Genomic DNA, 49,987 nt, shown 5'->3' with positions numbered 1-49,987 from the left:
CGGCGCGCGCGCCGGGCGGCGACGCGCCGCGCCTCGCCATGGCTCCGGTGACGGTGCGCGGCGCGCGGCTGGTGCTGGCGCGGGACGGGGCCGCGCGGGATCTCGCGCGCGCCACGCCCTCACCGCTGCCGCCCTTCCAGGCCGCGTTCCAGGCCATGCTGGCCGGCGGCGACGGCGAGGCCGTGCGGCGCGCCGTCGACGGCGCGGGCCCGGAGCGGCTCTCCGTCGTCTACGACGTGGCGCTGGCCACCGAGACGCGCGCCGCCGCGCGCCTGTCCGGCGACCCCGGCAAGCTGCTGACCGGACTCGGCGAGGACGACGACTTCAAGAGCTTGCTGCGCCGCGCCGTCGGGGATGGGCGGCTGACGCTCGCGGTCGAGGCCGACCCGGGCGCTCCGGCAGAGCTGACGGCGCGGGTGCGCGAAGAGGCGATCGACCGCGCGGCGGAGACGCTGGCGCGCCTGCACGCCGTCGGCGGCTCCGACGCCGCTCAGGGCGAGCTCCTGGCCGAGACGGCCCGCACCATGCCCGGCCGCGTCGAGACCTCGCTGTCGGCCGACCTCGCCGCCTGGCTGCGCCAGCGACCGCCATAGGCCGCGCTCCCCGCGCCCGCCCTTACCCAACTCGCGTCCACGGAGACCGGCAATGCTGCAACTGATGAACGACCAACAACTGATCGACGACGTGGTGGTGTTCGTCGACGACATCGACCCCGAGCAGTACTACGTGTTCCCGCAGACGCCGCGCTATCTGATGCGGCGCGACAACGGCCTGCCCAACTTCGCCTACGTGAAGTACCGCCTTCCGATCGACCGCGAGGACGGCAAGCGCGGCGGCGGCCTCGTCTATTTCGGCGTCGAGCTGAACATGCTGCCGGCCACCGAGGCGAAGGTCCGCGCCTGGTGCGAGCAGCGCAGCCGCGCCAGGCGCGGCATGGGCGCCGGCGGCCAGGTGCAGGTGAAGCTGGGGCGGCCCACCTTCACGCGCGGAACGGTGCGCATCGACATCCTCGATTCCGGCGGCGTGCTGGTGCAGCGCGTCAACTCGGCCGGCGTGCCCTCGCTGTTCGGCAACAACGCGGTCGCCGTGTCGGCGGAGTTCTCGCCCGAAGGCGCGGCCGTGTTCGAGCAGGTCATGCAGCGCCAGGGCAACGGCATGATCAACGTGTTCTACACGCTGTCCTATTACGGCCGCATGCCGGATTCCGAACTGGTCGGCCACTGGGACGCCTCGGCCTTCATGAGCTTCTCGCAGACCGTCGACGTCGAGGACAATTTCTGGAGCGAGGACGACTATACCGAGAACATCAGCGAGTACATTTCCAAGTCGGAATCCCGCAAGCTCGAATGGACGCGGCCGCTGATCCCGCCGGCGGGCATGGACCCCGCGCAGGCCGAAAAGATCAAGGCCACGATCGAGGACTCGGTCCGCCAGCAGCTCGACGACGGCATCAAGCGCAACCTGCTGGAGGCCATTCCGCCCGAGAACCGCGACGTCTCCAAGATCCGCGACCAGGGCTACGAGAACATCAAGCGCACGGTGAACACGTCGCGCTTCGCGGCGGTGAATGTCGTCTACAAGGGCGCATCGGCCGTTGAGGCGGTGAACAACCCGCAGGCCCCGCTCGACAGCATCGGCGGGCTGCAGGTCAACGGCAAGACGGTGAAGTGGGAGCAGGTGGCGACCGTCGTCGACGCCGACGATCCGTTCTTCAAGAAGTTCACCGTCCGCGTGCAGGTCAACGCCGACTTCGTGAAGCTGCCGATCTTCAGCGTCGACGTGACGTGGAGCTACCAGCCGCCCGGCAAGCCGGCGGCCGGCGAGACCTACTCGTTCCGCAAGCCGGAGGACATCGAGAAGTTCGACGTCTACTACGACGGCGGCGACGGCGCCTACAGCTATTCCTACGTGGTCAACTACAAGGGCGAGGACCGCGTGTTCAAGTCGCCCGAGCAGAAGACCACCTCCAAGGTGCTGACGATCAACGTCGCCGACCTCGGCATCTGGGTGGTCGACGTCACCGTCGGTGACATCAATTTCGACCAGGTTGAGCGCGTGCAGGTGATGCTGTCCTACGAGGACGGCGCGCAGGTGCCGCGCATCGAGCGCGTCTTCACGCTCGACAAGCAGCAGACCACGTTCGGCGTGCGCGAGCTGATCTTCGTGCCGCGCGACAAGCCCTACAAGTACAAGTTCAAGTACTTCATGAAGGGCGGCCGCGAGATCGAGGGGCCGGAGCGCGAGGGGCGCAGCGAGCAGCTCTACGTCAACGACCCGTTCAGCGCGACGCGCTCCGTCTCGGTGCGCTCGAAGGGCGACTTCGACACCCGCATCGACACGCTGTTCCTCGACTTCCTCTACGAGGACCCCGACCACGCCTACCGGCAGGAGCGCTCCTTCGCGCTGTCGAAGGCGGGCAAGCGCTTCGACGACTGGTCGTTCCCGGTGATCGACGAGAAGGCCGGCACGCTGACCTATACCGGCCAGATCCTCTACAAGAACGGCACCTCCTCCCCGATCCCGAAGAAGACCGTGGTCGGCAATACGGTGCTCGAAGGCGAGGACGTGGCGGAGCTGCGCGTCGAGATCGTCCCCGACCTGATCGACTGGGGCAAGACGAAGCTCGTCATCGTGCAGCTCGAATACGCCGACGCCGACAACAACATCCAGCTCAAGCAGAGCTACACGCTGCGCGGCGCCAACGACAAGCCCGGCCCCTGGCTCGCGCCGATCAAGAACGCCGCCAAGACGGACTACGACCTCTCGGCGACCTTCTTCATGCAGGACGGCACGCGCAAGGCGCTCGGGCCGACCCGCTCGCACGACGCCACGCTCGTGCTCGAACTGCCGAACTGACATCCCCCGGGGAGGCGCGCCCCTCGGGCGGCGTCTCCCTCCGGACCTGCCCGGAGGCCTCCATGATCTACCTCGAGCCGCCGTTCTACTTCATCAACGGGGTGATGGTTTACCGGGACCATTTGGACCCGCTCTATTGCTACTACCTGCCCGTCTCCCCGCGCCTGAGGCGCGTGCGCGACGAGGCGACCGGGCGCGACGTGCCGCAGGTCCAGCTCATCAAGTACAAGTCGGAGGTCGCCGGCAACGGCGGGTTCTTCAACTTCGACGTCCATATCGGCCTCACCCAGGCCGAGCGCGACGACATCGCGGCGGAGGTGAAGCGGCTCGGCCGCCTGCCCGCCACGCCCTCGCTCGTGCCGGTGCCCGTGCTCGACGGCACGGTGAGGCTCATGGTGTTCGGCCAGGAAACCCCTGCGCCGACACCGCCGCGGCCCGGCGCGCCCGCGCCCGCGCCGGCCGCGGCGGACAAGCCCCGCTTCGTGCTGAAGATCCAGCAGGCGGCCAAGCCCTCGCTGTTCGGCGACAACGCGGCCGCGTTCTCGGTGCAACTCGACCAGTACGGCGCGGCCGTGATGGAGCAGGCGCTGAAGACCGAGATGGCCCCGGTGCTGGTGGTGTACTCGCTGGACTACGCCATCCTGCGGCCGGCCTTCTCGGTGCGCCTGCACATCGACTGGGACCGGGTGCAGGACCGGCTCGACGAGCAGTTCGGCCACGAGGGCCTGTTCGACAGCGTGCAGATCGGCGAGGCCGTCGACAAGCTGGTCGAGAACCAGGCGATCGTGCTCGAGATGGACAATTTCGTGCCCGAGGCGGGCGACGAGGGCCAGTCCAACGCGGCGAAGTTCGAAGCCGCCAAGGCGCGCGTGCAGGAGATGATCACCAGCGCCTTCTTCCAGCCCAGCCTGCAGCCGGACAGGCCGCGGCCGGACGGCTGGGACAAGGCGACCGAGCTGATCGGCGACCTCAACCGCATGGGCCAGCAGGCGGCGATGGGCGGCGGCATCGGCGCGATCATCGGCACCTTCTCCTACAGCCATCAGCATTACTCGCGCATGGACAAAAGGCGTCTCGACGTCACCATCTCGGAGCGCACGGCGACGATCCGCACCATCTACCCGCAGGGCCACCTCGCCGGGCTGTTCAAGGAGTTGCGCGCCGGCGACGACCCGTCGCGCTACATCCTGGAGGTCGACGCCGACGACCCGTGGTTCGAGCGCCGTCGCGTGCGCGTGCGCAACCTCGGCGACATGGCGGACCTCGCCTCCGTGCAGGTGATGCTCAACTATGGCGGCGACCGCCACGACGTGTCGCTGACCAAGCAGAACGAGGAAGCCACGGTCAGCTGGGCGTCGGTGCTGGCCAACGGCCACGTCAAGCCGGAGGTCGACGCGCGGTTCACCGTCAACCTGAAGCCGGACGGGACGGGCGAAGTGCCGACCTCGCTCACCTCGCCGCCCCGCACCATCACCACCGAGGTGCTGGAAGTGCAGCCGGCCGAGCTGTTCGGCCGCCCCAGGGTGGCGATCGTCTCGGCCGACAAGTACCCGTGGGACCGCTTCCCGCGCGTGCAGGTCGACCTGCGCTACCGCGACGAGGCCAATGCGGTGCGCATCGAGGACTCCATCCTGCTCTCCAAGGACAAGAAGGAGGCGGCCTGGAGCTACCTCGTCGTCGACAAGGGCAAGCGCGCCTACCAGTACCGGCTGACCCACCGCGCCGCCAGCAACGCCGATGTCGAGGGGACGTGGATCGACGCGGAGGGCGAGCTGATCGACGTGCGCGACCCGTTCGCGGCGACGCGGCTGCGCATCGACGTCGTGCCCGCCGTGCCGCGCTGGGAGGACGTCGAGCAGATCTTCGTCGACCTGTCCTACGAGGACGCGGCCAACGCGTTCAGCCAGAACGAGAGCTTCGTCTTCACGCCCACCGACAAGGGGACGCGGAGCTTCGTGGTCGACCTGCGCGACCCCGCCAACAAGACGGTGACGTTCTCCGTCACCACCATCATGAAGGGCGGCACGGTGCTGGAGGTGCCGCCGAGCCAGGTGCGCCGCTCGCCGCTGATCGTGCGCCCCGACATGCGCGGCCAGCGCATCGTCAAGGTGCGCGGGCCGGCGGACTTCGTCGCGGCGCGGCTCGACAGCATCGTCGTCGACCTGCGCTACCTCGACCCCTCCGCCGGCATCGACGTCGAGGACACGGTGACGCTGGACGACCCCGCCGACGTGGGGACGTTCGAGTTCGCCTATGTCGACGCCGCGCGCGGCGGCTACGAGTGGCGCGCGCTCTACCGGCACGCCAACGGCATGACCACCCAGACCGACTGGCAGGCGGGCGAGGACGCGGTCCTCTCCGTCAAGGCGCCCTGACGGCGCCGCCCCCCTCCTCGCATTCGGGAGTTCGACCATGCTGCAATTCGGCTCCGACACGCTCACCGTCGACGGCGTCACGGTGTTTCGCGACCACGCCAATCCCCGGCAGTTCTGGTACCTGCCCGCCCCGGTCGACATCGCGCGCCGGCAGCCGGACAACCGCGCCGCCTTCACGCTGATCTCGTGGAAGCCGGCCGACGCCGCCGGCGGCACGAAGGGCGGCGGGTTCCTGACGCTGGAATCGACGCTGCGCCTGCCGCGCGCCACGGAGCAGAAGATCCTCGCCGCCGTGCGCGCCCTCGTACCCTCGGGCGAGCCGATCCTCACCGCGACGCCGTTCGATTCCGGCACGGTGCGCTGCGTCGCGCTCGACCTGGAAGGCGGCGGCGGCACGCGCGCGCAGGACCCGCCGGGGACGTTCCGCGCGGTCGAGGCGATCAGCGGCGCGACGACGCCCTCGATGGCCGGCGACAACACCGCCGCGTTCTCCCTGACCCTGACCCAGGAAGGCGCGACCATCCTCAAGCAGGCGTTCGAGCAGGGCACGACGCCGGTCGGCGTCATCTACGACCTGAAATACACCGGGCTGCGCCCGTCCCTGCAGATCAAGATCACCGCCGACTACGAGAAGATCTTCCAGCATTTCAGCGCCGGGCTGGAGGCGCAGGTCTACTGGTTCCGGGCCGGCATCGACGCCGGATTCGAGTCGCTGGTCGCCAACGGCGCGATCACCATCGAGGTCATCAATTTCAGCAACGCCGCCGACCGCGAGACCAAGGAGAAGTGGGCGCTCGACTTCTTCAAGCAGGACCTCCTCGCCAAATGGTTCGAGCCGACGCTGACCCCGGCCGACATCGAGAGCCGGATGGCCAAGCCGGAAGCGCTCGACGCCGTGATGACGCGGCTGAAATCCATGCAGCCGGACGCCAAGGCGGTCGAGAAGCCGGACGACAAGAAGACCCCGGAGGACAAGAAGCCCACCGAGGACAAGACGGGCAAGCCGGCCGAGGACAAGAAGCCCGAGGCCGCCGTCACGCCCGCCGCGCAGCCCGCGCCGCAGCGGCAGAAGGCCGCGCTGAAGATCGTCTCTCGCACGCCCGACGGCGCTCCCGCCGAGCGCACGGCGACGTTGACGCCCTCCGAGAGCGGCAACGAGGAACTGGTCGCGCTGGGCGACGCCGCCAACGCCAAGGCCAAGGTCGACGGACAGGACGTCGCGCTGCGCGACGGCAAGGTCGTGCTCGACGTGCCCGCCGGCCAGACGCGCAAGATCGAGATACGCTGGCCGGGCAAGGCCGCCACCACCAAGACCGAGACGTTCCGGCTGTTCTTCACCTATCCGCGGCCGCTCGACCCGGCGCTGGCCGGGCGCGGCACGTGGAACCGCCAGCATCCCGACTGCAAGGCCTACGCCGCCGGCACGATGACGCCGCGCGACGACCGCCTGATGGACGCCAGCGGGGTGCAGGGGCAGGCCCCGACCGGCAACGGGCCGCAGGCCCTGCGCGACTGGCTGAAGCGCCTCGCCTCGCCGGCCATCGTCAAGGTCGAAGGCCACGCCAGCTACGAGGGCCACCCCGAGAAGGCCAAGGACAACCAGGCCCTCTCGTCGCGGCGGGTCGACGTGGCGCTTGAGATCATCGGCTCCGCCGCCACCGTTCCCCCCAGCGACCTGAAGGCGCTCGGCCAGACCCGCGCGCAGAACGCCACGCCGCCGCGCGTCAGCCACCCCGACGGGACCGGCCCCGACTTCCCCGACGACAGGGTCGTCGAGATCACCGGCACGGTGCGCGGCGAGGACGGCGTCGACGAGACCGTGCTGGTCGCCGAGGTCTCCCGCCCGGCCGACGTGCAGCCGCCCAAGAAGGACGAACCTAAGAAGGACGAGCCGAAAAAGGACGAGCCCAAGAAGGAGGACCCGCCGAAGAACGACACGCCGCCGAAGAAGGAGGACCCCAAGCCAGCCTCCACCCCCGCCGCGTCGCCCTCCGGCACGCCGGCGCTGGTGTCGCTGCGGCTGAAATACATTCGGCAGGAGGAGCGCAAGAAGATGACGCTCTCCTACAACCGCACGGAAGCGGTGCAGGCGTCCTACGCGCCGCAGGGCTTCCTGGGCCTGCTGCTCAGGGACCTCGCCGACCCCTCCAAGCACTTCGTCGAGGTCGATCTCGACGACCCGTTCTTCCGCCGCTTCGAGGTGGTGGTCGACGCGCCCATCGACTACGCGCGCATCGGGCTCCTCTCGGCGCAGGTGTCGATCGACTACGGCGACCCGGACGACCCGGCGAGCCTGAAGCACAAGGACTTCGTGTTCGACCGCGCCAGCCCGACGCGAAACGCCTTCACCACCTTCATGAGCCCGGACCTCGCCTCCGGCTACCGCTACTCGGTGCAGTACCAGTTCGATCCGAACGCCGGCTGGGACGGCGAGAAGCTGAGCTACGAGATCCCGCCCGTCGACACCACGGACCGGACGCAGACCGTGCTGCCGCAGAACATGCTCGGCTTCCTCGAAATCTCGGTGCTGCCCAACCGGATGGACGCCGCCATGGTCGACTTCACCGAGGTGATGCTCGCCTATGACGACCCGAGCGGCTGGAAGGCGCGCCGGACCGTCATCGTCCGCCCCGGCGGCGAGGCGCAGACATGGCGGCTGCGGTCGTCGGACCGCCACGCCTCGGAATACAGCTACACGATGCGCCACCACCTCAAGAACGGGCGCGTGGTGGAGAGCCCGGCGGTGACGACGACCGCCTCGGCGGTGTCGGTCGACGATCCCTTCGAGGACGCGCTGGACATCCAGCTCGTGCCGCTGTGGCGCGCCGACGCGATGCGCAACGTCTTCGTCGACGTCAGCTACGCCGACCCGGCCAACGCCTATCGCCGCAACGAGCGCATCGTCTTCGAGGGCGCGGACACCGCCCCGCGCGGCGTGCGCATCGCGCTGCTCGACCCGGCGCGCCGCAGCTTCGACGTGCAGATCGCCATGGTGGGTGCGGACAACGCGCTCACCCGGCGCACCCTGACGACCACCGACACCATTGTCGGCGTCGGGCCGTGAACGCGCCGGCGCGGCCGTGCTGGCACGCGTCCGTGCTGCGGCGGCTGCGCGAGGCCGCCGGCGAGCCGGCGGACCGCGCCGCCTGCCGGCTCGGCGCGCTGGCGGCCGCGTTCGGCGCGGAGGGAGCGCCGCCGGGCGACGCCATCTGGCGCTGGAGCCGCCTCGCGCCGGGCGGCTCGCCGGTCGAGATCGTCTGGCGGCCGGGGCGCGCCGGCATCGGCTGGACGAGCGAGGTCGCGCCGCCGGCCACGCCCGAGGTGCGGCGGCTGGATCGCGCGCTCGCGCTGGCCGCGCGGTTCGGCTTCGCTGGCTTCGACGCCGAGGCGCTCGCCGGGATCGCACGGGCGCAGGCGGAAGGCGGGCTCGCCTGGGGCGCGTGGCTGGGCGGCCGGCACGCGCCGGAAGGCGACGCGCTGAAGCTCTACGCCGAGATCCCGCAGCGCGCGGGGGAGCTGGCCGGCGCGGGCGTGCGCGCCGACTGGCCGGAAACGGGCGAACTTCGCATGGTCGGCGTCTCGGCGGCCGGCGTCGAATATTACTGGCGGGTCGAGCGATGCGCTCCCCACGTCGTCTATCGCGCGGCGGAAGCGGTCGGCGCGACGCGCCTGCTGCCCGAAGCCGCCGCTCTGCTCGGCGAGCTCCGCGACGCGCCGCCCGCCGAAGCACTGGCGGGTCCGCGCCTCGGGCTCAGCCTCGCCTTCGATGCGGACGGCAAGCCTTTAGCGCTCTCCCTGTTCCTGGGCGCGTCGCGCGCCGGCCTGCGCGCGCCGGACGACCTGCGCCGGCTCGGACGCCGCGCCGGCGATCCGCTCGGTGGCGCGTTCGAGAGGCTGTGGCGCGACGGGATGGTGCGGCCCTCGGTGCTCGGCCTCGCCCTGACCGCGCAGGGGATCGGGCTGCAGGTTGGCTGGGCCCCCTGCCCCGCGTGACCGTGCTCAGGGCGCGCTCGCCTCGAAAATCTCCTGGCCCATCAGCACGCAGTCCGGGCCCAGCACGTGGTAGATCAGCCGCATGCGGTAGCGCGCCTTGTAGACCGATCCCCACAGCTCCAGCACGGCGAAGCGGTGCGAACCGGCCAATGCGCGCACCGGCGGCAAGACCCGCACGTCGGGCGCGACGTCGACGGGAGAGCCGATGTCCGGGCCGACATGGAAGGCGAGCAGCGCGCGGGCCTGCTCGCGCGCCTGGGAGGCGCATTGCGGATCGGCGGCGCGGGCCGCGGCGGGCCAGGCCAGAACGGCCAGCACCACGAGCGCGGCGGCGTTACGGAATTGTGTCAGGGTGCGGTCCTCCGGCTTGCATCGCGCGATTAACGCACGAAACCCGCCTCCGGCCCATTCCCGTCCGGCGCGCGCGCTGACTCAGCGCTGCAGCACGTAGGTTCCCGGCGCGTCGTCCATGCGCCGGCGCGCGCCGGCCCCGCCGAAGCCGGGCGGCTTGACGCGCGTCTCGCTGGAATGGCGCGTCAGCCAGCGTTCCCACGCCGTCCACCAGGAGCCGGCGGTCGGCTCCAGCGCCGCCGCCCATTCCTCCGGGCTCACGCACATCTCGTTCGCGTGCTTGGTGGCCAGCCGATAGTGCCGGTTGCGATGTCCCGGCTCGCTCACGATGCCGGCATTGTGCCCGCCGCTGGCGAGCGCGAAGGTGACGTCGGTGTCGGCGAGATAGTGGATCTTGAACACCGACCGCCACGGCGCGACGTGATCGGCCTCCGTGCCGACGACGAACATCGGCGCGCGGATGTTCTGGATGACCGCCGGCCGTCCCTCCACCATGAAGCGGCCGGAGGCGAGCTCGTTGTCGATGTAGAGGCGGCGCAGATATTCGGAGTGCATCTTGTAGGGCATGCGCGTCGCGTCGGCGTTCCACGCCATCAGGTCCGTCATCGCCGCGCGCTCCCCCATCAGGTACTCGCGCACGAGGCGCGACCAGACGAGGTCGTTGCTGCGCAGGAGCTGGAACGCGCCGGCCATCTGGTCGGTCGAGAGATAGCCCCGGTTCCACATCATGCTGTCGAGGAAGTGCAGCTCGCTGTGGTCGATGAACAGCGCCAGCTCGCCCGGCTCGGTGAAGTCGGTCTGCGCGGCGAGCAGCGTCAGCGAGGCCAGGCGGTCGTCGCCGCGCGTCGCCATCGCCGCCGCGGTGGCGGCGAGCAGCGTGCCGCCCAGGCAGTAGCCCGCGGCATGGACCTTGCGGTCCGGCACGATCGCGTCGATCGCGTCCAGCGCCGCCATGACGCCCAGCCGGCGGTAATCGTCGAGCGTCAGGTCGCGGTCCTCGGCTCCCGGGTTGCGCCACGACACGCAGAACACCGTGTGCCCGTGCTCGACGAGGTAGCGGATCAGCGAGTTATGGGGCGACAGGTCCAGGATGTAGTACTTCATGATCCAGGCCGGCACGATCAGCACCGGTTCGGCGCGCACCGTCTCCGTCGTCGGCGCGTATTGAAGCAGTTCGATCAGGTGGTTGCGGAAGACCACCTTGCCCGGCGTCACCGCCACCTCGCGGCCGGGAACGAACGCGTCCGAGCCGACCGGCGGTCGGCCCGTGGCGAGGCGCGAGGCGTCCTCCAGCCAGTTCGAGAAGCCGGTCAGGAAGTTGGCTCCGCCGCTGTCGCGCGTCCGCTCCAGCACCTCGGGGTTGAGCGCCGGGTTGTTTGACGGCGACACGATGTCGAGGAGCTGGCGCGCCACGAAGGAGACCACCTCCTCGTGATGCGGCGACACGCCCGGCACCTCGCGCGTCACGTTGTGCCACCATTGCTGCGTCAGCAGGAAGCCCTGGCTCCACAGGCTCCAGGGCGGGCTTCCCCACGCCTGCGCGCGGAAGCGATGGTCGCCCGGCAGCGGCTCGATGCAGGGCGGCGCGTCCTGCCCCAGCGCCGTCGCGGCGACGTGCGACAGGAAGCGGGCGTTCTTGCGCGCCGCCTTGTCGACAAGCTCCATGCGCTTGCCGGGGGCGACGGCCAGATGCAGCAGCCAGTCGAACGAGGCGAGCATGAGGGCGGCCGGCGACACGCCGCGCGTGAACGGCGCCAGCGTCGCCTCGGACATGCGGTCGAGCGCGCGAAACGCCTCGCGGCCCAGCGGCTCCTCCGGCGCGAGCGACGGCGAGGGCGTCGCCGCCGGCTCGGCGTAGGGAAAGCGGATCACGGTTCCGCGGCGTTCGGAGGCCTTGCGCATGAGGTCGCATCCCGGTGGTAAACGCCTGATCATGCACGCCATGCGTGCGTCCGTCGTTGATGCCGATCAGACCGCGTGCTGTCGCGCAACAAAAACGCGGCGGCCCCCGGGGAGGCCGCCGCGCGGGAAACTCGTCGTTTCGGACGGGATTACTGCGGAATCGGGGCGTACTTGCCGTCGTGCCACAGATTGATGTCGTAGCGCGGGTCCTTGATGTCGCCCTTGGCGTCGAACTGGATGGCGCCCAGCACGGTCTCGACCGGCTTGCCGTCCTTCAGAGCCTTGGCGACCTTCGCCGGATCGTCGGAGCCCGCCCGCTTCACGCCCTCGGCGATCGCCTGCACGACCGCGTAGCTGAACAGGGTAAAGCCTTCCGGCTCGTAGTTCTGCGACTTGAACAAAGCGAGCGCCGGGGCCGCCGTCGGGGAGCGGCGCGGATCGGTCGGGAAGGTGAACAGCGTGCCCTCGCCCGCCGGGCCGGACACGGCCCAGAACTCGGACGTGGCGATGCTGTCGCCCATGATCAGCGTGGGCTTGTAGCCCTGGTCCGCCGCCTGGCGCAGGATCAGACCGGCCTCGGTGTGGTAGCCGCCGAAATAGACCACCTCCGCGCCGACCGACTTCAGCTTGGTGACCACCGCGCCGTAGTCCTTCTCGCCGGCGTTGATGCCCTCGAACAGCACCTCGGTCTGGCCGGCCTGGTTCATCTTCTCCTTCACGACGGTCGCCAGGCCCTTGCCGTAGGCGGACTTGTCGTGCAGCACGGCGATCTTCTTGCCCTTGTACTTGGCGGCGATCCACGGGCCGATGAACGCGCCCTGCGCGTCGTCGCGGCCGTAGAGGCGCATGATCGTCGGGTTGCCCTTGTCGGTGAGAACGGGGTTCGACGAGGCCGGGCTCATCATCAGCGTGTTATTCTCGGCGTAGACGTCCGCGGCCGGGATCGACGCGCCGGAGCAGGCATGGCCGGCGACGAACTTGACGCGGTTGCCGACGAGGCGGTTGGCCACGGCCACCGCCTGCTTCGGATCGCACATGTCGTCCTCGACGACGATCTTGATCTTGCGCCCGTTGACCCCGCCCGCCTCGTTGATGAGGGCGGCGGCGTTCTCGGCGCCGCGCTTCTGCTGCTCGCCGATGGTGGCGATCGCGCCCGTCATCGGGCCGACCACCGCGATGGTGAGGTCCTGCGCGCCGGCCGGCGCGCCCGCCAGCAACAGCGCCAGCCCCGCCAGGGACGGCACGAACGAATTGCGCATGACAAACACTCCTTCTCTCAACGACCGTCCGTACACACCTGCACGGTCCGGGCTTCAATTCAACCGCCGCGACGATCCTCCTCGACCGAAGCCTTGGGTCCGCAGTCGGCGTCCGGCGGGATTGGGAAACCCGCGAGCACCCGGAAATAATGGGGCAGAAGCTCGCGGCGCAAGGCGGCCGGCTCGACGATGTGCAGGGCGTAATGGCCGACCTGATGGTAATAGAGAATACGCGCCCGCGCCTCTGCCTCGCGCGCCTCGTAGCCGAGCCTCGCGAACAGGCCCCGCAGCATGTCGAGGCGCTCGTCGTCGGCGGCACGCACCAGACGGTCGACCTCCGGCGCGGAGCGCGCCCAGTCGCGCAGGGCGGCGTCGAAGCGCGGATCGTAGCGTTTTTCGTCGAGCCACACCCGGCAGAAGCGCAGGAGCTGGACCGCCGGGCGGTCCCGGTCGCTCTCCAGCGCCTCCGCGAACGGCGCGACGGTGCTGCGCCGCCACTCCTCGCGCAGCGCCGACAACAGCGCGTCGCGCGACTTGAAGTGCCAGTAGAAGCTGCCGCGCGTGACGCCGAGACGGCGCGCCAGCGCGTCCACCTTCACCGCCGCCACGCCCTGCTCGATCAGCGTCGCGCGCGCCGCCGCGATCCAGTCCGCACGCCCCAAACGTTCGGACGGGTCGCCGTCGCGCCGCTCCTCCGCCCCGTCCTCGCGCGCCATGGCCACGCCCCTTGCTGCCCCGGAGACCATACAATACTGTACGGAAGCTGAGCAACACGTACCACGGAGAGAGCGGCGGCATGACTGGTTACGGGGCGGCCCGACTCCTGCGCGAGGGCCTGCGCGGCCACCGGGGCTGGACCCCGGCCTGGCGCAGCCCGGAGCCGAAGCCCGACTACGACGTCGTCATCGTCGGCGGCGGCGGCCACGGGCTCGCGACGGCGTACTACCTCGCCCGGGTCCACGGCGTCCGGCGCGTCGCGGTGGTCGAGAAGGGCTGGATTGGCGGCGGCAACACCGGCCGCAACACCACCGTGGTGCGCTCCAGCTATTTCTACCCCGAGAGCGTGGCGCTCTACGACCTCGCCCTGCGGCTCTACGAGGGGCTGAGCCGGGAGCTCGACTTCAACATCATGCTCTCGCAGCGCGGCATCCTCACCGTCGCGCACACCGAGATGGAGATGGACGTCTGCGCCCGCATCGTCAACGCGATGCAGATCAACGGCACCGACGCCGAGCTCTTCGACGCCGAGCGCGTCCGCCGCGTCGCGCCGCTGCTGGCGACCTCGCCCGGCTCGCGCTATCCGGTGCTCGGCGGGTTCTGGCAGGGCCGCGCCGGGGTGGCGCGCCACGACGCCGTGGCCTGGGGCTACGCCCGCGCCGCCGACCGGCTGGGCGTCGACATCATCCAGAACTGCGAGGTGCTGGACTTCATCGTCGAGAACGGCGCGTGCGCCGGCGTCGTCACCGCGCGCGGACCGATCCGCGCCGGCCGAGTCGGGCTGGCGGCGGCGTCCCACAGCGCGGTGCTGGCGGCCAAGGCGGGGTTCGAGCTGCCGCTGCACGTCTACACGCTGCAGGCCATGGTGAGCGAGCCGATCAAGCCCGCGCTCGACACCGTGGTGCTGTCGCTCGGCACGGGCGTCTATGTCAGCCAGTCGGACAAAGGCGAGCTGGTGTTCGGCGGCGGCATCGACCGCGTCACCTCCTTCGCGCAGCGCGGCAACCCGCCGGTGCAGGAAGCCGTCATCTCCGGCCTCCTCGAGATGTTCCCGGCCTTCGGGCAGCTCAAGCTGATGCGGCAATGGGCCGGCATCGTCGACGTCGCGCCCGACAGCTCGCCGATCATCGGCCCCTCGCCGCTGCCGGGCCTTTTCCTGAATTGCGGCTGGGGCACCGGCGGCTTCAAGGCCATTCCGGCCGGAGGCTTCCTGATGGCCCACCTGCTCGCGCGCGGCGAGCACCACGAGATCAGCCGGCCCTTCGACCTCGATCGCTTCGCGCGCGGCGCGCTGATCGACGAGGCGGCGGGCTCCGGCATCGCGCATTGAGGCGACCATGCAGATCTTCACCTGCCCGTTTTGCGGCGCGCGCGACGAAACCGAGTTCCGCTTCATGGGCGAGGCGGGCAAGCAGCGCCCGGAGGGCGGCCGCGCGGTCGGCGAGGCCGAATGGGCCGCCTACCTCTATCTCCAGCGCAACGAGAAGGGGCCGGTGCGCGAGATCTGGATGCACCAGCCCTGCGGCGAACTGTTCCTGCTGGCGCGCGACAACGTGACCCACGCCGCAGAGCCCGGCGTCGGGCTGCGGCCGGAGGGCGCGTGATGGCCCGCCGCCTCCCGCAAGGCGGGCGCATCGACCGCGCGCGCCCGATCCCGTTCAGCTTCGACGGCAAGGCCCTGAGCGGCTTCGCCGGCGACACGCTGGCCTCCGCCCTGCTCGCCAACGGCGTCTCGACGGTCGGCCGAAGCTTCAAGTATCACCGCCCGCGCGGCGTGTTCGGGCACTGGACCGAGGAGCCCAACGCCATCCTCGACGTGACGCGCGACGGACGGCGCGAGCCCGACGCCCGCGCCACCACCGTGTATCTGGAGGAAGGCCGGACCCTCGCGGCGGCCTCTGTCAACGCCGCTCCGGACGCGGAGCGGGACCGCCTCGCCGTCATCGACGCCTTCGCGCGCTTCCTGCCCGCCGGCTTCTACTACAAGACCTTCCTGTGGCCGCGCTGGGGACTGTTCGAGCCCGCAATCCGCGCCATGGCCGGGCTCGGGCGGCTCGATCCCGGCTGGCTCCCCGCCGCGCCCGCCGCTCCATGCAATCGCGCCTGCGACGTGCTGGTGGTCGGGGCCGGTCCGGCGGGGCTGGCGGCGGCCAGGAGCGCCGCCGAGGGTGGCCGCTCGGTGCTGCTCGTCGACGACCGGCGCGAGCCGGGCGGCGTGCTGCTGTGGCGCGGCGGCGAGGTGGAGGGACAGGCGGCGGAGGCGTGGATCGCCGATACGCTCGCCGCCATCGCCCGCGCCGGCGGGACGGTGATGTCCGACACCACGGCCTACGGCGTCTACGACCACGGGCTCGTGTGCGCGCTCCAGCGCGGGGCGGAAGGCGCGCCGGACCGGCTGTGGCGCATCCGGGCGGGACACATCGTGGTCGCCGCCGGCGCCATCGAACGCCCTCTCGTCTTCGCCGACAACGACCTCCCAGGCGTGCTCTCAGCCGAGGCGGGCCTCGCCTATCTGCGGCAATACGGCGTGCTCGTCGGCGAGCGCGTCGTCGTCGCCGCCAACAACGACGCGGCCTATCCGGTGGCGCTCGCCCTGCGCGAGGCCGGCGCGCACGTCTCGCTCGTCGACAACCGGCCCGCGCCGCGCCTGCGCCGCCTCGCCGAGGACGGCGGCGTCGCCGTGCTCGCGGGCGAGCGCGTGGTCCGCGCCGAGGGCCGCCGAGCGGTCCGGGCGGCGACGCTGGCGAGCGGCGCGCGGATCGAGGCCGACGCGCTGCTCGTCTCCGGCGGCTTCACGCCCACCGCCCACCTCTACTGCCAGGCGAAGGGCAAGCTCGCCTGGGACGACGCGCTGCTCGCCTTCGTCCCCGGCGCGCCGGTCGAAGGCGTCAGCGTCGTCGGCGCGGCGAACGGCGTATTCGGACTCGCCGCCGCCGTGGCGGAGGCACGCGCCGCGGTCGCCGTTCCGAAATCCGGCGGCGCGCCCGCCGCCCGCGATCCGGCGGCGCTCGACGCCGCTCCCGCCTGGCCCAATGGCGACGCCGGGGGACGCGCCTGGATCGACCTGCAGAGCGACGTGACTGTGAAGGACGTCGGCATCGCCGCGCGCGAGAACTACGCCTCGGTCGAGCACTTGAAGCGCTACACCACGCTCGGCATGGCGACCGACCAGGGCAAGACGTCGAACGTCAACGGCATCGCCGCGCTCGCCGCCGCCACCGGTCGCGCCCCGGGCGAGGTGGGCACGACGACCTACCGTCCGCCCTACGTCCCGGTGCCGTTTTCGGCGATCGCTGGCTTGCGCGGCGGCGAGCGGATGAATCCCGTGCGCCGCCTGCCTCTGGAGGCGCGCCACCGCGCCCTCGGCGCGACGCTGGGCGAATATGGCGGCTGGCTGCGGCCCGCCTATTACGGGCCCGGCGACATGACGGAGGCGGTGGCGCGGGAGATCAGGGCGGCGCGCGAGGCGGTCGCGGTGTTCGACGCCTCGCCGCTCGGCAAGATCGAGGTCATCGGGCCGGACGCTGCCCGCTTCATGGACTTCCAGTCCTACATGACCCTCTCGACGTTGGCGCCCGGGCGCATGCGCTACGGCTTCATGCTGGAGGAGACGGGCATCGTCTTCGACGACGGCGTGGTGTCGAGGCTCGACGAAAACCGCTTCCGCGTGTCGTGCTCGACCTCGCACGTCGCCGCCATGCACGCGCGGTTCGAGACGTGGCGCCAGGACCAGTTCGACCCTGCCCGGCTGTTCATCCACAACGCCACCACCCACTGGGCGACGCTCGCCGTCAGCGGCCCCCTGTCCCGCCTCCTGATGGAGCGGCTTTCCATCGTCGCCGACCTGTCGGATGCCGCGCTGCCCCACATGGCGTTCGTCGAGGGCCGCTTCGCCGGCGGCCCGGCCACGGTGGCGCGCGTCAGCTTCACGGGCGAGCGGGGATACGAGGTGTCGGTTCCCGCCGCGCGCGCCGCCGAGCTGCACGAGCGGCTCCTCGCCGCCGGGCGGGACCTCGGCGTCGCGCCGCTCGGGATCGAGGCGCTGATGGCGCTGCGCGCCGAGAAGGGTTTTGTCGTCGTCGGGCTGGATACAGACGGCACGACCATGCCCCACGATCTCGGCTTCGGCGGCCCACGGCTGAAGCGGACGGGCGATTTCGTCGGCAAGCGCTCGCTGTTCACGCAAGCGGCCGAGGCGGCGGACCGCAAGCAGCTCGTCGGGCTCGACACGGTGGACGGCGCGCCGTTGCCGCGCGGCGCGCATGTCGTCGCCAGGGACGGCGGCCGGTTGCGCTCCGAAGGCTTCGTCACGTCGAGCTACGCCAGCCCCGCCCTGCGCCGGCCCGTGGCGCTCGGCCTCGTGGCGCGCGGCGCGGCGCGCCACGGCGAGGAAGTAACGCTGCGCCATCTCGGGCGGGAGCTGCGCGCGCGGCTGCGCCCGCCTTGCGCGTACGATGCGAAAGGAGACCGGCTCAATGCTTGACCGCGGCGCATTCTGGACCGCGTCCCCGCTTCCCGGCAATGAGCGCTTCGCGGCGCGGGGCGTCGAGATTCGTGTCGTCCACGGCCTGTCGCAGGTTCTGGTGAGCGGGCGGCTGGGTGGCGGAGCCGGGCCGCTGGCCGGTCTCTCGGCGCCTGTGGGGTTTCGCGGCGTCGCGACCGGGCCGCGCTACGCCGCCGCGGTGGCGCGCGACCGGGCGCTGCTGGTCTCGACCGCGCCGCTGGACGTCTCGGAAGGTTGGGACGACGAGGCCGCGGTCGCGGTCACCCGCATAGACGACGGCTTCGTGGTGGTCGACATCGCCGGCGACGGGCTCGCCGATCTTCTCGCCGCAGCGACGACGTTGCCGCCGGACGTCGCGACGCGGTCGGCCTCGGTCGTGTTCGCGGGCCTGCCCTGCGTCGCCTATCGCGCCGGAACGCCGGACGTGCTGCGGCTGCATGTCGAGCGTCCGCTGGCGGCGGCGCTCGCGGCGTGGTTGCGAAGCGTCTGACGGCGGACACGCAAAAGCCGCCTCGCGTCTCCGCGGGCGGCTTCCCCGTCCTGCCCCCAAACCCGAACCGCCAGTACATCCGTGGTCGGGACGGCTCGGGGGCGCCTGCCCTCCCCTCGGGGTGGGCGGCTGGATCGGAGCCCGTCACGTCTCGTAGGACGCGCCGGGCTCCTCGGCTCTGACGTCACGGGCTTCGCGGGACCGCGTCATGCGCGCCGCAGCGAAGCCGTCGTGTGTCAGGCGAGCTCGATGCTGCTCACCGCCATCTTGCCGGTGCGGCGGTCGGGCTGCACGTCGAACAGGACCTTCTGGCCCTCGGCGAGAGTGCGGATGCCGGCGCGCTCGAGAGCGGTGGCGTGGACGAAGGCGTCCGGGCCGCCATTGTCGGGCGCCACGAAGCCGTAACCCTTCGTCTCGTTGTAGAACTTTACCGTGCCATTCGTCATAGTCTTAGTCTTTCACGTGAGTGTGCAGATACGGAAACCGCTTGCGCGGGCCGTCTGGTAGTCGAGTTTTGGAGAAACCTGAAACGTCCGCCCGAGCTAAGCTGCAGAGCGACGGCCCGAATGTCGGCCAAAGTCGATGACAGGAATATAGAGGCGGAATTCTTTATTGCAAGTGGTAATCCTATCATTCGCCAAAATAGGGTCGTCGCACGCTCAACACGCGCCGCGCTTCAGGCTCACTGCTCCTTGGAGAGACGCAAGGCGCGCAGGCGTTGGATCTTGGCGCCGAGCGCCACATCGCGGTCCCGCTGTTCCTTCACCCGGCGCTCGCTCTCGCGCATCCGCTGGTCGTCTCGCAGGGCTCGGGCGGCGGCGTTCTGGGCCTTCGTGCTGTCGGACATTCCGCTCTCCTCGCCTGCTCGGTCAAAATGAAAAAGCCGCCGGGCGCTTGCGCCGGCGGCTGTCCCACGCTGCCCAAACCATTCTCGCCAGTACATCCGTGGTCGGACCGGCTTGGGCTACGCATCGACCGGCAGGGCCGGGATGCGCGTTACGCATCGGTATATAGCCGGCTTATGTGTCAGGACTATGTCGGCCGGCGTCGCGGCGTGTCATGCTCGCCGGACCATTTTCAATGCCGGAACGGCGGATTCGTTCCACGCGCCGCCGGCTTCAACCCAGAACAGCCACAGGAGGAAACCCGAGTGTCCCGCGCCGAAGTGTCCCTCGCCGAACGTCTCGAAGCCTGCCACAGCTCCGTCGTCCACGACGTGATGAAGGACATGGGCCTTCGCATCCGCGTGCTGCCGCGCGAGATTCTCGGGCTGGAGCCCTGGATGCGGGTGGCCGGCCCCGTGTTCACCGTGCGCGGCCGCCCCGACCCGACGCTCGACAAGCACACCTCGCTCTACGAGTGGGCCGGGCTGCTGTCCAAGTCGCCGAGCGGGCACGTCGTGGTGTGCCAGCCGCAGGACGACGTGCGCGCGCTGTTCGGCGGGCTCTCGGCCGAGGCGCTGAAGATCAAGGGCGTGCGCGGCTACATCGTCGACGGCGGCTGCCGCGACATCCAGGCCATCGTCGACCAGCGCTTCCCCGTGTTCGCGCGCTACGGCACGCCGGTCGATATCGTGTGCGCGTGGCGGGCCGAGGCCTTCGGCGAGCCGGTCGCCATCGGCGGCCAGATGGTCGCGCCCGACGACATGGTGATCGCCGACCGGGACGGCATCATCCTGATCGACGGCCCGGCCGCCGCCGACGTGATCGCGGCCGCCGAAGCCAAGATGGCGACCGAAGGCGAGATGGTGAAGGCCATCCGCGCCGGCCAGGACCCGCAGGAAGCCTATATGCGCTACCGCGTGTTCTGAGGCTCCGCGCGGCCGGCGGCGCGACGCCCCCGTTTGGCGGCGCCCCCCGCCCCCATCGCTTCCGGCGGCCGGCGAGGTCGCGTCTCTCGCGAACCGGGAGATCGCTTCGGAGAGAACCAAGTGGACCGGCGAGCGACCTCCGCTCGCCGGTTCATTTTTGACCTTGCGTCCATACCGACCGGTTGGTATGTTTTGCGGGTCAATCGAGAAACCAACTTGAGGGAGACGCATGGCGCGCGCCGGATCCGCCCGCGAGAAGCTGTTGGACGCGGCGTTCGCCCTGATCCGCGCCCAGGGCTTTTCCGCCACCAGCGTCGACGATTTGTGCGCCAGGGCCGGCGTCACCAAGGGCGCGTTCTTCCATCATTTCCGCAGCAAGGACGACCTCGCCGTCGCCGCCGCCCAACACTGGTCGGACGTGACGGGGGCGTTCTTCGCGGCCGCCGACTATCACCGCCACGACGATCCGCTCGAGCGCGTGCTCGGCTATCTCGCCTTCCGCAAGGACATCCTGCGCGGCGACGTCGCCGAGTTCACCTGCCTCGTGGGCACCATGGTTCAGGAGGCCTACGGCTCCCACCCCGCGATCCGCGAGGCCTGCGACGCATCGATCTCCACGCACGCGGAAAAGGTGGAGGCCGACATCGCCGCCGCCATGGCGGCGCGCGGCATGGCGGAGACGGAATGGACCGCGCGCGGCCTCGCTCTCCACACCCAGGCGGTGCTGCAGGGCGCGTTCATCCTCGCCAAGGCGAAAGGCGGAGCGGACATCGCGGCCGAGAGCATCGACCACCTCATCCGCTACGTGAAGCTCCTGTTTGACCCCCGCAACGACAAGGGAGGACGATAATGACAACCCAGCGCCAACGAGAGGACGAAGCCACGATCCGCGGCATGATCGCCAACTGGTCGCGCGCGGTCGAGCGCCACGACTCGGCAGCCGCCGTGGCGGCCTACACGCCGGACACCGTGCTCTACGACCTCGTTCCCCCCGGCAAGACCGTCGGCGCGCAGGCCATCAAGGCCGTGTGGGACGCGTGCTTCCCGTATTTTCCGAAGTCGATCCGGTCCGAGCACAAGGATCTCGTGGTCGAGGTCGACGGCGACGTGGCGTTCGTGCACGGGCTGCACCACTTCGTTCCGGAGCCCGCCGACCATCCCAGCGGCTCGACATGGATGCGCGTGACCGCCTGCTACAAGCGCATCGACGGCCAGTGGCGCGTGGCGCACGAGCACGTCTCGATCCCGTTCGATCCGATGACCAATAAGGCCGCCTTCATCGGCCCGGACGGCGCGACGACCGACATGCGCTCGGCGCCCTCGGCGACGACCGTCCACCGCGTGACGCCCCATCTCGTCTGCCGCGGCGCGGCGGAGGCGCTGGACTTCTACGCCCGCGCGCTCGGGGCCAGGGAGATCCTGCGCATGCCGACCCCGGACGGCCGGCTGATGCACGCCAGCATCGAGGTCAACGATTCCACGGTGATGCTCTGCGACGAGTTCCCGGAGATGGGCAACAAGGCCCCCACGACGCTGCACGGCACGCCGGTGACGATCCACCTGCCGGTGAACGACGTGGACGCCAGCATCGCCAGAGCGGAAGCGGCCGGCGCGCGCGTCGTCATGCCGGCCGCCGACATGTTCTGGGGCGACCGCTACGGGCTGATCGAGGACCCGTTCGGCCACCGCTGGTCGTTCGGCACGCCGAAGCGGTCCTTGACCCCTGACGAACTGGCCGAGGCCGCGCAAGCCGCCATGGCCAACCCCGGCGCCTGCCCGCCGGACGCGTGAGCGCGTCCCGAATAGTCGAAAATTTCCCCCGCTCCCCGATGGAGACCGCGATGCCGACCGACACCCCGACCGACGACGACCGCGACCTGCTGCTCGTGCGCGAGCTCGCCGCGCCCCGAGACGCCGTCTGGCGCTGCTGGACCGAGCCGGAGCTGCTGAAGCGCTGGTTCACGCCCGCCCCGTGGTCCACCACGAGGTTCGACCGCGACCTGCGCCCCGGCGGCGGCAGCACGGTGACGATGCGAAGCCCGGACGGCGAGGAGTTCACCCATCGCGGCGTCTATCTCGAAGTCGTGCCGGGCGAACGCCTCGTGTTCACCGACGCCTACCGCGCGGGATGGGAACCGGCCGACAAGCCGTTCATGACCGCCGTCATCACGCTGGCGGACGCCGGCCCCGGCCGCACGCTCTACACGGCCCGCGTCCGCCACTGGACGGCTGAGGACCGCAAGCGGCACGAGGACATGGGCTTTCATCCCGGCTGGAACAAGGCCGCCGACCAGCTCGTGGACACGGCCCGCTCTCTCTGAGCCCGACGACAGGAACGCGGCCCCGTCCGGTTGGCGGCGCCGCGTCCCTTCGACAGCGCGCAAGGCGCAGTTTATGCTCGCTTTGGTTGCGGCGTCTGGGAAGGGGCTTCCGATGGACTTTTCGCAGCTTTCCGAGCTGGAGCAGGCGGCGCGCCGCTTCGGCGAGGCTTGGGCGCGCGGCGATGTCGCCGAGCTCGCCGGCATGCTGTCGCCCGGCTACACGCACACGGACGCCACGGGCGAGCTGCTGGCTCACGACGAGTGGCTGGCCTACGCCGCCAGGCGGACCGGCCGGACGACGTCCATCGCCTTCCGCGACGTCGTCATCCGCGACGCCGCTCCCGACGTGGCGATCATCACCGGCGTCAACGTGGTCACCGGCGGCGGCGCGCGCAGCGCCGAGGACCGTGCCGACCTCCTGCTTCGCTTCACGCAGGTCTGGGTGCGCCGCGACGGGCGCTGGCTGCGCGAGGCGTTCCAGGCCACGCCGATCGTTCAGGAGCGTGCGAACTGAAAGTCGGGATCAGCTGAGAGGCAGCCCCTTGACCTGCGCCAGCGCGATCATGACGCCGCGCATCTCCGCGAGGCCCTTCAGCCGCCCGATGGCGGAGTAGCCGGGGAAACTCCCCTTCCCGACATCGTCGAGCAGTTCGTGGCCGTGGTCCGGCCGGAACGGGATGCGCCAGCGCGGATCGCCTTCCGCCTTGCGGCGCGCCTGTTCCGTCAGCAGCACGTCGACGAGGGCCACCATATCGACGTCGCCGCCGAGATGCTCGGCCTCCATGAACGAGCCGTCCGGCTGGCGCGAGACGTTGCGCAGATGGACGAAGTGGATGCGTTGCGCGAAGCGTCGCGCGATGGCGGGGACGTCGTTGTGCGCTCCCGCGCCCAGCGAGCCGGCGCAGAGCGTGACGCCGTTGGCGGGCGAGTCGACCGCCCCGGTGATGAAGGCCAGGTCGTCTTCCCCGGAAACGATGCGCGGCAGGCCCATCAGCGAGCGCGGCGGATCGTCCGGGTGGATCGCCATGCGGATGCCGACCTCCTCGGCGGTGGGGATGATCTCGCGCAGGAAGCGGGCGAGGTTGGCGCGCAACGTCGCGCGGTCCATGCCGGCGTAGCGCGCCAGGTGCCGGCGCAGCCCGGGAATGTCGTAGCGGTCGAACGCGCCCGGCAGGCCGGCCATGATCGTGGCGAGCAGCCGGTCCTTGTCGGACTCGCTTGCGGCCTTGAACCACGCCCGCGCGCGGTCCAGCACGTCAGGCGCCACCTCGTCCTCGGCCCCGGGCCGCTCCAGCATGAAGCAGTCGAAGGCCGCGTAGTGGTGGGCGTTGAAACGCAGCGCGTTGCCGCCGCCCGGCAGCTTGTGATGCAGCTCGGTGCGCGTCCAGTCGAGCACCGGCATGAAATTGTAGCAGATGGTGGTGACGCCGCACGCAGCGAGGTTGCGCATCGACTCGCGGTAGGCGTCGAACAACGCGGTCAGGTCGCCTTCGCCGATCTTGATGCGCTCGTGGATCGGCAGGCTCTCGACGACGCTCCAGCGCAGGCCGAGCGACGGGTCCGCGCCGATCAGCGCCTTGCGCTCCTCGATGGCGTCGACGGTCCACACCTCGCCATAGGGGATGTCGTGCAGGGCGGTGACCACGCCGCTCGCGCCGGCCTGCCGGATGGCGTGCAGGGGCACGACGTCGTCGGGACCGAACCAGCGCCACGTCTGTTCCATATTGATATCCTTCGAATCGGGGGGCTGAGGGGCGCGTCAGGCGAATCGAGCCGCACCTTCACGGTGCGAAGCTCGATCTCGATCAGCTCGAATGCCTCGCGCGCTGAGCGTGCCGGGAAAGTCTGCGTGATCATCGCCGCCGGGTCCAGCCGCTTGTCGGACAACCACCGGACCGCCTGGGGAATGAAGCTCGACCGGGCCCAGAAAAAACGCCCGCCGGAGGAACCGGCGGGCGCGACGAGCGGCAGGGAGTTGAAGGGTCAGTTGGGTCGGCGGGTCTCGAACAGGATCACCTGCAGCGGCAGCAGCCCGCCGCGCGGCGCCACCTCCCGCTCGAAGGCGTCGGTCAGGGCGCTCACCACCGCGTCGGGGTCGACGCCGCCGCGCGCGCGGATCTGGTCGATGGTCGGGTTGCCGTAGACAAGGCCGCGCGCGAAATCGGCCGCCGAGGCCAGCTTGTGGTCCGTCCTCATCACTTCCACGGTAAGTTCCTGGAAGCCCGCCCGCTCGACGCTGTCGCGGATCGCGTCCAGCTGCGTGTAGCCATAGGGTACGGCGTAGAACGGCGGCGGATCCTTGGGAAAGAACGATCCGATCACCTGGTGCGCGATGCGCCCGGTCGGGTTGTAGCGGTGATCGTCCCACACGCTGAAATGGAAGCGCCCGCCGGGCTTCAGCACGCGGAAGGCCTCGCCATAACCCTTGTCCTTGTCCGGGAAGAACATGATGCCGAACTGGCAGACCACGGCGTCGAACGAGGCGTCGCCGAATGGCAGGGACGTCGCGTCGGCGGGCTGGAACTCGACCTTCTCGCCCGGCGAGATCTTGCGCCGCGCCACCTCGAGCATCGGCGCGTTGAGGTCCGTCGAGATCAGACTGCCGCGCGGCGGCAGGCGGTCGCGCAGCACACGGGTCACGATGCCGGTTCCGGCCGCCGTCTCCAGCACGCGCTCCGGCGCGTGGGCGGCGACACGGTCCGCCATCGCCTTGGCCCAGTCCGCGAAAAACACCGGTCCGAGGTCGCGGTCGTAGAATTCGGGAATGCTTCCGCTAAAACTCGCCGTGTTGTCAGCCATGGCAGTGCTCCTGGCTCGGGGAATGCGGGACGCTAGCAGAGCGACAATACAATCAGAACGTGTCCACTGTGCGCGCCGACACCGCCGGCGCGCAATGGCGAGACCGGTGACGACTTGCATTTGACCGGTTCCAGTGCGCAACTTGACCGATGATGCTTTCGTCCCCCGACTCGTCAGCTCCGTCCACGGCTTCGAACACGCCCGACGGCCGCGTCCGCTTCGCCGCGGGGACCGTGCTGTTCCGGGCCGGCGATCCGTGCCGCGGCCTGTTGGCCGTCGAGCAGGGCTCGATTCGCGTGCAGACCGTCACGGAAAGCGGACGTCAGGTCACGCTCTACAGGGTCGGCAGCGACCGCGCCTGCGTGCTCTCTACCCAGTGCCTCATGACCGGCGGCGTTTACCCGGCGGAAGGGGTGGCGGAAACCGACGTGGTGGGGCGCTTCCTGTCGGCGGCCGAGGTCGAGCGCCGCATCCGTGAGGACGCGCCCTTCCGAGGCTGGCTGTTCCAGGGCTATGGCGTGCGGCTGACCGAGCTGGTGCTGCTGGTCGAGGACCTTCTGTCGTCCGGCATCTCCCGAAGGCTCGCGCGGCTGCTGCGCGAGAAGTCGGCGACCGACCGGGTGGTCCGGCTGACCCACCAGGACATCGCCGGCGAGATCGGCTCGGCTCGGGAGGTCGTGAGCCGCCATTTGAAGGATCTGGAGCGGCGCGGAGCCGTCGCGCTCGGCCGCGGCAGCGTGTCGGTGTTGCGGCCGGACGTGCTCGAGGCGCTGGAGATGTTGCCCGACTGACGTTTGTGACCTTGTCACCGACAAGGTCGGGCCACGGGCGTAGGATGCGTCATCGTTCAAGGCATCGACCAGGAGGACCTCATGTCCAGGAATGTCGGTAATATCGACCGTGTGCTTCGCGTTGTTGTCGGCCTCGCGCTGATCGTCATGGCGTTCATGGGCCTTTACACGCCCTGGACCTGGATCGGCATCGTGCCGCTGCTGACGGCGCTCGTCGGCTTCTGCCCGGCCTACCGCCTGCTCGGCATCAACACCTGCCCCATCGGCAAGCAGGCCTGACGCTCCACCCTCCCCCGATCCAGCCAAGAAGGCCCCGCCCCACATGGGCGGGGCTTTTCGCGTGCGCCGCCGCACGATCGCGGCAAGAAGCGGCGTTGCGCGCGGGAATTCAACGATAGGTCACACGTTCGGCTCCATGGCCGAAGGGGAACGATCGCGGGAAAGGAGCGCCTTTCCATGCCGATCATCCTGCCCCCCGATCTTCCCGTCGCCCGCAGCCTCTCGGCCGAAGGCCGGTCCGTGCTGTTCGCCCCCAGGGGCGACGCCGTGCGGATCGGCCTGCTCAACCTCATGCCCGACAAGACGCGCACCGAGGCGCAGTTCGCGCGGCGGCTCGGCGACGCCGCCACCCCCGTCGAACTCGTGCTGGCGCGCTTTCCGTCCTATCGCGCGCGGCACGCCGCCGCGCATGTCGAGCGCTTCTACGCGGATATCGACCGCGCGCTCGACGACGGGCTCGACGCGCTGATCGTGACGGGCGCGCCGGTCGAGCTGATGGAGTTCGAGCAGGTCGACTACTGGCGCGCCTTCGTCGCCCTGTTGGGGCGCGCCGAGACGCGCGTGCCGCATCGCCTGTTCGTCTGCTGGGCCGCGCAGGCGGCGCTGTTCGCGCGCCACGCGATCCCGAAGGTCGAGCGGGCGACCAAGGCGTTCGGCGTCTTCGACCTTCACATCGTCACGCCGGGCTCGTCCCTGCTGCACGGGCTCGGCCCATCCTACAAGGTGCCGGTGTCGCGCCACACCCAGACCCGCGCCGCGGACCTGGAGCGCGCTCCGCTGCGCCTGCTGAGCGGCTGCCCGTTCACCGGACCGGGCGTGGTCGAGAGCGAAGACGGCGCGGAGGTCTACTCCTTCAATCACTTCGAATACGACCGGATGGCGCTCGCCGACGAGTACGACCGCGACCGCCGCGCCGGCCTGCCCACGGCCGCGCCGCTTCACTACTTCCGCGACGACGACCCGAACGGCCCGCCGGACGATCGCTGGTCCGGCAAGGCCCAGCTGTTCTTCGACAACTGGCTGGCGCGCGTCGTCGCGACCGCGCGCGGCAGGCGGACGGCCCTGTGCGCTCCGGCACGCATTTCCACGCCCGCTACCACGTTCGGCCTCACGAATCCCCCGCAGAACGCCGCCATCGCCAACGCAGACCTGGGAGACTGACATGCACGCGATCCCCTACGCGAGAATCGACCACGCCGGCGGAATGTCCGGCCGCCACATCGCCGCCGCACCCTTCCGGGCCGCCGCGGCGCTGCTGGCGGGCGCCTTCAGGGCGATCAGGTACCGGCGCGCCGCCATGGCGGTCCGCGACCTGCCTCCGGAGATGCTGAAGGACATCGGCATCCACCAATCCGAAATCGACTCGGTCGTCCGTCACGGACGCACCGGCCGGCCGCCCCTGATGCGGCCGGAACCCTGAGGACCACGACATGAGAATCGCTTCGCGCGATCATGTAATCGACGCTCAACCGTCGCCGCGTCCGCTCGTCGTGGCGTTCCATTGCTCCGGCGCCACCGGGCGGCAATGGAACGCGCTGCGGGACGCGACGGCGGGGTTCGACCTGTTCGCGCCCGACCTCACCGGCGCGACGCCCGGCCTCGCGTGGAGCGGACACGGGCCCTTCGACCTCCTCGCCGAGGCCGCCGAGGCTCTCGCCACCATCGACCGCCATCCGGGCTGCGTCCATCTCGTCGGGCACTCCTACGGAGGCGGGGTGGCGCTCGCCATCGCCGCGCGCCGGCCGGAGAAGGTCGCGAGCCTGAGCCTGTACGAGCCTTCCGCCTTCCACGTCCTCAGGACCGGCGACGCGCGGGCGCGCCGCGCCTGGCGCGAGATCGCCGCCGTGGCCTCCGCCACCGTGCGCGGCGTGGCGACCGGCGATTACGAGGGCGCGGCCGACCGGTTCGTCACCTACTGGGCCGGCCCCGGCGCATGGAGCCGCATGAAGCCCGCCGCGCGCGACGCGACCCGCGCCGCCGTGCCCAGCTTCGCGCTGCATTTCCACGCGTTGACGTCCGAGCCGACGCCGCTCGCGGCCTATGGCGCGTTCGGCTTCCCTGTGCTGGTGATGCGCGGCGACCGCAGCCCGCTGGCGGCGCGGACGACCGCCGACATCCTGGCCGACGCCATGCCGCGCGCCGCGCGCGTCGTGCTGGAGGGCTGGGATCATCTCGCGCCGCTCACGGCGTCCGAGGAGCTGGCCGCGATGCTCGCCCGCTTCATCCGCGCGGCGACGCTTTCGGGCGACGCCGGAGGCTGCCTCGCGGCCTGAACGCCCTCCCCGGAACGCCGCCGTCCCGAGCCCCCCGGCCCTCCCGCCGGGGGGCTTTTTCGTGCGCCGTTGGCAGCGCCTCTCCATGTGCGCCGACACACGCCGTTTCCACGCGCCGGAGCCGGTTTCCACTCTCCCTTCCACGCGGCGTCACACGCCGACGGCCGAAGACAGTGACGCGGGGCGACGGACGCCCCCCACCAGGAGGACACGACCATGACGACCACCGAAATGACGTCCACGACCACCACCAGCGCTCCGCGGACCGGCACGAAGCCTCCGCCCGTGCGCAGGAACGGCGTCGACACGCCCACGCTGCTCGCCACGATCAACGCCGTCGGCCAGCACCCCGAGCTCGCCAAGTTCCAGTTCCGCGCCACCAATCGCTGGCTGACGGGCACCTACAGCCGCACGACGATGATGAGCTTCGCCGGCGCGGGCGGCGAACACACCCACAAGCACAGCTACCACGGCGAGGGCGACCACCCGACGGTGCTGTGCGGCGCGGACCAGGCCCCGACGCCGGTGGAATGGGTGCTGCACGCGCTGGCCACGTGCCTCACGGCCGGCATCGCCAACATCGCCGCGGCGCGGGGCGTGACGCTGACCAAGGTCGAGTCGACGCTGGAAGGCGACATCGACCTGCGCGGCATCCTCGGCCTCTCGCAGGACGTCCGCAACGGCTACGAGGCGCTTCGCGTCACCATCGCCATCGACGGCGACGCCCCCCGGGCCAAGCTCGACGAGATCGTCCAGCAGGCCAAGGCCCGCTCCGCCGTCTTCGACGTGATCACCAACGGCATCCCGGTTTCGGTCGCCACCGCGGCGGCCTGACCCGCCCCTCGCCGCCCCGGCCCCCGCGCCGGGGCGGCGCGCCCACCTTCGGAATCCCGGACCATGACGCGCACCACCGACATCGTCATCATCGGCGCGGGCCAGGCAGGGCTCGCGATGAGCCGCTGCCTGACCGGCGCGGGGATCGACCACGTGCTGCTGGAACGCGGCCGGGTCGCCGAGCGCTGGCGCGCGCGCTGGGATTCGCTGCGCCTGCTGACGCCGAACTGGATGACCCGCCTGCCGGGCTTCGCCTACGAGGGGCCGGACCCGCATGGCTTCATGCAGGCGCGCGACGTGGCGGCGATGCTCGATCTCTACCGGTCGAGCTTCGGCGCGCCGGTCGTCGAGAACGCCGACGTGCGTCGCGTGACGCGTCTGGCGGGCGGCTTCTGCGTGAGCGGCGACGCCGGCGAGTTGCGCGCGCGCGGCGTGGTGGTCGCCACCGGCGCGTGCGACCGGCCCTACGTGCCGGCCCTCGCCTCCGCCCTGCCCGGCTCCATCCTGCAACTCACCACCGAAACCTACCGCTCGCCCGAGGACACTCCGCAAGGCGGCGTCCTCGTGGTCGGCGCGTCGGCGACCGGCGTGCAGCTCGCCGACGAGCTGCGGCGGGCCGGACGGCGCGTCGTCCTCGCCGTCGGCCGCCACACGCGCGTGCCGCGCCGCTATCGCGGCCGCGACATTATGTGGTGGCTGGACCGCTCCGGCATCCTCGACGAGCCCCGCCCCGCGTCGATGTCCCCCGAGGCCGCGCGCCGGCAGACGTCCCTCCAGCTCGTGGGGACGCCGGAGAACCGCGACGTCGGCCTGGCCTCCCTCGCCGCGCTGGGCGTGCGCATCGCCGGGCGTGTCGCCGCGGTCGAGGGGACGCGGGTGCGCTTCGGCCCGGACCTGAGGGAGCACGTGACGCGCGCCGACGCCAAGCTGGCGCGGCTTCTCGCCCGCATCGATGCTTTCGCCGACGAATTGCAGGGCTTCGCCTCGCCGTGCGCCGGCGCACATGCCGCGCCGGACCTCGGCGACGGCCTCGCCGACATCGACCTCGCGCGGGAGGAGATCCGCACCGTGCTCTGGGCGACGGGATTCTGCCGCGACTATTCCTGGCTCGACATTCCCGTGCTCGATGGCGACGGCGAAATCGTCCACGCCGACGGCGTGACGCCCTGCCCGGGCCTCTACGTGCTCGGCATGCCGTTCCAGTCCCGCCGGAAATCGACGTTCATCGACGGCGTGGGTGCGGACGCGCACGCGCTCGCCGCGCGCATCCGTGACAGTCTCCGCGCCGCCCGGGACGCCGCTTGACTCGCCGCGCTCCCGGGTTCGGCCAAGGTGACAACGGTGCCGGACGTAATATTCGGCGTACAACCAGGCGCGACACATTCGTCAATTTCGAATGTTCGCCGCTTTCCGGGTCGCATTCAACGGCGCTGGAACCGAATTGAAGGCGGCGCTAATCTTGTCGCGACCGCTGGAAACGGGCTGACATCGGAATCCGACGCCCGCAACGTGGCGCGAAGTCGCGGCGCTCCGCCCGCGACGGCCGCGGCGCTCGACGGGTCCGCGGACTGACGGAGGACGGGGGGCGGCTGCCCGCCCCGGGGGAACGGATCGAGCGATGACCGCAAGGCTGACCATCGGCGTCCTGGGCGAGTTGCAGGTGACGCGGGGCGAGGACGTCGTCCAGCTGCCGCCCTCGCGCAAGACGCGCGCGCTGCTCGCGTTCCTCGCCGTCGCCGGGCGGCCGCAGCGCCGCGAGCGCCTGTGCGAGATGTTCTGGGAGGTTCCCGACGATCCGCGCGGCGCGCTGCGCTGGAGCCTCTCCAAGATCCGCCAGGTTCTGAACGGCGACGGCCGCGACCGCGTGATGGCGGACCGCAACACCGTCCAGCTCGATTTCGGGGACATCGAGGTCGACTTCTCCGAGCTCGCCGCGCTCAAGCCGGACGACGTCGCCGCGTTGCCGACCGACCGGCTGTGCACGCTGGCCGACCTGTTCCGGGGCGAATTCCTCGAGGACTTGTCATTCCCGCGCTGCCCTGATTTCGAGGCGTGGCGCACCTTCCACGCCGATGCGATCGGCGTGCTGCGTCTGCGCGTGCTGCGGACGCTGGTGGAGCGGCTGGCCGACGACCCCGAACGCGCGCTCGCCTTCGCGCACCGTCTCCACATGCTCGACCCCGACGACGCCGTGCTCGCCGCGCGCGTCGAAGAGCTGGCCGAGGCGGCGCGCGACCGCGGCCGGCGGCCCGCCGCGGTTACCGTCGCCGCGCCGCCGCCGGAGCCTCCCGCGCCGTCGGCGCGGCCGGAGGAAGCCGCTCCGCTTCCGGCCGTCGACAAAGAGCAGACCATCCGCTTCTGCACCGCCGGCGACGGCGTGCGCATCGCCTACGCGGTCTCGGGCGAGGGCCCGCCCATCGTGCGCGCGGCGCATTGGATGTCGCACGTGCAGCACGATTGGCGCAGCCCCGTCTGGCGGCACTGGATGGAGGAATTGAGCCGCGAGAACCGGCTGATCCGCTACGACGAGCGCGGCAACGGCCTGTCGGACTGGAACGTCGCCGACATCTCGTTCGAGGCGATGGTGTCCGATCTCGCCAGCGTCGTCGACGCCGCCGGGCTCGAGCGCTTCACCCTGCTGGGCGTGTCGCAGAGCTGCGCCGTGTCTGTCGCCTACGCCATCCGCCACCCCGAGCGCGTCGCCGGCCTGATCCTCTACGGCGGCTACGTGCGCGGCTGGCGCAAGCGCGGCGATCCGGGCGAGATCGCCACGCGCGAGGCGCTGGCGACGCTGATGCGCGCCGGCTGGGGCCAGAACAATCCGATCTTCCGCCAGCTCTTCACCGCGCGCTTCATCCCCGGCGCGTCGCCGGACCAGATCGCCAGCTTCGACGAGCTGCAGCGGATGACCGTGTCGCCCGAGAACGCGTGGCGGCTGCAGAGCATGTTCGCCGACATCGACGTCACCGCGCTGCTGGGCCGGGTCACGGCTCCGACGCTGGTGCTGCACGGCGCCCGCGATCAGGTGGCCCCGTTCGAGTCCGGGCGCGCCTTGGCGACGGGGATTCCCAACGCGCGCTTCGTGGCGCTCGACACGGCCAACCACATCCTGTCCGGAGACGAGCCGGCCTTCCACACGTTCCTGCGTGAGGTGCGCGGCTTCACGGCCGCCGTCAACGCCGCGCCGGCGCGGCCGGCCGCGACGACCGAGGGCCGGCGGCAGGTGACGGTGCTGACCGCCGAGGTGGTCAACCCGGATTCCTTGCTCGACTTCACCGATCCCGAGGAGGCCGAGCTGACGCCGCTGCGGGAGCGCTCCCGCGCCATCGTCGCGGCGCACGGAGGCACCGTGGTCGGGGCCGGGCCCAACGAGATCACCGTAGCCTTCGGGGCCGAGACGGCGACCGAGGACCACGCCTTGCAGGCTTGCCGCGCGGCGCTCGCGATGCAGGCGGCGTTCGAGGCGTTGGCGGACTCGACCATGACGCTGCGCATCGGCATCGATTCCGGCGAGGCGGTGGTGCGCGCGCGCCGCGACGGCGAGCGCGGCCGGCCGGAAGTGAGCGGATCGCCCGTGCAGGTGGCGCGCCGGCTGGTGCACGCTTTGCAACGGGGCGTCATCGCGGTGACGGATCGCGCGCGCCACGCGGTCGGCGGCTACGCCCGCCTCACGCGACTGGAGCACGCCGCCTGTCCCGCCTTTCCCGAGGACTGGGCCGTTTTCGAGCTCGTCGCGGAGCGCAGCGGAACCTCGCGCTGGCAATTGCGGGCGCGCGCCGTCGACAACCGGCTGGTCGGGCGCGAGGCCGAGATGCGCGCGCTGCGCGACCTCGCTCGCCACGTGCGCGGCGGCGCCGGCCAGGCCGTGGCGCTCACGGGCGAGGCCGGGTTCGGCAAGTCGCGCCTCGCGCACGAGTTCCTGGCGTCGGAGGACCTGGCCGATTTCGCCAAGGTGGAGTGCGGTGCGCTGGAGCTCGACGGCGACAGCCCCTGGGGGCTGATGAAGAAGCTGTTGAGGTCGCTGTTCGGCGTCGACCGGAACGCGGACGCCGAGGCGGCGACGCGCGGCATCGCGGCCGTGCTCGAGGACCGCGCCGCCGACCTGCTGTCGCCGCTCCTGTTCGTCCTCGACCTGCCGGTGCCGGACCCATCCTGGAACGCGCTGTCGGCCCCCGCCCGCGCCCGCCGCGTCGAGGACGCGGCGCTCGCCTCGCTGTCCGCCGTCGCGGCGCGCGCGCCCGTCGCGCTGCTGATCGAGGACCTGCACTGGGCGGACGCGCAGAGCCTCGCGGCCGTGCGGCGCATCCTCGCCTGGGTGGCGGGCGAGAAGGTGCTGGCGCTCGCGACCTCGCGGGCGGACCCCGAGATGTCGTGGCTTGGCGACGGCCACGTCACCCGCATCGCGCTGCAACCGCTGGACCCGGCGACCGCCCTCGCTTTCGCTACGTCGATCCTCGGCGACGACCCGAGCGTCGCGCCTCTCGCCCGCGCCATCGCCGAGCGCACCGGCGGCGTGCCACTCTTCATCGAGGAGGTGATCGGCGAGATGGCGCAGAGCGGCCGGCTGGCCGGCCGCGCCGGAGCCTACACGGCGCGCGGCGACGTGGATGCGCTCGTCGTTCCCATGTCGGTGCAATCGGTGATCGCCGCGCGCCTGGGCAAGCTGGACGAGCAGGATCGCCGCATCCTGCAAGCCTCCTCGGTGATCGGCCGCGAGATCCGGCCCGACCTGCTGGCCCGGCTCGCGGGCCTCGACGAGGCGACGGTGGAGCGCCGCCTGGAGGCGCTGGTGGACGAAGGCTTCCTGGTCGAGCGGGCGTCCGGCCCGGCGCGCCACTGGGCGTTTCGGCACGCTTTGATCCAGGAGGTCGTCCACGGTGGGCTGCTCGCCGAGCGGCGGCGCGACCTCAACGCGCGGCTGGTGGAGGCGATGGAGCAGACCGCCGCTGGCGACGCCTTCGTCGAGAGGCTGGCCGAGCACGCGCTGCGCGCCGAGGCGTGGGACAAGGCGGCGCATTACCTCGTGCGGGCGGCGCGCAAGGCGCTGGCGCGCTCGGCCCACGGCACCGCCCTCACCTTCGCGGAGCGCGGCCTGGAGGCGGTCGCCCGCCTGCCCGAGTCGCAGGACCGGCATCGACTCGAACTCGACCTGCAGAAGGCGCGCGGCCTCGCCTGGATGGCGGCGCGCGGCTGGGGCTCGCCGGAAGTCGGACAGGCCTGCGCCAGGGCTGAAGAGCTCTGCAATCTGCTCGACGACACCTCCGAACTGTACGTCGTGCTGCGCGGGCGCGCGCAGTACTACATGATCGGCGGCCAGCCCCGGGCGGCGCGCGACGTGACGCTGCGCTGCCAGGAACTCTCGCGCGGCACCAACGACGAAGGGCTGGTGATCGAAACGCACCACATGGAGTGGACCAACGGCCTGTTCATGGGCGAGTACGACACGGCCATCGACAGCGCCGAGCGGTCGCGCGCCATCTACCGGCCCGAGAGCCACCACGGCCTCACCTATCTCTATTCCGGCCACGACCCCGGCGTGTGCTGCCGCTGCTTCGCCGGGCTCGCCTACTGGCAGCAGGGCAAGCTGCTGCCCGCCGACGAGGCCTGCCGCGAGGCGGTCGACCTCGCCGAGAAGCTGGCCCATCCGCTGACCACCGCCATCGCCTACTGGGGCATGAGCTACCTGCACCTGTTCCGTTCGGAGCCGGCGCGCTGCCTCGAATGGGCCGAGCGCGTCGTCGATCTCTGCGACGAGTTCTCGCTGCCTCTGCTGCGCTCGCAAGGACGGTTCCAGGCCGGCTGGGCGATGGCCCATCTGGGCGACGCACGCGCCGGCCTCGCGGCGATGTCGGAGGGCGTCGAGGCGATCCGAGCCACGGGCGCGGAGATGGGCCTGCCCTATTTCCTGGCGTTGATGGCCGAGACCGTCGCCCGCACCGGCGACCAGGGCCGCGCCCTGGCGCTCGTCGAGGAGGCGCTGGCGAGCGCGCGCCGCAACGGGGCGCGCTTCCAGTTCTCCGAATTCCTGCGCATCAAGGCCGAGATCCTGGCCGGCTCGGGCGCGGCCCCCGAGGAGGTCGAGGCGCTGCTGCGCTCGGCCATCCGCTCGGCGGGCCGCCAGCACGCCTCCGTCGGCGAGTTGCGCGCGGCGACGCAGTTGGCGCGCCACCTCGCCCGCCATCGTCGCCACGCCGAGGCGCGCGACACGCTCGCCCCCTACTCCGGCCTGATCGGGCAGCTTGCCGGCACCGCCGAGAGCCACGAGGCGCGCGGCCTGCTGTGATCAGCCGGTCCCGACGCGCACCACGTTCGGGTCCGAGGGCGCGGGCGCTTCGCCGTCGCGCCAGCGCCCGGGCGTGACGCCGGTGACGCGCTTGAACGCGCGGTTGAACGCGGCCTCGGATTCGTAACCGACCTCCGCCGCCACCTCGGCCATGCCCTGTTTTCCGGCGCGCAGGAGATCGGCCGCGATCTGCATGCGCCAGCCGGTGACGTACTCGATCGGCGCCTGGCCGAGCACGGCGTTGAAGCGTTCCGCCAGCACGGTGCGCGACGCGCCCGCCAGCCGCGCCAGGTCGTCCACCGTCCAGCGCCGGGCGGGCTCGGCATGCACGAGCTGGAGGGCGCGGGAGAGGATCGGGTCGTTCAGGGCCGCGAACCAGCCGCGCGCGCCCGGCGGCAGCCCGGCGGCGTGGTGGCGAAGCACCTCGAGAAACAGCAGCTCCATCAGGCGGCCCAGCGTGAACTCGGTGCCGGGCGCGGCCGTGTCGGCCAGCACGAGGATGTTGCGCACGGTGGAAGTGAGCAGCGCGCTTACCCCGCCGTCGTCGGTGCGGTGCACGAGCAGCGGCGGCAGGGAGCGGAACACCGGCGTCGACAGCACCTCGGCGGATTCGAGGAAGCCGCAGACCATGCGGGTCTCCTCGCCGCCGCCGCCGTGGTTGACGGTCCACATGCCGCGCACCGGCCCGGGACGGATCACGTCCTCCGCCTGCGTCATCGACTCGACCTCGCCGCGCCAGAAGCGATGCGCGTCGGCGAACGGAATCAGCAGCACGTCGCCCGCCGAGACGCCGCGTCGTTCCCCCGTGGCGAGCTCGACGGTGCACGAGCCGGCGGCGATGAGGTGGAAGATGCTGATGTGGCGCAGGTGCGCCATCGGCGCGCGGGCGTCGTACTGCCGCGGCGACACGATGCCGAAAGGTGCGGAAAAGCACGCGTTGAGAAACACCGAGCCATTCAGCCGCACGGTGCGCAGCATCTCGGCGAGCACGTCGAGCTTGGCTTCCTGGGCGTCCGGCGTCCCTGCAAATGAAGGCGGCGTTCCGGTCATTGAGAGATCACGCCTCCAATCATACCCATTGTGTCGTGAATTCGGCGAATGTTTTGGCCGAGCGGCGACCCTAACCGGGCTCCCCCGCTCCCGCAATTCGAGATTTCGCCGACCACTCCGCAGTCCACGTCTCCGCGACAACTTGCGCGGACGGCGGGGCTACAGCTTCGGATTTTCCGAACCCTCTTCGAAAGGGAGGCGATGATGACCCTTCACGAGATGACTTCTTCCGAGCGCGCCGGCTTCGCGCCTATCAAGCAGCGCCAGCAGGCGGCGTGGAGCTCCGGCGACTACGCCATCGTCGGCACGACGCTGCAGATCGTCGGCGAGATGCTGTGCGAGGCGGTCGACCTGCGCAGCACCGACCACGTGCTCGACGTCGCCGCCGGCAACGGCAACGCCACGCTGGCGGCGGCGCGGCGCTTCGCCTCGGTCGTGTCGACCGACTATGTCGGCGCGCTGCTGGAGCGCGGACGCGAACGCGCCCACGCCGAAGGCCTGACCGTGGTGTTCCGCGAGGCCGACGCCGAGAACCTGCCGTTCGGCAGCGACAGTTTCGACGTCGTGCTCTCCACCTTCGGCGTGATGTTCGCGCCGGACCACGCCGCGTCCTCCAGCGAGATGCTGCGGGTGGTGCGGCCGGGCGGCAAGATCGGGCTGGCGAACTGGACGCCCGACGGCTTCGTCGGACAGCTCTTCAAGGTCGTCGGCCGCTACGCGCCGCCGCCGGCCGGCGTGAGGCCCCCGTCGCTGTGGGGCACGGACGCGCATCTGCAGGAGCTGTTCGGAGCGCGCGCCGAGGTGCGCACGGCGCGCCGCGCCTTCGTGTTCCGCTACCGCTCGCCCGACCACTGGGTGCAGGTGTTCCGCTCCTATTACGGCCCGGTGCTGAAGGCCTTCGCCGCGCTCGACGTGACCGCCCGCAACGCCCTGGAGGCGGATCTGCTGGCGCTGATCGACAGCTTCAACACCGCCGGCGACGGCACGCTCGTCGTCCCCAGCGAATACCTCGAAGCGGTCATCACGCGCCGCTGACGCTCGCGACAGGAGAGATCGACATGACGACCCTGGGAACGCGGTCGCGCGGCGTGTTCGTCGCCGCGCTGCTCGCAACCGCCCTCGCCGCCCCCGCCGCGACTGCGGCATCCGGCGGAACGGATTCGCCCGCCAGCTACTGGCTGGTGACGGCGGACACCGTCTTCGACCCGCCGCCGGCCTCCCGCTCCGCCGCCCCTCAAGCGACGGCGAAGCCGCGCGCCGAGGACGCCGCCCGCCTGCGCTGGTGGACGGTGGGCGGCCCCGCCTATCGCTGGAACGAGATCGTGCTGGAGGAGCTGCAGGCGGACTTCGTGACCCTGCCGCTCGCCGCCCGGCATCTGGCGCTGTTCCACGCCGCCGTGGCCGACGCCATGGAGGCGGCGCGCCGGCAGCCGGGATCGGCATCCGCGCAAGCCGCGGCGGCGGCCGCCGCCGGCGAGGTGCTCGCGGCGCTGTTCCCGGCCCGGAAGGCCCTGAACGAGTCGCGGGCCGAGGTGGCGATCCAGGCGCGCCTCGCCGCTGCGGCGGAGACCCCCGCGCAAGTCGAGGCCGGTCGGGCGATCGGCCTCAAGGTCGCCGCGCTGGCGCTGGCGCGCGGGCGGCAGGACGGGTCAGACGCCAAGTGGACCGGCTCGGTTCCCGAGGGGCCCGGCCAATGGACCGGCGTCAACCCCATCGCGCCCGCCGCCGCCGGCTGGCGGACCTGGGTTCTGGCCTCCCCGTCGGAGCTGCGTCCGGCGCCACCGCCGAATGCCGACACGCCGGCCATGAAGGCGGCGCTCGGCGAGCTGAAGAGCTTCCAGCGGACCCCGCGCAGCAACCACCGCGCGCTATTCTGGGAGGTCAACGGCGGCGCGCGCGCCCACGTGCTCTGGAACGAGCTGGCGCGGCAGAAGCTGCTCGAGACCGGCGCGTCGCCGGCCGAAGGCGCGCGCGTCCTCGCGGCGCTCAACATCGCCTTCAGCGACGCGGCCGTGGCCTGCTGGGACGCGAAATACGCCTACTGGGTCGCCCGGCCGCATCAGCTCGACCCGGAGGTCAAGCCGCTGTTCCCGCCGCCGAACCACCCGAGCTTCCCGGCGGCGCATGGCTGCCTGTCGAGCGCGGCGGCGACGGTGCTGGCGCAGGCGTTTCCGATCGACCGCGAGGCCATCCTGGCGCTCGGCCGCGAGGCCGGCGAGGCGCGGATCTGGGCCGGCATCCACACACGCTTCGACGTGGAGGCGGGCGCGGAGCTGGGCCGCAAGATCGGCGAGCGCGTGATCGCCCGGTCGCGGGCCGAGGCGATGCGCTGAGCGCCGGGCCGACCGGCGGGCGCGCTCCCCTTCGGCCGAGCGCGCCCGTCCCTCCCCCCAACGAGAGTGGACACGAGATGACGAGCATTGCGAGAACGGCGCGGCGGAGCCCGCCGCGGATCCCGACCCTTCCGGACTGGACGCGCCGCTGGGCGCTCGCCGCCGCGCGGGGCGTCGTCGCCGCGGCCCGCGCCCTGCAGGACTGGCGCGAGCGCCGCGAGGCGCGCCGCCTGCTGGCGCGCTGGACCGACGCGCAGTTGAAGGATATCGGCGTGTCGCGCGGCGACGTCGATCGGGCGGTGAGCGGCGGCTTCGACGCCTATCGGCGCGGCTGACGAGCGAAGGCGAAGGAGAGGCGGCATGAACGCGACGACGACGATCCTCGATCTCATCGGGGGTACGCCCCTGCTTCCCCTGCGCCGGCTCGGGCCCCCCGGCGGCGCGCGCATCCTGCTCAAGGTGGAAAGCCAGAACCCGACGGGGAGCATGAAGGACCGCATGGCGCTGGCCATGATCGAGGCGGCGGAGGCCGACTTCCGCCTGCCGGCGGGCGGAGCCGTCGTCGAGTACACCGGCGGCAGCACCGGCGTGTCGCTGGCGCTGGTGTGCGCGGTGAAGGGCCACCCGCTCCACATCGTCACGTCCGACGCCTTTTCGCAGGAGAAGCTGGACCACATGCGCATCCTCGGCGCGGAGCTGGACGTCATCCGCAGCGAGGACGGGCGCATGACCGAGAAGCTGACCAAGGACATGATCGCCCGCGCCGACGTCATCGCCGGGCGCACCGGCGCGTACTGGACCGACCAGATGAAGAACACCGACCAGCTCGCCGCCTACACGGTGCTGGCGCGGGAGATCTGGGAGCAGACGCAGGGGCGCGTCGACGCCTTCGTGCAGAGCGTCGGCACCGCCGCCTCGCTGCGCGGCACGGGCGAGGCGCTGCGCGCCCTGAATCCGGGCGTGCGGCTCGTCGCGGTCGAGCCGGCGGAATCCGCCGTGCTCTCCGGCGGCCCGGCCGGCGCGCACAAGATCGACGGCATCGGCGCGGGCTATGTCGTGCCGCTGTGGCGCGCCGACCTGCCGGACGCCATCGAGCCCGTCTCGACCGAGGCGGCCAAGGCGATGGCGCTGCGGCTGGCGCGCGAGGAGGGCCTGTTCGCCGGCACGTCGACGGGCGCGAACGTCGTCGCCGCCCTGCGCGAGGCGCAGCGCCTGGGGCCGGACGCCACCATCGTCACGATGATGTGCGACACCGGCATGAAGTATCTCAAGACGTTCGGCGGCGTGCCGGCGCGGCCCGCCGCCTGATCCCGCGCCGCCCTACTGGATCGGAATCCGGTCCTTGTTGGCGGCGAGCCATGCCGCGAAGCTCTGCAGGCGGGGATTGAGCTCGCGCGACAGCGAGACGTCCCGGCTCTTGCAGAACTCCTCGTTGAACAGCGCCTGGTAGTGGAACATGTTGCCGAGGTCGTCCGCGCCCGGAAAGCCGAGGCCGCGATAGGTGTCGAACGGCAGGTCGACGAAGTTCACCTGCCGCCCCAGCGCGCGGGTGAAGGCCGCCGCCATCTGCTCGCCGGTGAGGATGTCCCCCGCCAGCCCGACGCGCCGGCCGATCATGTCCGAGCCGCGGCCGAACACGCCATGGCAGCAGCGCCCGATGTCGACGGCGGCGATGCCCGGCAGCCGGCCGCCGCCGAGCGGCAGCACGACATTGAGCGCGTCGCCCTCGCCCTTGCGCGGCCCCATGCCGAAGAAGATGAAGTTGTCCCAGTAGAAGGCGGCGAGCAGATAGGTAGTCGGCAGGCCGGCGAAGAAGGCGTCCGCCTCTCCCTTGGCGTCGAAATGCGGGACCTTGTAGGTCCCCTGCAACGTCGGCAGCCGCGCGTCGGAGAGCGGCACGCGGCGGCGCGTGTCCTCCAGCGTCGACCAGACGACATGGGCGACGCCGGCCTTGCGGGCCGCGTGCGCCATCGCCTCGGCCTGCTTCAGCTCGCGCGCCGGCGAGAAGTGCTCCCAGAAATTGGTGACGCAGAAGGCGCCGTAGGCTCCCGCGAAGGCGCGGTCCAGGCTGGGCGGGTCGTCGGCGTCGGCCGCCACCACCTCGGCCCCGGCGGCGGCGAGCGCCCTGGCGTTGTCGGAACCGGGATTGCGCGTGATGGCGCGCAGCGCGAACGGCCCGTCCTTGTCGTCCAGGATGGCGCGCGCGAGCCCGCCTCCCTGCGCGCCCGTGGCGCCGATCACGGCGATGATCTTGCGTTGCGGCATGGCTCCCTCCCCTTCGACGATCCGCTGGCGCAAGCTTGGGTTGCGCGGAGCGGGCCGTCAATGCGGGTTCGGGAGGCGGCCTTGCGCGCCGTCACACGGCCGACGCGCCGGTCAGGAGCGGGCGGCGACCCAGAGCGCGTCCGGCGGAAACTCGAGCCAGTGCTCGCCGCCCGGCAGCTTCGCCGTGGCGAAGGTGCGCACCAGCAGGTCGTCGCGCTTGAACACCAGCTCGTAGCGCTCGCCCAGGTACATCTCGGAGGTCAGCGCCATGCGCAGCCGGTTCGGGCCGGGGCCGTCGGCCATGCGCACGCGCTCCAGCCGCACGACGCCGTAGGCCTCCTCGCCCTCGGCGAGAGGTCCGCAGGCGACGCCGTCCAGCCGCTGGTCGCCGAACACCAGGCTGGCGCGGCCCTCGCGCACGCCGGCCGCCTTGCCGGGAAGGCGATTGTTGGCGCCCATGAACTCGGCCGCGAACAGGGAGGCCGGCCGCTGGTACATCTCCTCCGGCGTGCCCTGCTGCTCGACGAGGCCGCCGTTGAGCAGGAGGATGCGGTCGGCCATCGCCATCGCCTCCACCTGGTCGTGGGTGACGCACAGGGCCGACAGGCCGAGGTCGCTGATGAGCTGGCGCAGCCACACGCGGGCCTCCTCGCGCAGCTTGGCGTCGAGGTTGGACAGCGGCTCGTCGAGCAGGATCACCGGGGGCTCGTAGACGAGCGCGCGGGCGAGCGCCACGCGCTGCTGCTGGCCACCGGAGAGCTGGTGCGGGAAGCGCTCGGCGAGGTGGCCGATGCCGATGCTGTCGAGCGCCCGCGCCACCCGCGCGCGGATGTCTCCGCCCGACACGCCGCGCAGCTTCAGCGGATAGGCGACGTTGGCGAACACCGTCTTGTGCGGCCACAGCGCGTAGGACTGGAAGACGAGCCCCAGCCCGCGCTCCTCAGGGGCGAGCGCGACGCCCTTGGAGCCGTCGAACAGCGTCTTGCCGGCGATGGCGATGCGGCCGTCATGGGGCTCCTCCAGCCCGGCCACGCAGCGCAGCAGCGTCGTCTTGCCGGACCCCGAGGGGCCGAGCAGCGCCACGATCTGCCCGCGCTCCACCGAGAGCGACACGCCCTTGAGGATGTCGATGCTGCCGTAGCGCAGCTTGACGTTTTCGATGACGAGATCAGCCATGGAGGCGCACTCCCAAGCGAAGCGCGAGGCCGAGGCCCGCGGAGATGATGAGGATGTTGATGACCGACAGCGCGGAGACGAGGTCGATGGCGCCGGTGCCCCAGAGCGAGACCATCAGCGAGCCGATGACTTCGGTGCCCGGCCCCAACAGGTAGACGCCGGTCGAGTATTCGCGCACGAAGATGAGGAACACGAGCAGCCACGCCGCCAGGATGCCGCCGCGCACCAGCGGCAGGGTGACGTCGCGCGCCACCCTCCCCTGCGAGCCGCCGACGGAGCGCCCGGCCTCTTCCAGCTCGCGCCCGATCTGCAGCATGGTGCCGGAGACGAGCCGCGTGCCGTAGGCGAGCCAGACGATGGTGTAGGCCAGCCACACCGAGAACAGCGTCGAGCGGAACGGCGCCAGCGGCTTGATGAACAGGAACAGCCAGAGCATGGCGAGGCCAGCGACGATGCCGGGCATGGCGCGCGGGATCATGACGAGATAGTCCGCGATCCGCACCATCCCCGACTGCCAACGGTGCATGGCGAGCGCCACGGCCGTGTAGCACGCCACCGAGGCCGCGCCGCCGATGGTGCCGATCAGCACCGTGTTGACGATGGCGTGAATGGCGTTGGGGTAGTCGACGAGGTCGCGGTAATGCGCCAGCGTCAGCACCTCGGAGAGGCGCACGCCCTCGCCCCACGTCGTCACCACCGAGCGTAGCGCAATGCCGAACACCGGCAGCCCGACGCTGACGGCGAACCACAGCACGATGAGGCAGAACGCGGGCCAGCGCAGCGCGCCGAGCTTCAACGGCGCGCGCTTGGCCGCCTTGCCGCCCACAGAGACGTACTTGTTCGACGAGGCGAGCAGCACGCGCTGCAGCCAGACGAGCGGGATGGCGATGAGGATGATCGCCACCACCACCACCGCCATGAGCTGGTAGGAGGGCACGCCCAGTTTGTTGGTGAGCTTGTAAAGATAGGTCGCCAGCACGAGGATGCCCTCGGGGTCGCCCAGCACCAGCGGCAGGCCGAACAGCTCGAACCCGAGGAAGAAGATCAGCACGGCGGCGTAGAGCACCGCCGGCGTCACCATCGGCAGGCTGACAGACACCGCCACCCACCACGGCGACGCGCCGGTGGTGCGCGCCGCTTCCTCGAGGTCCGCGCCGACGTTGCGCAGCGCGGCCGAGGTGTAGAGGTAGACGTGCGGCACGTGCGTGAGGCCGGCGATGATGGTGATCGCCGTCACCGAATAGATGCTCCACGGCACCACGCCGATCAGTCCCTTGACGAAGGTCGAGACGATGCCGACGGGGCCGAGCGCCACCACGTAGCCGAAGGCCAGCACCACCGCCGACATGAAGATCGGCACCAGCACCAGAGGCTCCAGCAGCCATTTGCCGGGCACGTCGGTGCGCGCCATCAGGAAGGCGAGCACGACGCCGAGCGGCACGGAGATGGCGGTCATGCCGGCGGCGACGATCACCGAGGTCGACAGCGCCGTCCAGAAATCCTCGTCCTCCAGCACGAACTGGAAGGCGTCGAGGCTGAAATGGACATTCGGCGAGAAGAACGGAGCGTCGAGGAAGCTCTGGTAGACGATCAGGCCGATCGGCGCGAGCACGGCCGAGGCCATGATGGCCAGAGTTGCGAAGCGGAAGAGAGCGAAGGGCATGGGAAACCTTCCGGCGGGACCGGGGAGCGAGCGTCATCGCATGCTGGCGCCGGCGGCGCCGGGCGAGCCGGGGCGGGCCCGGCTCGCGGAAGGGGTCGCCGCGGCCCCGGGGCCGCGGCGGTATCGCGGCGTCAGTTGCCCTTGAGGGCGCCCTGCCACTGCTTGAGGAACTTCAGGCGCTTGGTCGCCTCGAGGTTGCCGGCCAGGTCGTTGTTGATCTGGATGGGGCGAACCTTGTCGCCGACCTGCGCCTTGACCTTGGCGACCGTGGCCTCGCCTTGCACGTCGTCGCGCAGCGAGTACAGCTCGGCCTCGTTGGCGATGATGGTCTGGCCACGCTTCGACAGCAGATAGTCGAGGAACAGCTTGCCGGCGTTCGGGTTCTTGGCCTTGCTGGACAGGAACGCGACGCGGGTGGCGATCAGCGTGTAGTCGTTGGGCAGCACGATGCCGAGGTTCGGGTCCTTCTTGCTGCGGGTCAGCGCATAGGATCCGAAGATGCCGTAGCCGATCAGGTGCTCGCCCGAGGTGACGCGCTCGATCATCGCGCCGGCCGAGGTGTAGAGCTTGATCTCGGTCTTGCCGAACGCCTTGAACAGGTCCCAGGCCTGGTTCCAGGCGAGGTCGTCCTGCGTGAAGAATAGGTAGCCGACGCCCGAACGCTCCGGATCGTAGGCGGTCACCTTGCCCTTGTAGGCGTCAGGCTTGGAGGTGAGCAGCTTCAGCAGGTCGGCGTGGTTCTTCGGCACGTCGCCTTCGGGAACGAGGCGCTTGTTGTAGACGAAGGTCACGGCCTCGTAGGTGGTGCCGAAGGCGGTGTCCTTGTAATTCGCCCAGGACGGCACGGAGGCGGCCTCGGGAGACTTGTAGGTGGCGGCGTAGCCGTCGTTGACGAGCTTGACCTGCAGGTCCGGCGCGGACGACCACGTCACGTCCGCCGTGCCCTGCCCGGCCGCCGCTTCGGCGATGAAGCGGTTGTAGAGCTCGGTCGAGTTGAGGTCGTTGTACTCGACCTTGATGCCGTAGGCGGCCTCGAAATCCTTGACGAGGAAGTTGGCGGCGGCGGCGTCGGTGGTGCCGTACACGACGACCTTGCCCTCCTTCTTGGCCGCGTCGATCACGGCGGCGTAGTCGGCGGGGTAGCCGGGCGGGACCTGCGCGTGCGCGGCGGCGGAGAAGGCGACGAGCCCGAGGGCGAGCGGAAGCGCGAGCTTTGTCATGGCGGCTCCTGAGAGGTTTCCTGGTTTCCGGACTCGGTGGCCCGTTGAAGCCTCTCTACCCCTCCAACCTGTCGCAAACCTGTCGCCGAGCGTGACGCATCGCCGCGCCTCAGATGCCGGACACCAGCTGCAGCCAGGCCTGGAGAAAGCGCGAACGGCGCTGCTGGTCGAGGAAGGTGAGCAGCGCCGGCCCCAGCGGCACGGGCTGCACGGGGCCGCGCGCCTCCGCCGCGATGGCGCTCGCCGTTCCCGACCCCTCGCCCATCACCGCGCCCAGCCCGATGCGGGCGAGCAGCGCCTGCCCGCGCGGCGACAGCAGGTAGTCGATCAGCGCGCGGGCCGCCTCGGGATGCGCGGAGCCGCGCGGGATGAGAACGGCGCGGCTCAGCGCCAGCGTGTAGTCGCTCGGCATCACCACGCGCAGGCGCGCCCCCGCCGCCTGCCGCGCGAAGGCGTAGGAGCCGAGCACGTTGTAGGCGAGCGCCAGGTCGCCGCGCTCCACCCGGTCGATCATCGCCCCGCTGCCGCGCTCCAGCAGCACGCCCGCGTTGCCCATGGCGCTGGTGAGACGCCAGAAGCTCGACGAGATCTGCGCGTCCTGCGCCGCCAGCAGGTGGCCGACGCCGCTGCGCACGATGTCGTAGGTGGCGATGCGCCCGCGCAGGCTCTCGCCGCGTTCGCCGAGCAGCCTGACGAGCTGCGCGCGCGAGCGCGGAGCTTCTGCGTCCGGGATGAGGTCGGGGTTGTAGACCATCACCGCCGGCTCGAAGGTGAAGCCGAACACCTCGTTGCGCCAGCGCGCCCAGCCGGGCAGCGCCGCCGTGGCCGCCGACGCGTAGGCGAGCGCGTGGCCGTCGTTGGCCAGCTTGATCTGCAGGTCGATGGCCGAGCTGATCAGCACGTCCGGCGGCAGGTCGAGCGTGCCGGCCAGGAAGCGTTCGTGCAGCTCCACCGTGTCCATCTCGACATAGGCGACGGCGAGGTCGGGCCTGGTCGCCTGGAAATCGCGGATCACCGGCTCGAACTGCGCCTTGTCCGTGGCGCCCGCGATCACCAGCGTCGCCAGCTCCGGCCCGGACGCCGGATAGCGCGACAGCACGGCGTCGGCGCGCGCCGCGTCGGGCGCAACGGCGGCGGCGAGCAGCAGCAGCGCCGCCATCGCCGCCGTCATGCCGAGGCCGGCCCGGCCCGGCGCGAAGGCCGCCGGCAGCGTGACGCGGGCGCACAGCCCGCCGCCCGGACGATCCGTCAGGACCAGCGCGCCGCCGTGGCCCCGCGCCACGGTGTCGGCGATCGACAGGCCGAGGCCGGAGCCGGTGCCCTCCTTGGCGGCGGCCCCCCTCCGGAAGCGCTCCAGCACGGCCGGCTTGTCGGCATCCGGAATGCCCGGCCCCCGGTCCAGCACCGCGAGCGCCACGCGGCCGCCGTCCTCGGCCGTCACCGAAATCTCGACCGGGCTGCCGGGAGCGTGCAGCAGCGCGTTCTCGACGAGGTTGCGCAGCATCTCACGGAGCGCGATCCGGTCGCCGTTGACGGAGGCGTTGGCCGCGTCCGGCCCAACGGCGGCGTCGACGCGGTCGGCCGAGCCCGGGTCGAGGCTCTTCAGCACGTCCTCGAGCACCTGCGAGACGGCGACCGGCTGCCACTCCTGGCTTTCGAGCCGGTGCAGCACGGTGGCGTCCATCAGGATCTGGCTGACGAGCTGGCTCGCATGAACTGCGTTGGCGTGGATGCGGCCGAGCCTGTCGCGAAGCCGCTCGGGATCGGTTTCCTCGAGCGCGATCTCCGCCTGCGCGCGCAGCGCCGCCAGCGGCGTGCGCACCTGGTGCGCCGCGTCGGCGAGCAGCGAGCGCAGCCGCCGGACGAGGTTGTCCAGCCGCCCCATAAAGTCGTTGAGCGCCAGGGCGAGCGCGCTGACCTCCACCGGCACGGGCTCGCGCAGCGGGGCGAGGTCGTTGGGCTCGCGCCGCCGCAGCTCCAGCTCGATGGCGCGCAGCGGCCTCAGCGCCCGGCCGAGGCCGAAGGAGAGCAGCACGAGGGCGAGCGCCGCCAGCGCCGCGAGGCCGAGGGAGGCGCGCGCGGTCAGCTCTCGCGCCAGCGCGGCGCGGGCGTCCTGCGTCTGGCCGACCCGCACCGTCACCCAGCCGGTGCGCTCGCCGAGCGTCACCAGCCGGCCGACCGTGGCCACGCGGGTCGGCTCGCCGCGATACTCGATGGTCGCGAACACCGGGTCGGTGCTGGCGGCGCGCGGCAGCAGGTTGCCGAAATCGGGATAGCCGGTGACGGCCGCGCCGGCGGGCCCCTGCACGAGATAGAACACGCGGTCCTCGCCGCTATAGGCGAGCATCAGCAGCGCCGCCGGCGGCAGCTCCAGCGCGACGTCGTTGTCCTCCACCTGCACCGCGCCCGAGATCGACAGGGCCGCGCCGGCGAGCAGCCTGTCGAAGGCGCGGTCGGCGGCCTGGCGCGCGTAGAAGGCGGAGATCGCCATCAGCGCCAGCAGCGCCAGGCCCAGCGCCGCGATGGCGCCGACCAACAGGCGACGCCGGATCGAGAAGGTCTCAGCCATGCGCCGCCCGCGCCGCGTAGCCGGCCCCGCGCACCGTGGCGATGGTGACGGGAGCGCCCTGCAGCTTGCGCCGCAGCCGCGACACGTAGAGCTCCAGCGCGTTCTCGGAGACCTCGTCGTCGAGGCTGAAAAGCTGGTCCATCAGCCGCTGCTTGGGAATGACCTGGCCGAGGCGGCTGGTCAGGATCTCCAGCAGGCGGAACTCGCGGCGGCTGAGATCGAGCGGCCGGTCGCCCAGCCGCGCTTCGCCGGCGGCGTGGTCGATGACCAGTTCGCCGACCGCCACCGTGCTCGACAGCGCGCCGGCGCGCCGGCGCAGCAGGGCGCGCAGCCGCGCCTCCAGCTCGCGCAGGTCGAACGGCTTGACGAGGTAGTCGTCCGCGCCGAGGTCGAGCAGGCTGATCTTGTCGTCGACCTCGGAGCGGGCCGTCACCACCAGCACCGGGGTCGGCAGGCGCGCGGCGCGCATGGCGCGCAGCACCGAGAAGCCGTCCTCCCCCGGCAGGTTGATGTCGAGGATCACCGCGTCGAAGGGCTCGGCGAGGGCGAGTTCGCGGCCGGAGCGGCCGTCCTTCGCCCATTCCACGGCATGGCCGAGCAGCCGCAGCTTGGAGGCCACGGCGTCCCCCAGATCCTCAGCATCCTCGACCAGCAAGATCCGCAATTCCGGCAGCTCCCGGCGGTTCGGCCCGAGCCGATTCCTTAGCGCGCGCGCCGGGCCGCGTCGAGGAACGCGTCAGTGGGCCTGCTCGCGGGCCGGCAAGGCCGCCGCCGTGGCGCGCGGACGCCAGCCGAACACCGGCCCGGGCTCGCCGAGCCACGCCTGCGCCCGGTCGCTCAGCCGCGCCAGGCCGCGCTCGAAAAGGGCGTAGGAGAGCACCCCGGCGAAGATGCACAGGCCGAGGCTGCCGATGTAGAAAGCGTAGCCCGCGCCCTCGAACGGATAGGTGGCGAGCTGCTGCCAGAGATAGATCGAGTAGGACGCGCGCCCGATCACCGCCACGGGGCGCGCCGACAGGAACCGGTTGACCGGCGCAACCGTCGCCGACTTCGCCAGCATGAAGGCGATCAGCCCGGGCACCAGCACGGCGCGCGCCACCACCGCCAGCGGCCCCTCGGCCGGGTAGATGACGAGGATCAGCAGCGCCGCCACCGCGAGGGACGAGGCCGGCGCCTCGGCGCAGCGCCGCCACAGGTCGTCGCGGTAAAACGCGCACAGCAGGCCGACCGCGAGCGGCACGAATTGCAGCGCCACCAGCGACAGCGGCGAGCGCGTCGCCAGCACCCAGGCCGCGACGAAGAGCGGAAACGTCGCGAGCGCCAGCGTCGTGCGCGACGGGGCGATCCGGTAGAAGATGAACAGGAAGGGCGCGAGGATGTAGAACTGCTCCTGCGCCGACAACGTCCACAGGTGGCCGCCGACATAGCCGCCGCAGTCGCGCACGTTGCAGACGTAGAAGATGGCGCGATAGACGCCGACCGCCTCGGGGTCGATCAGCCCCTGCCTCGCCATCAGGACGATCGCCGCGACGAACACCAGCAGCGGCGGCACGACGCGCATGAAGCGGCGCACATAGAAGCGCATGACGTGGACGCGCCCGCCTCGCCGCCCCTCCCGCTGCAGCGAGCAGCCGGTGAGATAGCCGCACAGCACGAAGAAGATCTGGACGCGCAGCAGCGCGTAGGCAGAGATGACGGATTCGAGGGGGCCGTCGCCGCGCACGGACGAATACTCGGCGAGATGGCCGAGGATGACCATCAGGATGCAGACCGCTCTCCAGCCGTCGAACGCCGCGACCCGGGATCCCTGCATTACACCGCGCGCTTCCAGTTTTATTGGTATTTGGTAATTTTCATCCTTTCCAGCCCCGAGT

At 71.2% G+C, this 49,987-nt stretch carries 42 protein-coding genes; 26 read left to right on the top strand and 16 right to left on the bottom strand.

Going from position 1 to position 49,987, the window contains the following annotated elements; all coding sequences use genetic code 11:
• The 5 genes from NK718_RS03900 to NK718_RS03880 all read left to right on the top strand — a co-directional run.
• On the top strand, positions 1 to 593 hold a 593-nt coding region (locus NK718_RS03900; RefSeq protein WP_254738803.1), incomplete at its 5' end, for a hypothetical protein.
• Between the two features lie 52 nt (positions 594 to 645).
• A complete protein-coding gene (locus tag NK718_RS03895) occupies positions 646 to 2,856 on the top strand; it encodes a hypothetical protein (RefSeq protein WP_254738802.1) in 2,211 nt (736 codons plus the stop codon).
• 62 nt (positions 2,857 to 2,918) lie between these two features.
• The gene (locus tag NK718_RS03890) at positions 2,919 to 5,231 is read left to right on the top strand and encodes a hypothetical protein (protein ID WP_254738801.1); all 2,313 of its coding nucleotides are present in this window, start codon (positions 2,919 to 2,921) and stop codon (positions 5,229 to 5,231) included.
• A 37-nt stretch (positions 5,232 to 5,268) separates the two neighbouring features.
• Positions 5,269 to 8,295 (top strand): hypothetical protein, encoded by a 3,027-nt coding sequence (locus NK718_RS03885; RefSeq protein ID WP_254738800.1) that lies wholly within the window; start codon positions 5,269 to 5,271, stop codon positions 8,293 to 8,295.
• Positions 8,292 to 9,224: a hypothetical protein gene (locus NK718_RS03880; RefSeq protein ID WP_254738799.1), complete on the top strand. Its 933-nt coding sequence runs from the start codon at positions 8,292 to 8,294 to the stop codon at positions 9,222 to 9,224. Before NK718_RS03885 ends, NK718_RS03880 begins: the two co-directional genes overlap by 4 nt.
• Before the next feature lie 6 nt (positions 9,225 to 9,230).
• Here NK718_RS03880 and NK718_RS03875 read toward each other — a convergent pair whose 3' ends face one another.
• The 4 genes from NK718_RS03875 to NK718_RS03860 form a co-directional block, all read right to left on the bottom strand.
• On the bottom strand, positions 9,231 to 9,542 hold the full coding sequence (locus NK718_RS03875) for a hypothetical protein (protein WP_254738798.1): 312 nt from the start codon (positions 9,540 to 9,542) through the stop codon (positions 9,231 to 9,233).
• 114 nt (positions 9,543 to 9,656) lie between these two features.
• Entirely contained in the window at positions 9,657 to 11,348 is a 1,692-nt protein-coding gene (locus NK718_RS03870; RefSeq protein ID WP_254738815.1) for a PHA/PHB synthase family protein, read from the bottom strand.
• A gap of 278 nt (positions 11,349 to 11,626) precedes the next feature.
• Positions 11,627 to 12,736: a branched-chain amino acid ABC transporter substrate-binding protein gene (locus tag NK718_RS03865; RefSeq protein WP_254738797.1), complete on the bottom strand. Its 1,110-nt coding sequence runs from the start codon at positions 12,734 to 12,736 to the stop codon at positions 11,627 to 11,629.
• Positions 12,737 to 12,795: 59 nt separating this feature from the next.
• On the bottom strand, positions 12,796 to 13,452 hold the full coding sequence (locus NK718_RS03860; protein WP_254738796.1) for a TetR/AcrR family transcriptional regulator: 657 nt from the start codon (positions 13,450 to 13,452) through the stop codon (positions 12,796 to 12,798).
• Between the two features lie 80 nt (positions 13,453 to 13,532).
• Here NK718_RS03860 and NK718_RS03855 point away from each other — a divergent pair, with 80 nt between their 5' ends.
• From NK718_RS03855 to NK718_RS03830, 4 genes are read left to right on the top strand one after another with little or no spacing between them, the layout of a single operon-like run.
• Positions 13,533 to 14,783, top strand: coding sequence for a sarcosine oxidase subunit beta family protein (locus NK718_RS03855; protein ID WP_254738795.1), 1,251 nt, complete (start codon positions 13,533 to 13,535; stop codon positions 14,781 to 14,783).
• A 7-nt stretch (positions 14,784 to 14,790) separates the two neighbouring features.
• Entirely contained in the window at positions 14,791 to 15,057 is a 267-nt protein-coding gene (locus NK718_RS03850; RefSeq protein ID WP_254738794.1) for a sarcosine oxidase subunit delta, read from the top strand.
• The gene (locus NK718_RS22060; RefSeq protein WP_305883664.1) at positions 15,057 to 17,936 is read left to right on the top strand and encodes a 2Fe-2S iron-sulfur cluster-binding protein; all 2,880 of its coding nucleotides are present in this window, start codon (positions 15,057 to 15,059) and stop codon (positions 17,934 to 17,936) included. The genes NK718_RS03850 and NK718_RS22060 overlap by 1 nt, the downstream gene beginning before the upstream one ends.
• The gene (locus NK718_RS03830; protein ID WP_254738793.1) at positions 17,929 to 18,447 is read left to right on the top strand and encodes a hypothetical protein; all 519 of its coding nucleotides are present in this window, start codon (positions 17,929 to 17,931) and stop codon (positions 18,445 to 18,447) included. The genes NK718_RS22060 and NK718_RS03830 overlap by 8 nt, the downstream gene beginning before the upstream one ends.
• A 236-nt stretch (positions 18,448 to 18,683) precedes the next feature.
• Here the strand turns inward: NK718_RS03830 and NK718_RS03825 are convergent, their stop codons facing one another.
• The gene (locus tag NK718_RS03825; RefSeq protein WP_254738792.1) at positions 18,684 to 18,893 is read right to left on the bottom strand and encodes a cold-shock protein; all 210 of its coding nucleotides are present in this window, start codon (positions 18,891 to 18,893) and stop codon (positions 18,684 to 18,686) included.
• Between the two features lie 236 nt (positions 18,894 to 19,129).
• On the bottom strand, positions 19,130 to 19,294 hold the full coding sequence (locus NK718_RS03820; RefSeq protein WP_254738791.1) for a hypothetical protein: 165 nt from the start codon (positions 19,292 to 19,294) through the stop codon (positions 19,130 to 19,132).
• A 303-nt stretch (positions 19,295 to 19,597) separates the two neighbouring features.
• On the opposite strand from NK718_RS03820, the gene NK718_RS03815 reads away from it, so the two are divergent.
• The 5 genes from NK718_RS03815 to NK718_RS03790 all read left to right on the top strand — a co-directional run bounded on the left by NK718_RS03815 (position 19,598) and on the right by NK718_RS03790 (position 23,092).
• Positions 19,598 to 20,257 carry an RraA family protein gene (locus NK718_RS03815; RefSeq protein WP_254738790.1) on the top strand — a complete coding sequence of 220 codons (660 nt, stop codon included), beginning with the start codon at positions 19,598 to 19,600 and terminating at the stop codon, positions 20,255 to 20,257.
• Between the two features lie 229 nt (positions 20,258 to 20,486).
• Positions 20,487 to 21,107, top strand: coding sequence for a TetR/AcrR family transcriptional regulator (locus NK718_RS03810; protein ID WP_254738789.1), 621 nt, complete (start codon positions 20,487 to 20,489; stop codon positions 21,105 to 21,107).
• Positions 21,107 to 22,048, top strand: coding sequence for a VOC family protein (locus NK718_RS22080; protein WP_307730323.1), 942 nt, complete (start codon positions 21,107 to 21,109; stop codon positions 22,046 to 22,048). The genes NK718_RS03810 and NK718_RS22080 overlap by 1 nt, the downstream gene beginning before the upstream one ends.
• Before the next feature lie 50 nt (positions 22,049 to 22,098).
• Positions 22,099 to 22,578 carry an SRPBCC family protein gene (locus tag NK718_RS03795; RefSeq protein ID WP_254738788.1) on the top strand — a complete coding sequence of 160 codons (480 nt, stop codon included), beginning with the start codon at positions 22,099 to 22,101 and terminating at the stop codon, positions 22,576 to 22,578.
• A gap of 112 nt (positions 22,579 to 22,690) precedes the next feature.
• On the top strand, positions 22,691 to 23,092 hold the full coding sequence (locus tag NK718_RS03790) for a nuclear transport factor 2 family protein (RefSeq protein ID WP_254738787.1): 402 nt from the start codon (positions 22,691 to 22,693) through the stop codon (positions 23,090 to 23,092).
• Between the two features lie 9 nt (positions 23,093 to 23,101).
• Here the strand turns inward: NK718_RS03790 and uxuA are convergent, their stop codons facing one another.
• A complete protein-coding gene (gene uxuA / locus NK718_RS03785; RefSeq protein WP_254738786.1) occupies positions 23,102 to 24,301 on the bottom strand; it encodes a mannonate dehydratase in 1,200 nt (399 codons plus the stop codon).
• 260 nt (positions 24,302 to 24,561) lie between these two features.
• On the bottom strand, positions 24,562 to 25,377 hold the full coding sequence (locus NK718_RS03780) for a class I SAM-dependent methyltransferase (RefSeq protein ID WP_254738785.1): 816 nt from the start codon (positions 25,375 to 25,377) through the stop codon (positions 24,562 to 24,564).
• Positions 25,378 to 25,526: 149 nt separating this feature from the next.
• Between NK718_RS03780 and NK718_RS03775 the strand changes: the two genes are divergently transcribed.
• From NK718_RS03775 to NK718_RS03740, 8 genes are all read left to right on the top strand, one after another.
• Positions 25,527 to 26,168, top strand: coding sequence for a Crp/Fnr family transcriptional regulator (locus NK718_RS03775; protein WP_254738784.1), 642 nt, complete (start codon positions 25,527 to 25,529; stop codon positions 26,166 to 26,168).
• 81 nt (positions 26,169 to 26,249) lie between these two features.
• Positions 26,250 to 26,447 carry a YgaP family membrane protein gene (locus NK718_RS03770; protein ID WP_254738783.1) on the top strand — a complete coding sequence of 66 codons (198 nt, stop codon included), beginning with the start codon at positions 26,250 to 26,252 and terminating at the stop codon, positions 26,445 to 26,447.
• A 177-nt stretch (positions 26,448 to 26,624) separates the two neighbouring features.
• Entirely contained in the window at positions 26,625 to 27,608 is a 984-nt protein-coding gene (locus NK718_RS03765) for a homoserine O-acetyltransferase/O-succinyltransferase family protein (RefSeq protein WP_254738782.1), read from the top strand.
• A gap of 1 nt (position 27,609) precedes the next feature.
• Positions 27,610 to 27,867 carry a YjiS-like domain-containing protein gene (locus NK718_RS03760; RefSeq protein ID WP_254738781.1) on the top strand — a complete coding sequence of 86 codons (258 nt, stop codon included), beginning with the start codon at positions 27,610 to 27,612 and terminating at the stop codon, positions 27,865 to 27,867.
• Between the two features lie 10 nt (positions 27,868 to 27,877).
• On the top strand, positions 27,878 to 28,720 hold the full coding sequence (locus NK718_RS03755) for an alpha/beta fold hydrolase (RefSeq protein WP_254738780.1): 843 nt from the start codon (positions 27,878 to 27,880) through the stop codon (positions 28,718 to 28,720).
• A 216-nt stretch (positions 28,721 to 28,936) separates the two neighbouring features.
• Positions 28,937 to 29,554, top strand: a complete 618-nt coding sequence (locus NK718_RS03750) for an OsmC family protein (RefSeq protein WP_254738779.1) — start codon at positions 28,937 to 28,939, stop codon at positions 29,552 to 29,554.
• A 63-nt stretch (positions 29,555 to 29,617) separates the two neighbouring features.
• Positions 29,618 to 30,859, top strand: a complete 1,242-nt coding sequence (locus NK718_RS03745; RefSeq protein WP_254738778.1) for an NAD(P)-binding domain-containing protein — start codon at positions 29,618 to 29,620, stop codon at positions 30,857 to 30,859.
• 313 nt (positions 30,860 to 31,172) lie between these two features.
• Positions 31,173 to 35,837, top strand: coding sequence for an alpha/beta fold hydrolase (locus NK718_RS03740; RefSeq protein WP_254738777.1), 4,665 nt, complete (start codon positions 31,173 to 31,175; stop codon positions 35,835 to 35,837).
• Here the strand turns inward: NK718_RS03740 and NK718_RS03735 are convergent, their stop codons facing one another.
• Positions 35,838 to 36,887 (bottom strand): AraC family transcriptional regulator, encoded by a 1,050-nt coding sequence (locus NK718_RS03735; RefSeq protein ID WP_254738776.1) that lies wholly within the window; start codon positions 36,885 to 36,887, stop codon positions 35,838 to 35,840.
• 201 nt (positions 36,888 to 37,088) lie between these two features.
• Between NK718_RS03735 and NK718_RS03730 the strand changes: the two genes are divergently transcribed.
• The 4 genes from NK718_RS03730 to NK718_RS03715 all read left to right on the top strand — a co-directional run bounded on the left by NK718_RS03730 (position 37,089) and on the right by NK718_RS03715 (position 40,528).
• Positions 37,089 to 37,922 carry a class I SAM-dependent methyltransferase gene (locus tag NK718_RS03730; RefSeq protein WP_254738774.1) on the top strand — a complete coding sequence of 278 codons (834 nt, stop codon included), beginning with the start codon at positions 37,089 to 37,091 and terminating at the stop codon, positions 37,920 to 37,922.
• Positions 37,923 to 37,945: 23 nt separating this feature from the next.
• Positions 37,946 to 39,220, top strand: coding sequence for a vanadium-dependent haloperoxidase (locus NK718_RS03725; protein ID WP_254738772.1), 1,275 nt, complete (start codon positions 37,946 to 37,948; stop codon positions 39,218 to 39,220).
• A 77-nt stretch (positions 39,221 to 39,297) separates the two neighbouring features.
• The gene (locus NK718_RS03720) at positions 39,298 to 39,555 is read left to right on the top strand and encodes a YjiS-like domain-containing protein (RefSeq protein WP_254738770.1); all 258 of its coding nucleotides are present in this window, start codon (positions 39,298 to 39,300) and stop codon (positions 39,553 to 39,555) included.
• Between the two features lie 25 nt (positions 39,556 to 39,580).
• On the top strand, positions 39,581 to 40,528 hold the full coding sequence (locus NK718_RS03715; protein WP_254738768.1) for a PLP-dependent cysteine synthase family protein: 948 nt from the start codon (positions 39,581 to 39,583) through the stop codon (positions 40,526 to 40,528).
• Positions 40,529 to 40,540: 12 nt separating this feature from the next.
• Here the strand turns inward: NK718_RS03715 and NK718_RS03710 are convergent, their stop codons facing one another.
• From NK718_RS03710 to NK718_RS03680, 7 genes are all read right to left on the bottom strand, one after another.
• On the bottom strand, positions 40,541 to 41,485 hold the full coding sequence (locus NK718_RS03710; RefSeq protein WP_254738766.1) for an NmrA/HSCARG family protein: 945 nt from the start codon (positions 41,483 to 41,485) through the stop codon (positions 40,541 to 40,543).
• Positions 41,486 to 41,596: 111 nt separating this feature from the next.
• Positions 41,597 to 42,661 (bottom strand): ABC transporter ATP-binding protein, encoded by a 1,065-nt coding sequence (locus NK718_RS03705; protein ID WP_254738764.1) that lies wholly within the window; start codon positions 42,659 to 42,661, stop codon positions 41,597 to 41,599.
• Positions 42,654 to 44,324 carry an ABC transporter permease gene (locus tag NK718_RS03700; RefSeq protein ID WP_254738762.1) on the bottom strand — a complete coding sequence of 557 codons (1,671 nt, stop codon included), beginning with the start codon at positions 44,322 to 44,324 and terminating at the stop codon, positions 42,654 to 42,656. The genes NK718_RS03705 and NK718_RS03700 overlap by 8 nt, the downstream gene beginning before the upstream one ends.
• A 131-nt stretch (positions 44,325 to 44,455) precedes the next feature.
• Positions 44,456 to 45,544, bottom strand: coding sequence for an ABC transporter substrate-binding protein (locus NK718_RS03695; RefSeq protein ID WP_254738760.1), 1,089 nt, complete (start codon positions 45,542 to 45,544; stop codon positions 44,456 to 44,458).
• 109 nt (positions 45,545 to 45,653) lie between these two features.
• Positions 45,654 to 48,113 carry a sensor histidine kinase gene (locus NK718_RS03690; protein ID WP_254738758.1) on the bottom strand — a complete coding sequence of 820 codons (2,460 nt, stop codon included), beginning with the start codon at positions 48,111 to 48,113 and terminating at the stop codon, positions 45,654 to 45,656.
• Positions 48,106 to 48,777 carry a response regulator transcription factor gene (locus NK718_RS03685; RefSeq protein ID WP_254738756.1) on the bottom strand — a complete coding sequence of 224 codons (672 nt, stop codon included), beginning with the start codon at positions 48,775 to 48,777 and terminating at the stop codon, positions 48,106 to 48,108. The genes NK718_RS03690 and NK718_RS03685 overlap by 8 nt, the downstream gene beginning before the upstream one ends.
• A 72-nt stretch (positions 48,778 to 48,849) precedes the next feature.
• On the bottom strand, positions 48,850 to 49,926 hold the full coding sequence (locus NK718_RS03680; protein ID WP_254738754.1) for an acyltransferase family protein: 1,077 nt from the start codon (positions 49,924 to 49,926) through the stop codon (positions 48,850 to 48,852).
• Positions 49,927 to 49,987 lie beyond the last annotated feature (61 nt).

The sequence above is a fragment of the Alsobacter ponti genome (assembly GCF_024294805.1).
Classification (GTDB): Bacteria; Pseudomonadota; Alphaproteobacteria; order Rhizobiales; family Beijerinckiaceae; genus Alsobacter; species Alsobacter ponti.
The sequence above is the reverse complement of the archived record's forward strand: the minus strand, read 5'-3'. Positions and strand labels throughout refer to the sequence as shown.

Coding starts and splice junctions, on each gene's coding strand:
- NK718_RS03895 (WP_254738802.1), top strand. CDS start 646: ATGCTGCAACTGATGAACGACCAACAACTGATCGACGACGTGGTGGTG.
- NK718_RS03890 (WP_254738801.1), top strand. CDS start 2,919: ATGATCTACCTCGAGCCGCCGTTCTACTTCATCAACGGGGTGATGGTT.
- NK718_RS03885 (WP_254738800.1), top strand. CDS start 5,269: ATGCTGCAATTCGGCTCCGACACGCTCACCGTCGACGGCGTCACGGTG.
- NK718_RS03870 (WP_254738815.1), bottom strand. CDS start 11,348: ATGTCCGAGGCGACGCTGGCGCCGTTCACGCGCGGCGTGTCGCCGGCC.
- NK718_RS03865 (WP_254738797.1), bottom strand. CDS start 12,736: ATGCGCAATTCGTTCGTGCCGTCCCTGGCGGGGCTGGCGCTGTTGCTG.
- NK718_RS03860 (WP_254738796.1), bottom strand. CDS start 13,452: ATGGCGCGCGAGGACGGGGCGGAGGAGCGGCGCGACGGCGACCCGTCC.
- NK718_RS03855 (WP_254738795.1), top strand. CDS start 13,533: ATGACTGGTTACGGGGCGGCCCGACTCCTGCGCGAGGGCCTGCGCGGC.
- NK718_RS03850 (WP_254738794.1), top strand. CDS start 14,791: ATGCAGATCTTCACCTGCCCGTTTTGCGGCGCGCGCGACGAAACCGAG.
- NK718_RS22060 (WP_305883664.1), top strand. CDS start 15,057: ATGGCCCGCCGCCTCCCGCAAGGCGGGCGCATCGACCGCGCGCGCCCG.
- NK718_RS03830 (WP_254738793.1), top strand. CDS start 17,929: ATGCTTGACCGCGGCGCATTCTGGACCGCGTCCCCGCTTCCCGGCAAT.
- NK718_RS03825 (WP_254738792.1), bottom strand. CDS start 18,893: ATGACGAATGGCACGGTAAAGTTCTACAACGAGACGAAGGGTTACGGC.
- NK718_RS03820 (WP_254738791.1), bottom strand. CDS start 19,294: ATGTCCGACAGCACGAAGGCCCAGAACGCCGCCGCCCGAGCCCTGCGA.
- NK718_RS03810 (WP_254738789.1), top strand. CDS start 20,487: ATGGCGCGCGCCGGATCCGCCCGCGAGAAGCTGTTGGACGCGGCGTTC.
- NK718_RS22080 (WP_307730323.1), top strand. CDS start 21,107: ATGACAACCCAGCGCCAACGAGAGGACGAAGCCACGATCCGCGGCATG.
- NK718_RS03795 (WP_254738788.1), top strand. CDS start 22,099: ATGCCGACCGACACCCCGACCGACGACGACCGCGACCTGCTGCTCGTG.
- NK718_RS03790 (WP_254738787.1), top strand. CDS start 22,691: ATGGACTTTTCGCAGCTTTCCGAGCTGGAGCAGGCGGCGCGCCGCTTC.
- uxuA (WP_254738786.1), bottom strand. CDS start 24,301: ATGGAACAGACGTGGCGCTGGTTCGGTCCCGACGACGTCGTGCCCCTG.
- NK718_RS03780 (WP_254738785.1), bottom strand. CDS start 25,377: ATGGCTGACAACACGGCGAGTTTTAGCGGAAGCATTCCCGAATTCTAC.
- NK718_RS03775 (WP_254738784.1), top strand. CDS start 25,527: ATGATGCTTTCGTCCCCCGACTCGTCAGCTCCGTCCACGGCTTCGAAC.
- NK718_RS03770 (WP_254738783.1), top strand. CDS start 26,250: ATGTCCAGGAATGTCGGTAATATCGACCGTGTGCTTCGCGTTGTTGTC.
- NK718_RS03765 (WP_254738782.1), top strand. CDS start 26,625: ATGCCGATCATCCTGCCCCCCGATCTTCCCGTCGCCCGCAGCCTCTCG.
- NK718_RS03760 (WP_254738781.1), top strand. CDS start 27,610: ATGCACGCGATCCCCTACGCGAGAATCGACCACGCCGGCGGAATGTCC.
- NK718_RS03755 (WP_254738780.1), top strand. CDS start 27,878: ATGAGAATCGCTTCGCGCGATCATGTAATCGACGCTCAACCGTCGCCG.
- NK718_RS03750 (WP_254738779.1), top strand. CDS start 28,937: ATGACGACCACCGAAATGACGTCCACGACCACCACCAGCGCTCCGCGG.
- NK718_RS03745 (WP_254738778.1), top strand. CDS start 29,618: ATGACGCGCACCACCGACATCGTCATCATCGGCGCGGGCCAGGCAGGG.
- NK718_RS03740 (WP_254738777.1), top strand. CDS start 31,173: ATGACCGCAAGGCTGACCATCGGCGTCCTGGGCGAGTTGCAGGTGACG.
- NK718_RS03735 (WP_254738776.1), bottom strand. CDS start 36,887: ATGACCGGAACGCCGCCTTCATTTGCAGGGACGCCGGACGCCCAGGAA.
- NK718_RS03730 (WP_254738774.1), top strand. CDS start 37,089: ATGATGACCCTTCACGAGATGACTTCTTCCGAGCGCGCCGGCTTCGCG.
- NK718_RS03725 (WP_254738772.1), top strand. CDS start 37,946: ATGACGACCCTGGGAACGCGGTCGCGCGGCGTGTTCGTCGCCGCGCTG.
- NK718_RS03720 (WP_254738770.1), top strand. CDS start 39,298: ATGACGAGCATTGCGAGAACGGCGCGGCGGAGCCCGCCGCGGATCCCG.
- NK718_RS03715 (WP_254738768.1), top strand. CDS start 39,581: ATGAACGCGACGACGACGATCCTCGATCTCATCGGGGGTACGCCCCTG.
- NK718_RS03710 (WP_254738766.1), bottom strand. CDS start 41,485: ATGCCGCAACGCAAGATCATCGCCGTGATCGGCGCCACGGGCGCGCAG.
- NK718_RS03705 (WP_254738764.1), bottom strand. CDS start 42,661: ATGGCTGATCTCGTCATCGAAAACGTCAAGCTGCGCTACGGCAGCATC.
- NK718_RS03700 (WP_254738762.1), bottom strand. CDS start 44,324: ATGCCCTTCGCTCTCTTCCGCTTCGCAACTCTGGCCATCATGGCCTCG.
- NK718_RS03695 (WP_254738760.1), bottom strand. CDS start 45,544: ATGACAAAGCTCGCGCTTCCGCTCGCCCTCGGGCTCGTCGCCTTCTCC.
- NK718_RS03690 (WP_254738758.1), bottom strand. CDS start 48,113: ATGGCTGAGACCTTCTCGATCCGGCGTCGCCTGTTGGTCGGCGCCATC.
- NK718_RS03680 (WP_254738754.1), bottom strand. CDS start 49,926: ATGCAGGGATCCCGGGTCGCGGCGTTCGACGGCTGGAGAGCGGTCTGC.